This is a genomic window from Kitasatospora sp. NPDC088779 (assembly GCF_040685395.1).
Classification (GTDB): Bacteria; Actinomycetota; Actinomycetes; order Streptomycetales; family Streptomycetaceae; genus Kitasatospora.
Map to the genome: position 1 here is coordinate 54,910 of NZ_JBFBHW010000019.1, position 57,671 is coordinate 112,580.

The 57,671-nt window shown below is 73.1% G+C and carries 46 protein-coding genes (2 of these 46 only partly in view); 22 read left to right on the forward strand and 24 right to left on the reverse strand.

Translation table 11 applies throughout. The features are described 5' to 3' along the window. The 5 genes from AB0P03_RS19910 to AB0P03_RS19930 form a co-directional block, all read left to right on the forward strand. A protein-coding gene (locus AB0P03_RS19910) for a 3-oxoacyl-[acyl-carrier-protein] synthase III C-terminal domain-containing protein (RefSeq protein ID WP_363629976.1) crosses the window boundary here: on the forward strand, positions 1–605 show its 3' portion. The gene continues 409 nt to the left of window position 1, outside the view; 605 of the gene's 1,014 nt are visible here — the last part of the coding sequence; its start codon lies off the left edge, out of view; the stop codon is at positions 603–605. Continuing rightward, complete coding sequence (locus tag AB0P03_RS19915) at positions 602–1,345, forward strand: glycosyltransferase (protein ID WP_363583373.1); 744 nt, start codon at positions 602–604, stop codon at positions 1,343–1,345. Before AB0P03_RS19910 ends, AB0P03_RS19915 begins: the two co-directional genes overlap by 4 nt. A gap of 108 nt (positions 1,346–1,453) precedes the next feature. Then, complete coding sequence (locus tag AB0P03_RS19920; RefSeq protein WP_363629978.1) at positions 1,454–2,926, forward strand: class I adenylate-forming enzyme family protein; 1,473 nt, start codon at positions 1,454–1,456, stop codon at positions 2,924–2,926. Continuing rightward, entirely contained in the window at positions 2,923–4,041 is a 1,119-nt protein-coding gene (locus tag AB0P03_RS19925; RefSeq protein ID WP_363583377.1) for a cytochrome P450, read from the forward strand. The genes AB0P03_RS19920 and AB0P03_RS19925 overlap by 4 nt, the downstream gene beginning before the upstream one ends. Beyond that, complete coding sequence (locus tag AB0P03_RS19930; RefSeq protein WP_363629980.1) at positions 4,041–4,952, forward strand: NAD(P)-dependent oxidoreductase; 912 nt, start codon at positions 4,041–4,043, stop codon at positions 4,950–4,952. Before AB0P03_RS19925 ends, AB0P03_RS19930 begins: the two co-directional genes overlap by 1 nt. A gap of 85 nt (positions 4,953–5,037) precedes the next feature. Here AB0P03_RS19930 and AB0P03_RS19935 read toward each other — a convergent pair whose 3' ends face one another. The 3 genes from AB0P03_RS19935 to AB0P03_RS19945 form a co-directional block, all read right to left on the reverse strand. Then, positions 5,038–5,220 carry a hypothetical protein gene (locus AB0P03_RS19935; protein WP_363629982.1) on the reverse strand — a complete coding sequence of 61 codons (183 nt, stop codon included), beginning with the start codon at positions 5,218–5,220 and terminating at the stop codon, positions 5,038–5,040. Between the two features lie 294 nt (positions 5,221–5,514). Beyond that, positions 5,515–6,480 (reverse strand): hypothetical protein, encoded by a 966-nt coding sequence (locus AB0P03_RS19940; RefSeq protein ID WP_363629984.1) that lies wholly within the window; start codon positions 6,478–6,480, stop codon positions 5,515–5,517. Continuing rightward, on the reverse strand, positions 6,477–6,809 hold the full coding sequence (locus tag AB0P03_RS19945; RefSeq protein WP_079136622.1) for a PadR family transcriptional regulator: 333 nt from the start codon (positions 6,807–6,809) through the stop codon (positions 6,477–6,479). Before AB0P03_RS19945 ends, AB0P03_RS19940 begins: the two co-directional genes overlap by 4 nt. A gap of 249 nt (positions 6,810–7,058) precedes the next feature. On the opposite strand from AB0P03_RS19945, the gene AB0P03_RS19950 reads away from it, so the two are divergent. Next, positions 7,059–7,571 (forward strand): GNAT family N-acetyltransferase, encoded by a 513-nt coding sequence (locus AB0P03_RS19950; RefSeq protein ID WP_363629986.1) that lies wholly within the window; start codon positions 7,059–7,061, stop codon positions 7,569–7,571. Here AB0P03_RS19950 and AB0P03_RS19955 read toward each other — a convergent pair. The 16 genes from AB0P03_RS19955 to AB0P03_RS20030 all read right to left on the reverse strand — a co-directional run bounded on the left by AB0P03_RS19955 (position 7,546) and on the right by AB0P03_RS20030 (position 20,135). Continuing rightward, a complete protein-coding gene (locus AB0P03_RS19955; RefSeq protein ID WP_363583383.1) occupies positions 7,546–7,719 on the reverse strand; it encodes a hypothetical protein in 174 nt (57 codons plus the stop codon). The two genes, AB0P03_RS19950 and AB0P03_RS19955, sit on opposite strands and share 26 nt — an antisense overlap. Positions 7,720–7,785: 66 nt before the next feature. Continuing rightward, positions 7,786–7,944: a hypothetical protein gene (locus AB0P03_RS19960; RefSeq protein ID WP_363583385.1), complete on the reverse strand. Its 159-nt coding sequence runs from the start codon at positions 7,942–7,944 to the stop codon at positions 7,786–7,788. A 2-nt stretch (positions 7,945–7,946) separates the two neighbouring features. After that, positions 7,947–8,477 carry a GNAT family protein gene (locus AB0P03_RS19965; RefSeq protein WP_363629988.1) on the reverse strand — a complete coding sequence of 177 codons (531 nt, stop codon included), beginning with the start codon at positions 8,475–8,477 and terminating at the stop codon, positions 7,947–7,949. Between the two features lie 109 nt (positions 8,478–8,586). Further along, positions 8,587–9,915 carry a hypothetical protein gene (locus tag AB0P03_RS19970; protein ID WP_363629990.1) on the reverse strand — a complete coding sequence of 443 codons (1,329 nt, stop codon included), beginning with the start codon at positions 9,913–9,915 and terminating at the stop codon, positions 8,587–8,589. A 433-nt stretch (positions 9,916–10,348) separates the two neighbouring features. Continuing rightward, positions 10,349–11,197, reverse strand: coding sequence for a class I SAM-dependent methyltransferase (locus tag AB0P03_RS19975; RefSeq protein ID WP_363629992.1), 849 nt, complete (start codon positions 11,195–11,197; stop codon positions 10,349–10,351). Between the two features lie 214 nt (positions 11,198–11,411). Further along, on the reverse strand, positions 11,412–11,861 hold the full coding sequence (locus AB0P03_RS19980; RefSeq protein WP_363629994.1) for a TIGR03618 family F420-dependent PPOX class oxidoreductase: 450 nt from the start codon (positions 11,859–11,861) through the stop codon (positions 11,412–11,414). A gap of 117 nt (positions 11,862–11,978) precedes the next feature. Beyond that, positions 11,979–13,157, reverse strand: a complete 1,179-nt coding sequence (locus AB0P03_RS19985) for a Glu/Leu/Phe/Val dehydrogenase dimerization domain-containing protein (RefSeq protein ID WP_363629996.1) — start codon at positions 13,155–13,157, stop codon at positions 11,979–11,981. Continuing rightward, positions 13,154–13,369 carry an MbtH family NRPS accessory protein gene (locus AB0P03_RS19990; protein WP_363629998.1) on the reverse strand — a complete coding sequence of 72 codons (216 nt, stop codon included), beginning with the start codon at positions 13,367–13,369 and terminating at the stop codon, positions 13,154–13,156. Before AB0P03_RS19990 ends, AB0P03_RS19985 begins: the two co-directional genes overlap by 4 nt. Before the next feature lie 4 nt (positions 13,370–13,373). Then, positions 13,374–14,177, reverse strand: coding sequence for an indole-3-glycerol-phosphate synthase (locus AB0P03_RS19995; RefSeq protein WP_363583399.1), 804 nt, complete (start codon positions 14,175–14,177; stop codon positions 13,374–13,376). After that, entirely contained in the window at positions 14,178–14,852 is a 675-nt protein-coding gene (locus tag AB0P03_RS20000) for an N-(5'-phosphoribosyl)anthranilate isomerase (RefSeq protein WP_363630000.1), read from the reverse strand. 6 nt (positions 14,853–14,858) lie between these two features. After that, on the reverse strand, positions 14,859–15,998 hold the full coding sequence (locus AB0P03_RS20005; protein WP_363630002.1) for an acyl-CoA dehydrogenase family protein: 1,140 nt from the start codon (positions 15,996–15,998) through the stop codon (positions 14,859–14,861). Between the two features lie 12 nt (positions 15,999–16,010). Further along, a complete protein-coding gene (locus AB0P03_RS20010) occupies positions 16,011–16,385 on the reverse strand; it encodes an ectoine synthase (protein WP_331744348.1) in 375 nt (124 codons plus the stop codon). A 108-nt stretch (positions 16,386–16,493) separates the two neighbouring features. Beyond that, positions 16,494–17,297, reverse strand: a complete 804-nt coding sequence (gene trpA, locus AB0P03_RS20015; RefSeq protein WP_363630004.1) for a tryptophan synthase subunit alpha — start codon at positions 17,295–17,297, stop codon at positions 16,494–16,496. Next, the gene (locus AB0P03_RS20020) at positions 17,294–18,349 is read right to left on the reverse strand and encodes an anthranilate phosphoribosyltransferase (RefSeq protein WP_363630006.1); all 1,056 of its coding nucleotides are present in this window, start codon (positions 18,347–18,349) and stop codon (positions 17,294–17,296) included. The genes trpA and AB0P03_RS20020 overlap by 4 nt, the downstream gene beginning before the upstream one ends. 2 nt (positions 18,350–18,351) lie before the next feature. Beyond that, positions 18,352–18,621, reverse strand: a complete 270-nt coding sequence (locus tag AB0P03_RS20025; protein ID WP_363630008.1) for an acyl carrier protein — start codon at positions 18,619–18,621, stop codon at positions 18,352–18,354. Beyond that, entirely contained in the window at positions 18,618–20,135 is a 1,518-nt protein-coding gene (locus AB0P03_RS20030; RefSeq protein ID WP_363583411.1) for an AMP-binding protein, read from the reverse strand. Before AB0P03_RS20030 ends, AB0P03_RS20025 begins: the two co-directional genes overlap by 4 nt. Positions 20,136–20,572: 437 nt before the next feature. Between AB0P03_RS20030 and AB0P03_RS20035 the strand changes: the two genes are divergently transcribed. The 7 genes from AB0P03_RS20035 to AB0P03_RS20065 all read left to right on the forward strand — a co-directional run bounded on the left by AB0P03_RS20035 (position 20,573) and on the right by AB0P03_RS20065 (position 34,329). Then, entirely contained in the window at positions 20,573–22,360 is a 1,788-nt protein-coding gene (locus AB0P03_RS20035; RefSeq protein WP_363630010.1) for a condensation domain-containing protein, read from the forward strand. Further along, positions 22,357–26,601 (forward strand): amino acid adenylation domain-containing protein, encoded by a 4,245-nt coding sequence (locus AB0P03_RS20040; RefSeq protein ID WP_363630012.1) that lies wholly within the window; start codon positions 22,357–22,359, stop codon positions 26,599–26,601. The genes AB0P03_RS20035 and AB0P03_RS20040 overlap by 4 nt, the downstream gene beginning before the upstream one ends. Continuing rightward, entirely contained in the window at positions 26,598–29,744 is a 3,147-nt protein-coding gene (locus AB0P03_RS20045) for an amino acid adenylation domain-containing protein (RefSeq protein ID WP_363630014.1), read from the forward strand. The genes AB0P03_RS20040 and AB0P03_RS20045 overlap by 4 nt, the downstream gene beginning before the upstream one ends. 103 nt (positions 29,745–29,847) lie before the next feature. Continuing rightward, positions 29,848–30,228 (forward strand): nuclear transport factor 2 family protein, encoded by a 381-nt coding sequence (locus tag AB0P03_RS20050; protein WP_363630016.1) that lies wholly within the window; start codon positions 29,848–29,850, stop codon positions 30,226–30,228. Between the two features lie 4 nt (positions 30,229–30,232). Further along, the gene (locus AB0P03_RS20055; protein ID WP_363630018.1) at positions 30,233–32,284 is read left to right on the forward strand and encodes a non-ribosomal peptide synthetase; all 2,052 of its coding nucleotides are present in this window, start codon (positions 30,233–30,235) and stop codon (positions 32,282–32,284) included. Next, entirely contained in the window at positions 32,281–33,516 is a 1,236-nt protein-coding gene (locus AB0P03_RS20060) for a cytochrome P450 (protein ID WP_363630020.1), read from the forward strand. Before AB0P03_RS20055 ends, AB0P03_RS20060 begins: the two co-directional genes overlap by 4 nt. A gap of 54 nt (positions 33,517–33,570) precedes the next feature. Further along, a complete protein-coding gene (locus tag AB0P03_RS20065) occupies positions 33,571–34,329 on the forward strand; it encodes a thioesterase domain-containing protein (protein WP_363583424.1) in 759 nt (252 codons plus the stop codon). A gap of 146 nt (positions 34,330–34,475) precedes the next feature. Here AB0P03_RS20065 and AB0P03_RS20070 read toward each other — a convergent pair whose 3' ends face one another. After that, positions 34,476–39,368 (reverse strand): glycosyl hydrolase family 18 protein, encoded by a 4,893-nt coding sequence (locus AB0P03_RS20070; protein WP_363630022.1) that lies wholly within the window; start codon positions 39,366–39,368, stop codon positions 34,476–34,478. Between the two features lie 488 nt (positions 39,369–39,856). Between AB0P03_RS20070 and AB0P03_RS20075 the strand changes: the two genes are divergently transcribed. After that, entirely contained in the window at positions 39,857–42,820 is a 2,964-nt protein-coding gene (locus tag AB0P03_RS20075) for a glycoside hydrolase family 3 C-terminal domain-containing protein (RefSeq protein ID WP_363630024.1), read from the forward strand. A gap of 72 nt (positions 42,821–42,892) precedes the next feature. Here AB0P03_RS20075 and AB0P03_RS20080 read toward each other — a convergent pair whose 3' ends face one another. The 3 genes from AB0P03_RS20080 to AB0P03_RS20090 form a co-directional block, all read right to left on the reverse strand. Then, on the reverse strand, positions 42,893–43,696 hold the full coding sequence (locus AB0P03_RS20080; protein WP_363630026.1) for an SGNH/GDSL hydrolase family protein: 804 nt from the start codon (positions 43,694–43,696) through the stop codon (positions 42,893–42,895). A gap of 75 nt (positions 43,697–43,771) precedes the next feature. Next, a complete protein-coding gene (locus AB0P03_RS20085) occupies positions 43,772–44,986 on the reverse strand; it encodes an alpha/beta fold hydrolase (RefSeq protein WP_363630028.1) in 1,215 nt (404 codons plus the stop codon). Continuing rightward, positions 44,983–45,735: a DUF2993 domain-containing protein gene (locus AB0P03_RS20090; RefSeq protein WP_363630030.1), complete on the reverse strand. Its 753-nt coding sequence runs from the start codon at positions 45,733–45,735 to the stop codon at positions 44,983–44,985. Before AB0P03_RS20090 ends, AB0P03_RS20085 begins: the two co-directional genes overlap by 4 nt. 432 nt (positions 45,736–46,167) lie before the next feature. On the opposite strand from AB0P03_RS20090, the gene AB0P03_RS20095 reads away from it, so the two are divergent. The 6 genes from AB0P03_RS20095 (at position 46,168) to AB0P03_RS20120 (ending at position 52,061) form a co-directional block, all read left to right on the forward strand. Beyond that, positions 46,168–46,854, forward strand: a complete 687-nt coding sequence (locus AB0P03_RS20095) for a response regulator transcription factor (RefSeq protein ID WP_363583436.1) — start codon at positions 46,168–46,170, stop codon at positions 46,852–46,854. Then, complete coding sequence (locus AB0P03_RS20100) at positions 46,851–48,224, forward strand: HAMP domain-containing sensor histidine kinase (protein ID WP_363630032.1); 1,374 nt, start codon at positions 46,851–46,853, stop codon at positions 48,222–48,224. The genes AB0P03_RS20095 and AB0P03_RS20100 overlap by 4 nt, the downstream gene beginning before the upstream one ends. Before the next feature lie 226 nt (positions 48,225–48,450). Then, positions 48,451–49,098 carry a hypothetical protein gene (locus AB0P03_RS20105; protein WP_363583440.1) on the forward strand — a complete coding sequence of 216 codons (648 nt, stop codon included), beginning with the start codon at positions 48,451–48,453 and terminating at the stop codon, positions 49,096–49,098. Continuing rightward, positions 49,095–49,991 (forward strand): DUF692 domain-containing protein, encoded by an 897-nt coding sequence (locus tag AB0P03_RS20110; RefSeq protein ID WP_363583442.1) that lies wholly within the window; start codon positions 49,095–49,097, stop codon positions 49,989–49,991. The genes AB0P03_RS20105 and AB0P03_RS20110 overlap by 4 nt, the downstream gene beginning before the upstream one ends. Before the next feature lies 1 nt (position 49,992). After that, positions 49,993–50,745, forward strand: coding sequence for a DNA-binding domain-containing protein (locus AB0P03_RS20115; protein ID WP_363630034.1), 753 nt, complete (start codon positions 49,993–49,995; stop codon positions 50,743–50,745). Continuing rightward, positions 50,742–52,061 (forward strand): ferritin-like protein, encoded by a 1,320-nt coding sequence (locus AB0P03_RS20120; RefSeq protein WP_363630036.1) that lies wholly within the window; start codon positions 50,742–50,744, stop codon positions 52,059–52,061. Before AB0P03_RS20115 ends, AB0P03_RS20120 begins: the two co-directional genes overlap by 4 nt. A 182-nt stretch (positions 52,062–52,243) precedes the next feature. Here the strand turns inward: AB0P03_RS20120 and AB0P03_RS20125 are convergent, their stop codons facing one another. Further along, entirely contained in the window at positions 52,244–56,074 is a 3,831-nt protein-coding gene (locus AB0P03_RS20125; RefSeq protein ID WP_363630038.1) for a cytochrome D1 domain-containing protein, read from the reverse strand. A 333-nt stretch (positions 56,075–56,407) separates the two neighbouring features. Here AB0P03_RS20125 and AB0P03_RS20130 point away from each other — a divergent pair, with 333 nt between their 5' ends. Next, positions 56,408–57,049 (forward strand): RNA polymerase sigma factor, encoded by a 642-nt coding sequence (locus AB0P03_RS20130; RefSeq protein ID WP_363583450.1) that lies wholly within the window; start codon positions 56,408–56,410, stop codon positions 57,047–57,049. Beyond that, on the forward strand, positions 57,046–57,671 hold the 5' portion of the coding sequence (locus tag AB0P03_RS20135) for a CU044_5270 family protein (RefSeq protein WP_363583452.1). It continues 436 nt past the right edge of the window; 626 of the gene's 1,062 nt are visible here — the first part of the coding sequence; it begins with the start codon at positions 57,046–57,048; the stop codon falls past the right edge of the window. Before AB0P03_RS20130 ends, AB0P03_RS20135 begins: the two co-directional genes overlap by 4 nt.

Here is a 57,671-nt window from a genome sequence, read left to right on the forward strand (position 1 = left end):
TCCTGGCCGGCCGGGCCCGGCGTGCCCTGGTCGTCACCGGCGAGACACCCAGCCGGGCCATGCTCCGCACGCCGTCCTCCCCGGCGGAGTTCCGGGACGGCTTCGCCGGCTACACCTTCGGCGACGCCGGGGCGGCCGTCGTCGTCGAGGCCGTGGAGCGGGGCGGCATCCTCGACGTCGGGACGGAGACGGCCTCCGAGCACTGGCCGGCCGGCGGCATCCCCGGCGGCGGCTCCCGCCACCCGCGCGGCGACGAGTACAGCTACTTCCGGGGCGGCGGCAAGGAACTGCGCGGCATCTTCGAGGAGATCGGTCCCGCTGCCCTGGCCCGGCTCGCCGCCCGCACCGGTCTCGGTTGGGACGACTACGCCCGGGTGCTGGTGCACCAGGTGACGATCCCCTACCTGGAACGCTTCGTCGAGCTGACCGGGGTGCCGGCCGGGAAGCTGGTCCTGACCGTGCCGGAACTCGGCAACGTGGCCAGTGCCACGCTGGGCGTGCAACTCGACCGAATACGCGGCACGTTGGCGCCTGGCGAGAAGGTGCTGCTGATCGGTCTCGGCGGTGGCGTCAGCCTCATGACCATGGTCTGGGAGGCTTCGTGAGGACCGACCTGTGGGTGGTGGTCCCCGCCTACCAGGAGGAGGCCCGGATCGAGGGCGTGCTGCGCGCCCTCACCGGCCAGCGCGACCGTAACTTCACCCTGCTCGTCGCCGACAACGGCTCCACCGACGGCACCGTCGCCCTGGTGCGGGCCTTCGCCGCCCACGCGCCGTTCCCGGTCGAGGTGGTGGTCGAGCGGGAGAAGGGCGTCGGCTCCGCGGTGGACACCGCCTTCCGGTACGCCATCGCCCACGGCGCCACCCTGCTCGCCCGCACCGACGCCGACTGCCTGCCCGAACCGGGCTGGACGGCCGCGGCCCGCGCAGGGCTGGTCGCCTCCGGCGGGCTGGTCTGCGGCCGGGTCGCCGCCCGCCACGACGAGCACGGCCCGGCCGGGCGCGCGGTGTTCCTGGCACTGGTCGCGCTCGGCGCCTTCTTCGGCCGGATCCGGCCCGCGCACCGCCGCCGACACGGCTACCTGACCCCGTACCGGATGCACGCGGGCAACAACATGGCGATCACCGCCGAGCTCTACCTCGCCGTCGGCGGCATGCCCCGGCGGCCCTCACCCACCGACCGGGCGTTCCTCAACAGGGTCCGCCGGCACACCACGGCGGTGGTGCGCCGCCGCGACATGGTGGTGCAGAACTCCACCCGGCGCATCCGCGCGTACGGCGTGGTGGGCACCGCGCGCTGGTACCTGGAGCGCGGCGCGGGGCCGCGCGCCGTCGACGTGCGCTGACAGCCCGCGCACCTCGCTCCTCACCGGCCCTTTCCCGACCGGACCCGCTCCGCTCCGCAGCCCGCAGCCCGCAGCCCGCCACTCCGCAGCCCGCCGAAGGACCCCGCCATGCTCGACCGGCTCACCCACGCCCTGCGCACCGACCACCCCGACCGGCCCGCCGTCCTGCGCCACACCCGCCTGGGCACCGTCCGCCCGGTGATCCGCCGCGGCGAACTCGCCGACCTGGCCGACGGCTACGCCGCCGCGCTGCACGCCCACGGCCTCGGCCCCGGCGACACCGTCGGCGTCGCCGTCCGGCCCGGGCCGCGCGCACTGGCCGTCATGCTCGCCGCGCACCGGCTGGGCCTGCGCATCGCCGTCCTCGACCCGACCGCCGGGCCCGACGTGCTCGCCGCCCGGCTCACCCTGGCCAGCCCCGATCTCGTCCTCGCCGACGCCGCCGCCCAGGCCGTGGCCGGCTGGGCCGGGCCGCTCGCCCGCCGCGCCGACCTCGCCCTGCCCCGTCTCACCGCACTCGGGCCGGTCGCCACCCTGGGCCGCCGCCTGCCCGGCTGCGCGCCGCACCTGCGCCCTGCCGGCGCGACCCCGCCCGCCCGACCTGACGGCGGCCCGGAAACGGACGCGGTGATCGTCTTCACCTCCGGCACCACCGCGCGCCCGCGCGCCGTCGTCCACACCCGGGACGGGCTGGCCGCCGGGCTGCGCACCGTCGCCGACCTGGTCGACCCGCGCCCCGGGACGGTCGTCCTCGGCGGGACGTTCTTCGTCCTCGTCCCGGCCCTCGCCGCGGGCGCCGCCGTGGTGCTGCCCGCCCGCCGCCCCGCCGCGCTCGGCCGTCAACTCGCCCGCCTCGACCCCGCCCACACCTACCTCACCCCACCCCAACTGCGCGCCGCCCTCGCCGCCGGGGCCCGCTTCACCGGCCGGGTCTGGACGGGCTCGGCCCCGGCCGACGCCGCCCTGTTGCGCCGGGTCAAGCAGTCCGGCGCCCACCAGGCCTGGAGCGTCTACGCGCTCACCGAACTGTTCCCGGCCGCCGCCGTCGAGGAGGCGGACAAGAGCGCCCACGACGGGGACGGCGACCTGGTCGGAGCCCCCCTGCCCGGCGTCCGCGCCCGGATCGCCACCGGCGGTGAACTGCTGCTCACCGGCCCGGGCGCCCGCCACCGCTACCTCGGCGAGGACCCCGACCCCTGGGTGCGCACCGGCGACCGCGCCGCGCTCACCCCCGACGGACGGATCGTCCTCGCCGGCCGCCTCAAGGACATGGTGCTGCGCCGCGCCGAGAACATCTACCCCGGCCTGTACGAACCGGCGCTGCACCTGCCGGGCGTCGAACTCGCCGTCCTGGTCGGCGTTCCGGCCGGGGACGGCGACGAGCGGCTGGTCGCCCTCGTCCAGCCGGCGCCGGGCACCGACCCGCGGCGCCTGCGCGAGGCCCTGCGCCGACCGCTCGACCGGATGGCAGCGGCCCGGCCGGACGCCGTCCTGTTCGGCGAGGTCCCGCTCGCGGGCCGCTCCCGCAAGCCCGACCGGGCGGCGGCCGCCGCGCACTGCGCACGGGAGCTGGACCGGTGACCGACCCCGTGCCCGCACCGACGCCCGCATCGGTGCCCCCGCCGCCGCCCCCACCCGCCGCCGCCCGCCGGGCCCGCCGCCGGGACCGCCGCGTCTACCTGCGCAGCCACCCCCTGCTCTTCGCCCTGCTCGCCGCCACCCGCCGCCGCCCGGTGGTCCGGCTCGGCCGCACCGTGCTGGTGCACGGCACCGAGGCCTACCGCGAAGCGCTCACCCGGGTCCCGCTGGACCGCACCGCACCCGGCACCACCGGCGGCGCAGCGGCCGAACTCACCGTCGGCGGACTGCTGTTCGACCAGGACGGCGCCGAACACCGAAGCGCCCGCCGCGCCCTGGCCGGCGGCCTCGACACCGCCGCACAGCAACGGATCCGCCCGCACTGGCAGGCCGTGCTCGCGACGCGGATCCCGGACCTTGCCGCCGGCGAGCTCGAAATCGTCTCACTGGCGCGCGAGTTGGCCGGTGTCACGGCCGCCGCCCTGACTGGCGCGCAGTCCTGCCCGCACCGCCTCGCCCACGCCGCGGCCGACGCCGCCGCCCACGCCGCCCGCGACCACCTCCCCGGCCCCCGCCGCCGCAGCCCGGACGCGGTCGCCGCCGCGGCCCGGCTCGCCGCCCTGCTGCCCGACGCGCCCGACGCGCGTGACGCCATGGTGGCCGTCGCCGCCGTGAACACCACCGTCGCCGCACTGCCCCGGGCCGTCGCCTGGTGCGCCGACGCCGGGCTCTGGCCGACCGTGAGCGAGACGACCGCACCCCGCCTCGCCGCCGAACTCCTGCGCCTGACCGCCCCGTCCCCGCTGCTGCCCCGGGTCGCCGCCGCCGACACCACCCTCGCCGGGCACCCCGTACGGGCCGGCGACCGACTGGTCCTGGTCGCCCGGCACGCCGCCCGGGCCCACCGCCGCGGCCCGGCCGACGATCCCGCCGCCACCCAGGCCGTCTTCGGCGCCGGCCCGCACGCCTGCCCCGGAGCCGGACTGGCCCGCGCCCTGCTCGCCGACCTCCTCCTGGCGCTCGCCCCCCACCACCCGGTCGTCACCCGCGCCCGGGTCGACCGCCGCAGCGCCCTGCCCGGCTACGCCGAACTCACCGTCCGACGGGGAAGATCCTGATGCACCTCGCCATCACCGGCGCCACCGGCTTCTGCGGCGCCCACCTCGCCCGCACCGCCGCCGCCCTGGGCCTCGAAGTCTCCTGCCACGGCCGCCGCCCCGGCCCGGTCGGCCGCCACCGCCCCTGGGACGCAGACGAGGGCGAGCCCGACTTCACCGGCGCCGACCTCGTCGTCCACTGCGCCGCCGCCGTCGCCGACCTGCCCCCGGGCGATCCCGCCGAAGCCCACCAGCACGCCGTCAACGTCACCGGCACCGAACGCGTCCTGCGCGCGGCCGCCGGCCGCCCCCTCGTCCACGTGAGCAGCGCCAGCGTCTACGACCCGCGCACCACCGCCCGCACCGCCCCCGCCGCCCCCGCCGCCGCCGTCACCGAGGACCACCCCACCGCCGCCGGCCACCTCAACGCCTACGGCCGCACCAAGGCCGCCGCCGAACGCCTCGCCCTCGCGGTCGGCGCCGTCGTCCTGCGCCCCCGCGCCGTCTACGGCCCCGGCGACCCCCACCTCGTCCCCCAACTGCTCGCCCGCGCCCGGCACGGCCTGCTCCCGCTGCCCGGCCGCGACATCCCGCTCAGCCTCACCGCCGTCGCCAACCTCACCGACGCCTGCCTGTCCGCCCTCGGCCTCACCGGCACCCCGCCCTGGCCGCCTGGCGCCTACAACATCGCCGACGCCACCCCCTACCGCCGCGACGACGCCCTGCGCCACGTCCTCGCCGCCCACCGCGTCCCCGCCCGCATCGCCCACCTCCCCGCACCCCTCGCCCGCCTCGCCGCCCGCACCACCCGCATCCCCGGACTCACCCCCTACACCGTCGACCTCCTCACCCGCAGCGTCGTCCTTGACCTCACCCGCGCCCGCGCCCAGGGCTGGACCCCCACCCACACCCTCACCGACTACCACCCCTGACACCCGGCCGGGCCCGGTTGCCGCGACCGTGTCCATCCGACCCGCCGAGCCGTACCTCGCAGACCCTCTCCGCGCCAACGACCGGTCAGGTCAGCTCGACGAATCGGTGGACGCGAAAGCACGTGAGGTGGTCGGGCTCGATGCTCGCCGAGTCCACCCGGTGGCGGCCGGTGCCGAGATCGAGAACGGTGCTGTCCGCGAGCGTCCCGACCTCGGTGCCGAAGTAGGCGGCGTCGAACATGACGAGCTCGCTCGTGGTTCTCAGCACGGGTCCCTTCTCCCGCGACGGCCACAGCAGCGGACCGCCCACGGAGCTCGCCGCCACGTCCGGTCGCCCCGGTCGCGGATGGAGTCGGGTGGTGGTTTCTCGGTAGGCCGTCAGTTCCAGCAAGGGCGCCTCGACATCGGTGCTGTCGAAGCCGTGAGCACAACGGCTGTTCCGACAGACCGATGTCCGGACCTACCGACCTTGTTGCAGCACCTCGGCGCGTCGGCCTTCGCCGAGCTCCGGCCGGCCGGACTCACCGGGGGAGAGGGCCAGGGCGTCCTGGCGCGGAGCCGGTCAGGGGCGGGAGACACGGCCCCGTCGGGGGAGACGGGCGATGAGGAGGATCGCGCTTCGGGCCGTCAGGTAGCCGAAGGCGGACGGGATGAGGAGCTGAGGCAGCATCGCCGCGACCGACGCGTGGCCGCCGAGGAGTACGGGGGTGAGTACGGGCGGCGCCGCCAGGACGGTCGCGGCCAGGGCCGCGTTCCCGGCCGTCCGGGCGGTGAAGGCCAGGGCGGCACCGGTGGCGAGCGGGGCCCAGGTGCCGAAGCCGGAGGTGAGGATCCGCTCGGCGGATTCGCCGGTGATCGTGGCGCCGATGCCCAGGGCCGTGACCGTGGCGGCGACCAGCCAGAGCCCGGCACCGGTCCTGCGGGTCCGGTCCGGCGGGGCGACCAGCAGGACGAGGGTGTTGAGCACGATCAGCCCGAACCCCCGGGGGCCGAGGCCGAGTTCGGCCGCGGTGCGGAAGTCGAGGTCGAGCAGCCCGAAGCGGCACATGGCGTAGAACAGCGGCGCCAGTACCAGCGACACCAGGGCCAGGGCCCGTGCGGCCGACCAGCGGCCGGCCACGACCGCGCAGGCCGTCAGCACAGCGGGGACGAGCAGCGACGTCGCCGCCAGGAGCGCGCCTCCCACCGGGACTCCGGCGGGGAAGCCGGGGGACTCGGGGCTGATGGCGAGCCGCAGGTTCCGCCACAGGTAGGTCGCCGCGTACGTTCCGGCCAGCATCGCGGCGAGCGGCGCCGCGGTGGCGAACGCCCGGCCCGGCGGCCGGTGGGAGACCATCCCCAGCCGGAGCCGGGCCCCGTGCCCGGCGACGTCGGCCACCTCGCGCAGCCCCGCCGCGGAGCCGGAGCGGGCGATCCGGTGCTGGGCGAGGTCGGCGACCTCCGCGAGTGCACCGGCGCCGTAGGAAGCCGGGTACAGCCGGAGGGCCCGTTGCAGCAGGCGCGTGTTCAAGGGGTGCTTCGAGGTCATGCCGTGCCTCCTGCGGGACGGGTCCAGGTCTGCGTCAGGCGCCGGTCGGCCTCGCGCAGTGCGGAGCGGAGGCGTTCGGCCTCGTTCCTGAGCGACTGTTCACCGTCCGGGGTGAGGGCGAACACGCGCCGGGGGCGCCCGTCCACCGTCTCCTCGCGCTCGACGCGGATCAGCCCCTCGGCCAGGAGTCGGTCGAGGGTGCCGTACAGGCTGCCGGCGCCGAGCCGTACCCGGCCTTCGGAGATCGCGGCGACCTCGTCGCCGAGCGCGTAGCCGTGCCGGGGCCGGTCGGCCAGCGCGGTGAGGAGCAGGAAGGTCGGCTCCTGCATGGAGCGTTTGTTCTTCACGTTCCCCACCATAGTACGGTGACCGTAGTGTCTGGCAAGGCCCCTGTGAAACGGACCCGGGCTCACCAGGAGCTGCTGGAGCCGGTGGTGACGGCGTCGTCGACGGCGGGTGGCGGTGACGTTCGCCGAGCAAGGGGGTCGGCACTCCACGCGACGGAAATCCCGTGGCTGCTGTGGTCCACGAGGAGGAGGATCGCCCGCAGGCATGCCCACCCTCACCCCGGAGATCCCGTGTACGAGACCGAACGCCTGACCCTGCGCCAGTGGCGGCCCGCCGACCGCGACCGTGCGCTGGACATCTACTCCCGCTGGGAGGTCGCCCGGTGGCTGGGCGCGGAGCCGAAGGTGCTGGCGGACGAGGGGGCCGCGGAGGCGCTGATCGGGCGCTTCCGGGAACGGTCGGTGAACCCGCCGTTCGGGTGCTGGGCCGTGGAGCGGCGGGACACGGCAGTGCTGGTAGGCACGGTGCTGCTGGCGCCGATTCCGGACGGGGACGGCGCGGTGGAGGTGGGGTGGCACTTCCATCCCGACAGCTGGGGGAGCGGTTTCGCCACTGAGGCGGCCCAGGCTCTGGTGGCGGCCGGGTTCGCGAGCGGGCTGGCGGAGGTCCACGCGGTCGTTCGGCCGGGCAACGATCCTTCGATGGCGGTCTGCCGCCGGTTGGGGATGGCCGGGCGCGGACTGACTGACCGCTACTACGGGACCGAGATGGAGCAGTTCACCCTTTCGCGGCCTTCAGGATGACGAACGTCGGATCCACAAGGACCACCTGATCAGCGACGGCGGCGGCATCCCGTTCCGTGTGATCATCACCGCGGTCGACGTCAACGTCGTCACCCGGAGCCTCGCCCCGGCCGACGGCGCCCCACCCGTCGCCGACCGGATCGGCCACCCCGCAAGCGGCCCCGACGTCCCGGTCCCTGCAAGGCTCCGGGCATCACCGAAGGCGCTGAGGCGGCTATGCCGCGCGGTGCAGTGCGTCCTTGTGCGCCGCCGCAAGCGCCTGCCCCGAGGTGGTGGCGAGGTCCGGCACGACACCCACGACTCGCTGGGGGAAGACGTACCCGGCCGTGATCCGGTCCAGGGCCAGGCCGATGATCTCCGTGTTGGTAGGCATGGTCACGGCCTCCACTCTTCGGCGAGGAGCCCGAGGACGACCTCGTCCGCGAACTCGCCGCACACCCAGGCGGAGCGGCGGAGCGTTCCTTCCAGGGTGAAGCCGGCCCTGCGGGCGGCCGCGATCATCGGAGTGTTGTCGGCGAGGGTCTCCAGTTGCAGCCGGTGCAAACCGCGTACCGCGAAGCCGTACTGGCAGAGCACCCTGACCACATCCGTGCCCAGGCCCCGGCCGCGCAGGCCCGGGCGCAGGGCGATCCCGAGGTGGGCGGTGCGGTTGTGGGTGTCGATGCCCCAGAGCACGGCCTCCCCGGCCAACTCCCCCGAGGCCAGCTCCAGTACGGAGAAGCAGGCCGCTTCCTCCGAGGGCGGGGTCAGCGCGTAGGGGGACTCTGCCGCGCCCGGCGAGATGGGCCGCCAGGGGCGGGAGTCGGCCCGGGATCGGACGGCGACGTCGTCGTACAGTTCGGTCTGCAGAACGGCTACGTCGCTCTCGTGGCGTGCGCGGAGGGCGATCTTGAGTCCTTGTATCATGTCACATTGTTATCAGGGCCGTGTCGGCCGCTCAACCGAATTGGACCCTCTCCGGCGCGTTGCACCGTCGCCGTCATCGGGAGTGCCGGAGAGGGGAGTTCGACCGGAGTCAGAGTGGCGGCAGGCGGCGGGCCAGGAGCTCCGCGCCGGTTCCGTTCAGGGTGCTGAACAGGACCGTCGTGCCGAGGGCGTCCACGCTGGGGGCGGTGGAGGCGCCGGGGCGCTGGCTGCCGTCGGCCGCCGTGCTGACGCGTTCGGTCCGGCCGGTCCACAGGTCGCGGCGGAAGACGTCCGCGACGCCGTTGGTGTCGCCGGGGACGAGGGCGGCGGAGTCGGAGGCGAAGTAGACCCAGCGGTCGTCGGCGGTCATGACGGCGGGCTGGGAGTCGACGGCGGAGACCGTGGTCACCGTGCCCGTGCGCAGGTCGCGGGCGTAGAGGCGGACTTGGACGACGTCCTGCTCGCGCTCGAAGACGCGGAAGAGGGCGTAGCGGCCGTCGGGGCTGAGGCGTCCGGCCTTGGCGGCGTCGCGCAGGGTGCCGGCGGCGTCGATGCTGGCGCCCTGGATCCGGCCGGTGCGCGCGTCGTAGGTGTAGAGCGGGAAGAGCTGCCGTGCGGGCGGGGGCTTGGTGGCGGCCGTGGCCGTTGTGGCCGTCGTGGGCGCGGTCGGCAGCAGGTTGGTCGCCTTGGAGCGGAAGGCGACGGTCTGACCGTCGGCGCTGAGTGAGGGCTCGACCGAGCCGCCGTCGGCGGGGGCGCCGTCGCGGCCGGTGCTGACCAGACGGGTGGTGCCGGTCCGGCGGTCCGTCAGGTGGATGTTCTGGACGCCGGGCTGGACGCCGGGCTGGGTGCCGGGGGCGAGGTCGGAGCGGTCCGAGGTGTACGCGACGTACCGGCCGTCGGCGCTGATCGCCGGGTCGAGCGAGTTGCCGGCGCCGGTGCCCGCGGTGAGCGGTTCGGTGCGGCCGGTCCAGCGGTCGCGGACGTAGACGTCGAACCGGCCGCCGCCGTGCTGCCCCGGGACGACGTCGGCGGCGTTCGTGCTGAAGGCCACGTACCGGCCGTCGGCGCTGATCGCCGCCTGGTTGGTGGAGCCGTCGAGCTGGCCGCCGTCGTCGGCCACGCTCACCCGCTCGGTGTGCCCGGTCCACAGGTCGCGGACGAACACGTCGTACAGGCGGTTGGTGTCGCCGGGCACCAGGTTGGCGGCCAGCGAGGTGAAGAGGGCGTAGCGGCCGTCGGCGCTCAGGCCGAGCGGCTCCGACCAGTCGTCGGCCGGGGTGCCGTCGGGGGCGACGTTCACCGTGACGGTGCCCTCCGGGAGCGGCGCGGCCTGGGCCTGGACCTGGGCCGTGGTGGCGGCCAGGAGTGCGGCTGCCAGCACGCTGCCGGCCCGTACCGCCCACCGGCCGCGGGTCCTCGCGTTCGTCCGTTCCACCTGAACCGTCCTCCCCTTGCCTCGGGCCGTACCGCCTCCCGCCCCCGCCGGCCGGCTCGGGGCGAGCCAACCGCCCGGCCGTACCGGCGGTCAACGGGGCCGGACCGGTCATGGACACGATTTCGCCAACTCCCCTCCACCTCCCGACCACGGCGAATGCCGGTCCGGCCGGACCCGGTGGGCATGCCACCTGCGGGATCCGGGAGTTCGGGAATGACCGTTGACGAACCCTTTGCCGGAACGCGCTGGACGTGGCGGCCACGGTCCCGCACATCCGCGACCTCCAGCGGGACGTCCCCGCCGGCGGCCTGGATTCGTTCACGTGAAGTGGCAGCGTCCGGGCGGCTGTTGGGCGGATCAGGCTCCCCTGGAACCGATGATCCGGGGAACCGCAGAACCGCAGAACCGGAGAACCGGGGAACCGGGAGGCGCCCTACCGGCGGACCGCCGAGACCAGTCCGCCGGGCTGCTCCTCGCGCTGCGCCGGGGTGCTGACCGGGCGGCCGTAGGCGGCGGCGCGCTCGCGCAGGGTGTGGCTGTCGGCCTCCCAGCCGTGCCCGGCCAGCCAGCGCACCGGGTCGTCGGGCATCTCCGAGACCCACATGGACGCCGCCGAGCCGGGCACCGCGTCCGCGCCGAAGCGCTCGATCACGCCGCGCGAGCCCAACGTCAGCCCCATCCGACTGCCTGCCGCCGACTGCGCGCTGATCCGGGCCAGCAGCAGCTCCACCGCGTCCTCGGGCAGATAGATCAGCAGTCCTTCGGCGATCCACACGGTCGGCGCGGCCGGGTCGTGCCCTGCGGCGGCCAGCGCGGCCGGCCAGTCCTCCCGCAGATCCGCCGCGACGGTGATCCGCTCGCAGCGTGCGACGGCCCGCTCCTGGCGCAGTACCGAGGCCTTGAAGTCCAGTGGCGCGGCGGTGTCGACCTCGAACAGCCGGGTGCCCTCGGGCCAGTCCATCCGGAAGGCGCGGCTGTCCATGCCGGCGCCGAGCAGTACGACCTGCCGGACCCCGGACGCGGAGGCCTGCCGCAACAGGTCGTCGAGGAACTTCGTCCTGATGACGATGGAGAACGACACGGCCAGTCGGCGGCGGCGCGCGGACTCGTCAGCGGGTGGCGGCGAGGAGGGCCACAGGCCGCCGGCGGTGGCGAAGGCCTGTGCCAGTGGGTCGCGGAACAACGCGTCCACCCGCGCGGTCTCCAGCGCCCGCACCCTGGCCACCCCCACCGCCGTGGCCCACACTCCCGACGGCTGCACCCGCTCCTGCTCATCAGTCACCGCGCCAGCCTAGATGATCGATCCCGAGGGGCCTGATGAGGGGAGCCGGGTTCACGCGCGGCCGGTCGCGCATGCGCGCACTGACCGCCGACCTTGAGTCGCTTCGGTCGCTTCGGTCGCTTCGGTCGCTGACGAGTCGCTGCACCGGCCTCCGCACCGGCCTCCGGAACGGCGACCCGTCGCCGGGTCTCGATGACGACGCCCGGCAGGAGCACTACTCAGGGGCAGGGACGGGCCCGCCGGGACGGAAGCGCTCCACCCCGACGATGTGCCGCACCTTGAGCGGGCGCACGATCACCGCGACCCGCTGCTCACCGGGCATGGTCCACTCGAAGCGTTCGACGCCCAGGTACTTGCGGGCCAGCCGGTCCATCCGGTCACGCGCCTCCTCGCCCTCGACGAAGCGGGCCACCACGCCACTGATCTGCACGCGGTCGAAGGGGTCGGTGGCGTCCGCGTGCGAGAGGTAGACGCGCGGGTCGCGACGGAGGTTCTCCTCCTTCACCCGCCCCACCGAGGTGTTGAACGTCAGCTCCCCCTCGCCCTCCAGATCCACCCACATCGGGCTGACCTGCGGTGCTCCGTCGGCGAACACGGTGCCGACGTACCAGATGTTGGGTGCCCGCAGCCGGGCGCGGACGGCTTCGTCGAATGTCGCGGTCATCCGGGGAGGCTAGCAACCACGAAGGGGGCGGTTCGCTTCGAGTGAAGCCACGTTCGAGTGAGGCCGCGAGGGCGCGTCCTCCCGCCGGTCACCGTTCGGCCGACACCTCCCGCCGGGTCACCGCTCGGCCGGCACCTCCGGTTCGGAGGCGCCCGCCGGGGCTCCGCGCGAACCGAGGAGCTGCGCGACCGGATCGGCGCTGCCCGAGGCGCTCAGCTCCTGCACCAGCTCGCAGTTCCTGGCGATCCTGCTGGAGACCCATTCGCGCAGCCACTCGGACAGCTGCGGGAGCGGCAGGTCGGACGGGGCCAGCCCGGCGAGCACGCACCCGGTTGCCGCCGCTCCGCCGACGTTGACGACCACGTCCGGCAGGACGGTGTGGCCGGCCTCGCGCAGCAACCGGCGGGCGGGCGGGGTGCAGCTCAGGTTTCCGCCCTCGACCACCAGGCCGGCCCGGACCGCCGGCACCGCCTCCTCGTCGACCGCGGAGGCGGATGCCGCCAGCACCAGCACGTCGGCGTCGACGTGCAGCCACGTCTGGCCGGGCCCGTGGACGGTGACCCGGGCGGGCAGGCGGCTCCGGTCGATCGTGCCGTCGCTGCTGGTGAGCGCGGCGAGTTCGGCGACGGGCAGTCCGCGCTGGTCCTCGATGGTGCCCCGGACGTCGGCCACGGCCACCACCGAGTGGCCGTGGGCGGCCAGGTGGCCGGCCACCGCGCGCCCGACGGTGCCGAAGCCCTGGATCGCGATGCGCTGCGGGGTCCGCGCACCGGAGGCCCGTAGGGCCCCGAGCACCGCGACGGCCACGCCGAACCCGGTGATGTCGGCCATGTGGTCCCACAGTTCGGCCCAGTCGACGGTGAGACGGGTGGTGCCGGGGCGGCGGGTGACGTCGTACCCGGCGGCCTCGAAGGCGACCTGCCGGTCGGCGTAGGTGGTGCCCTGGTCGCACCCCAGGTACACCCCGCCGTGCAGCAGCGGGGCCGCGGCGCGGCCGAACCCCCGCATCACCGCCCGCCGTTCGACGGTGGCGCCCGGATCGGGTGCGATGCCGGCCTTGGCGCCACCGATGGGCAGGCCGACCAGTGCCAGCTTGTGGGTCATCGCCCTGGCGAGCCCGGTCAGCTCCTGTTCGGTCACCGTCCGGGTCATCCTGGTGCCGCCCAGGGCCAGGCCGTCGACCATGGAGTCGACGACGACCCAGCCCCGGGCCTGGCACCCCGGGAGGTTCAGGGTGGTGGAGAGCAGGGGCTCGGCCACCGGGCGCGCGCCGTGCGGTGCGAGCGTCCGGTTCACTGCGCACCGCCCTCCGGGACGGACCGCAGGCGCAGGCTGCGGGGGCGCATGTCGGTCCACACGTGTTCGATGTGCGCGAGGCATTCGTCCTTCGCGCCCCGGACGCCGACCTCGCGCCAGCCCGCCGGCGACTCGCGGTCGGCGGACCAGATCGAGTACTGCTCCTCGTCGTTGACGACGACCTTCCACTGCTCGGATGCTTCGCTGGTCATGCCGTTACCTCCAGATGTCGGTGGTCGGGGGGTCCGCCGGGCGGCGGACGGGTGGAGCCGGTTCACGGCCGGTGTCGAGACGGGTGCCAAGACGGGAGCCGAGGTGGGTGCCAAGACGGGAGTCGAGGTGGGTGTCGAGGCCGTCCAGCCATTGCGGAAGGCTGGCGGCGCGCAGGAGGCCCGTTCCGATGAGTACACCGGCGAAGCCTTCACCGAGCAGGCGGGCGGCGTCATCGGGGCAGCGGATGGCCCCGGCACTCACCGGGCACCGGGTGCCGCTGCCCAGTACCGCGGGCAGGAGCGACGAGCTTCGCCCGAGGTCGCCCGCGCCGCGTTCGCGGGTGGCGATGTCCTTGTTGTTCACCGCGACCACGCACTCCTCGGCGCGCGGCACGCGGCTGATCTCCTCCTCGGTGGTGACCTCGACGAACGGCGTCAGGCCCAGGCTCAGGCCGAGCTCGACCAGATGGCCCAGGGTGGTGCGCGGCAGCAGCGCGGCGGTGAGCAGGACCGCGGACGCGCCGCTCTCGCGGGCCTGGTGCAGTTGGCTCCGGCGGGTGATGAAGTCCTTCTGCAGCACGGGCAGGTCCGTCGCCGCCACGACCTCGTGCAGCAGGTCCGGGGTGCCGCCGAACCACTGGCCGGTCACCACGGACAGGCAGGGTGCGCCGACGTCCTGGTAGTCGGCGACCAGCCGGGCGGCCGACCTGTCACCGAACAGGTCGTGCCCGGCGGCGTCCTGCCGCTTGAGCTCCATGATCACCGGTCGGCGGGCGTCCAGCAGCGCCTCGATGAACGCGGCCGTCATCTAGGCCCTCGCTTTCGGATCACGCCAGCCGCGCCGTACGGCCGTGACCCGGTCGGCGCTCAGTCGCCCGTCGCCGTCCCTGGCCGCCGTGTCCACGTCGATGCCCAGGAACAGGGGGTGGTCCAGCACCGCCCGGTAGTCCTCCCGGTTGTCGGCCGAGATGCCGCCGGCCAGCAGGAAGGGCCGCGAGAGGCGGTCCGCGATCTCGATGACGGCCCCGCAGTCCGCCGGTTGCCCGGTACTGCCGATCCGGCCGTCCCCGGCGACCGCGTCCAGCAGGAAGAGGTCCGTTCCGGCCCGCTCGTACGCCGCGATCAGGGACCGCTCCGCGCGGGTGTCCGTGCCGAGGTGCAGCACCTTGACCACGGTGAGGTCCGTGGTGCCCTTCAGGGCGCGGACCAGGCCCGGCGGCTGGTAGCCGTGCAGTTGGACCCACCGGACCCGGGCCGCGGCCGTCGCCGCGCGCAGCGTCTCGGCGTCGTTGAGGAAGGTCACGAGGACCGGATGCATGCGCGCCGTTCGGTGTACGGCGTCGGCGAGGGAGGTGAGTTGACTGAGCGTCAGGTCGGCACGGCCGCCTGGGATGCCGTGCCACAGGCCGACGAAGTCGGCTCCGGCGCTGTCGAGCGATGCCACGTCCTCGGCCGAGGCGGCTCCGCAGATCTTGACCAGCATCAGGTGTCACAACCCCAACATGGCGGCGATGCGGTTGCGTTGGATCTCCGACGTGCCCGAGTAGATCGGGCCGGCGACCGCGTCGCGCACGTCCTTCTCCAGTCCGTACTCGGCCAGGTACCCGCTGCCGCCGAAGATCTGCACGGCGGCCAGCGCGGAGGAGAGGTTGCTCTCGCTGGCGAGGACCTTGCTGACGGCGATGTCCCTCGTGACGTTCTCGCCCTCCGTCAGCCGGACGGCCGTGTCGTAGAGCCACTTCCGCGCGGTGTCCAAGCCGATGCTCATGTCCACGAGCTTGTGGGAGATCGACTGGTACGAGCCGATCGGACTGCCGAACTGGACGCGCTCCTTGGCGTACTCGACGCAGCGGTCGAGCCGGTAGCGCATCTGCCCGGTGTTGATGACGAAGGAGCAGAGGATCTCCCACTTCATCACGTGGTCCAGGACCAGGAACCCTGATCCGACCCGGCCGATCACGGCGGATGCGGGGATCCGGCAGTCGTCGAAGTGCAGTTCGCCCAGCGGCGCCGTCCGCAGCCCCATGGTGGCGACGGGCGGCCCGACGACGAGCCCCGGGGTGTCCCGCTCCACGACGAAGGCGGTGATGCTGAGCGGGCCGGCCTTCGGGTGGGTGCGCGCGTAGACCACGAACACGTCGGCCACCGGGCCGTTGGTGATGAAGGCCTTGCCGCCCCGCAGCACGAAGCCGTCGCCCTCGCGGGTGGCGGTGGTCCTCATCGCCAGCGCGTCGGAGCCGCTCTCGGTCTCGCTGATCGCGTGCGCCCCGATCGTCTCTCCCGAGCAGATCCCCGGCAGGTGGCGCGCCTTGAGCTCCGGCGAGCCGAACCGTTGCAGCGGGACTCCGACGCTGACCAGGTGGGTGGCGACCGAGAAGTTCAGTCCGCCGTCACGGCACCCGGTGCCGAGTTGTTCGAGCACGTGCATGGTGGTGAGCAGGTCCTGGCCCAGCCCGCCCCACTGCTCGTCGAACGGCAGGCCGAGGATTCCGGACCGCCGGATCAGCTTCCACTTGTCCCACGGGAAGGCGCCTTGCGCGTCCCCTTCGAGATGGCCCGAGCTGAGTTCCTCGCACCACTGGGCGATGCCCTCGCCCAGAGCGATCTGGTCGGCGTTCCAGCTGATCATCTGTCAGTCCTGTTAGTACTCGGAGAAATCGGTCGAGTCCAGGTTGTGGCGTTCGTCGCCGCGCAACGCGGGCGAGAACACGCACACCAGGCGGAGGTCCGCGTCCTGGTCCGCGATCAGGAAGTGGGCGTCGTGCAGGTCGAGCGCGTACAGCGTGCCCGGCTCGATCGGGTGGGACGTGCCGTCGGCGTTCACGACCTGCCCCGTTCCCTCGATGCAGTAGCAGGCCTCCAGGTGACGGCGGTACTCCAGCCTCGACTTGGTGCCGGCGCGGACGGTGGTGTCCGTCATCGTGTAGCCCAGGCCGTCGGATTCGAGAAGGAACCTGCGGCTGAGCCCGTTGCCCCAGTCCACGGTGGTCACCTCGTCAAGGCGTCGGACGATCATCGGGTGTGCCTCCTAGCGGTTTGCCGAATCAGCGGTTTGCCGAATGAGCGGCTTGTTGAGTGAGCGGTTTGCTGAGTGAGCGGCTTGTTGAGTGAGCGGCTTGCCGGATCAGCGGTTTGCTGAGTACGGCGAAACGGTCTGTACGAAGGTGTGGAACTCCTCGACCACGTCGGCCTCTGCGGCGAGGGCGTGCTCGATCCGGGCGACCCCGGCGCTGCCCACGACCGCGGCGTCGGCGCCGAGGCCGTGCAGCAGGTCGATGTCCGCCCGGGAGCGGACGCCGAATCCGACGGCGATCGGTACGGCGGTCGTCCTGCGCAGTGCGGCCAGCGCGTCGGCCAGTTCCTGGCGGTCGGCCGTGAGCTTGCCGCCGCTGCGGCCGTAGTGGGCCACCAGGTACAGGTACGCGGTGGCGGACTCGGCGGCTGCGGCCTTCACCTCGGCCGTCGACGCGGCGTAGCAGGTGGCGACCACGGGCAGCCCCGCCTCCTGCACCGCTTCGAGGTAGCCGGCCCGTAGCCGCGGCGGCAGGCCGTGGACCAGCAGGCCGTCGACGCCCGAGTCGGCGACCCGCCGGACGAAGCCGGGCACGGTCAGGCCTCTGACCGTGTGGCTCCAGTCGGCCAGCAGCGCCACCCGCAGGTGGCGCAGCCGGGGCAGGATCCCGCTGAGGAGTCCGAGCACCTCGTCGAGTCCGACGCCGTCGGCCAGGGCCCGCTGCGCCGATCGGCGGATGACCGGCCCGTCGGTGACCGAGTGGGGGAAGGGCACCGCCAGCTCCAGGCAGTCCACGCGGCAGTCGTCGAGCATCCGCATGACGTCGGCCAGGACGGGCAGCGGGGGATCTCCGGCGTTGAGGAACATCGCCAGGCCTGGCTGGTCCGGTGGCCGGCGTGCGAAGAACCCGCTCACCGCGCACGCGCCGTGGTGATCACGCGGCGCGCCGGGTGCGCGCGCAAGCGGTCGACGAGGTCGCGGGCGGCGCCGCTGCGGAGGGCGTCGTCGGCCGCCCTGATCGCCTCCGGCCACCCGTCGATCAGCCCGCTCGCGACGGCCAGGGCGGCGGCGTTCAGGCAGACGGTCCGCGTTGCGAGAGCCGTCCCGGCTCCGGAGAGCACGCCGAGGAAGTGGTCGACCACGTCCTCGCCCTCGCTGGTCGGCCGTAGTCCGGCGATCGGGTCGGTGCCGCTTGCGGGAGTCCCGGGAGCCTCGGCCCGCAGTCGGATCGCGTCGGTGCCGTCATTGGTGAGGACGACGTTGTCGACGGAGCTGACGAGCTCGTCGACTCCCAGCTCGTTGGAGCACAGCCAGATCCTCCGGTCGGCAACGGTGGCGGCGACCTGGCCCAGAGTCGGCACCAGCGAATGGTCCGAGACACCGACGAGCTGGGCGGAGACCGGCACCGCGGCCAGGAAGGGGCCGACGGAGTTGATGAATCCGCCGATCATCCGCAGGTCCATCGGCACGATGCTCCGGGCCAGCAGTGCCACCTCCCGCGGGTAGACGAAGTTCCCCGGGAAGGCGATGCCGAAGCGTTCCAGCAGGGCGTCGGTCTGCTCGTAGGAGGTGGTCGTTCCGATACCGAGGCGGTCGAGCAGGTCGTGGGAGCCGCAGGTGCTCGTGTAGGCGCGGGATCCCGTCTTGACGATGCGCACGCCCAGGGCGGCGGCGACGAACGCCGCCGCGGTGGAGATGTTGAACGTGGCCGGCCCGCCTCCGGTGCCGACGATGTTGGCCGTGCGGTCCAGCCGCGCGGTGACGGCCGGCCGGCGCTCGTCCAGCGAGCGGAGCATGGCGACCAGCGTGTCCCGATCGGGCATCCGGGTGGACAGCGAGGACAGCAGCGCCACCGTCTCGCCGGAGCGGAGGGCGCCGTCACGCAGCTGGTCCCAGAAGGACCCCCACATCTCCTGGTCGACGGCGGCGCGGTCCCGGTCGATCAGCGCTCGCAGCACCTCGTGCATGGCTAGTGGGCGTCCGTCCGGTGCTGCTGGGCCTGCTCGATGAACCTGCTGATCGAGCCGACCGAGCGGAAGCTGTCCGGGTCGAGGTCGAGGTCGATCTCCTCGACGCGCAGGTCGAAGCAGTCCTCGAGCCAGGCGATCGTCTTGAGCAGGCCGAGGCTGTCGATGACCCCGCCGTCCACGAGGTCGTAGTCGGAGTCCAGTTCGTTCGTGCCGACGTCCGGCAGGAACTCCTCGATGATGAACTGCGTGACTACCGCGGCGTGTTTCACGTGGCCGTTCCTTCGTTTGGCTGGGACGGGGAGCAGGCGGGCTGGAGGGGCGTGCGGTCGATCTTTCCGGTGGACGTCCTGGGCAGCGGGTCGTCCACGATCAGCAGGGTCGAGGGGACGGCGGTGAGCGGAAGCCGTTGTGCGCAGTGCCGGCGCAGCGCCAGCGAGTTCAGCCGGCTGTCCGGGGCGCGGCGGACCACGCTGCGCAGCAGGCGGCCGGCCACCGGGTCGGGCACGGTCACCACGGCCGCCTCGACGACGTCGGGATGGTCGAGCAGCACCTGCTCGACCTCGTGGGTGTTGACCCGCACGCCGCGGACCTTGACCTGGTGGTCGTTGCGGCCTTCCAGGGTGATGCGGCCGTCCCGGTCACGTCGCACGAGGTCGCCGCTGCGGAAGTAGCGCCGCGCCTCCCCGTCGTGGTGGTGGGTCGCGAACCTGTCCGCGTCCTGCTCCCGGTCCAGGTAGCCGTCGGTCTGGAACGGCGTCGCGACGTGGAGCTCGCCGGTCCCCGGCCCGGTCACGATCCCGCCGTCGGCACCGACGACCACCGCGTGGACTCCGGGCAGCGGGCGTCCGATCGGCACCGGGCCGTCCGCCGGCTCGGTGCCGTCGACCTCGTGCAGGAAGCTGTCGTTGGTCTCGGTACAGCCGTAGATGTTGTAGAACCGCGCGCCGGTGAACAGCTGCGGGAGTTCGGCCAGGCAGCGGGCGGGCATGCTGTCGCCGGTGAAGACGACGTGCTCGACCGTGTCGAGCCGCCGGCCGCTCCCGGCGGCCGCGTCGACCAGCAGCCGGTAGAACATCGGTACCGCCTGGACGAGTTGGACCGCGTGGCGGGACACGAGGTCCAGCAGGTAGCCCGGCTGGGTGGCCCGGGCCGGATCGACCAGGACGACGCGGCCGCCGTACTTGAGCGTGGTCCAGATGTCCAGCAGGCACAGGTCGAAGGTGAGCGGGGCGTAGTTGAGGACCGTCGTTCCCCGGCGGACGCCGAACCGCTCGCCGGCCCAGGTGGTGAAGCGGTCCACCGCCCCCGTGCTCAGTGGCACGATCTTCGGCCGCCCGGTGGAACCGGAGGTGGTGAACATGAAGGAGACGTCGGCGGGCTCCGTACGGCGCGGTGCCTCCGGTTCCGCCGGCCGGTCCGGGGCGCCCGGCCCGGGTCCGGGCGCCCGGGGGCTCTCCGGTGACAGGACGTGCCGGATTCCGGCCTGCTCGACCAACGTGTGGGGCGTCCTCCCCTCCGGCGTGGGCGCCGGCAGCAGCAGGAAGCGCCGCCCTTCCAGCAGGCAGGCGAGCATCAGGGCGATCGTCGAGGGCGACTTGGCGGCCGGGATGCCGACCGGCTCGTCCCCGCCCGGGGCGAGCCGGGCGATCCGGACGCGCTCCCGCTCCGCCAGCTGGTGGAGTTCACGGTAGGTCGTCTCTTCTCCGCGCCATATCAGCGCCGGATCACCGGGGTGGCCGGTGGCGTGCGAGACGAATGAACCCACCAGACTCTGCTGCTGCATCACGACTTCTCCGAGTTCATGCAACGGGGTGGGTTCATATACAACGGATGAGTTCATGCAGCGGGTTCACCGATCTTATTCGGAACAATGAAGGCCCGGCATGAAAGGGGCCCACCCGGCCGTCCCCTGGAGACAGAAGAATTATCACGTGGTGCCCGTCCACGGAAGTGGGGTGCACGATCCGAGCCATGACGGCACGTCAGAGAGGGTGTCACGGCCGGCCGCGCCGATGCTAGCCGTCGAGCGTGTTCGATCTACATAAGGATTCCGGTGGACTGGCGTAAATATTGTCTTGATGCCTGCAACCCCGTTCTCGATCTTGCGGAGTGAGACGGGAGCCACCTAGTATCCGCCGTACTGTTCGCCAAGTAGCGAATCGGCGAGGGGATTTCCGGGGCGTTGAAGCGTTCCCGATCGCCGTGAAAGGTGGATCCGTCATGCCTGGTCCCGATCGGCGCGCGCACGCTCCGACCCTGTTGTCCTTCGCCCAGCAACGGCTGTGGTTCCTCGATCGGCTGCGGCCGGGCCGGCCGGACCACAACGTCCCGACCGCGGTACGCCTGCGCGGACGACTGGACCAGGGGGCGCTCACCCGGGCGCTGACCGAAGTCGTGCGGCGCCACGAGGTGTTGCGCGGCAGGATCGTCGACACCGAGGACGGCCCGCGCCACGCCGCGGAGCCGGTCGAGACCTTCGTGCCGACGATCACCGATCTGACGCACACCCCCGCGGAGCAGGCCTGGCAGCGGGCCCGGGAGCTGGTGGCCGCCGATCTGGCGACCCCGTTCGACCTCGGGACCGCTCCGATGCTGCGGGCCCGACTGATCCGCATCGCCCCCGACGACCATCTGCTGCTCCTGGTGATCCACCACATCGCCTGCGACGGCTGGTCGCTGTCGGTGCTGTGGCAGGAGTTCTCCGCCGGATACGCCGCCGCCGTCGACGGCCGGCCGATCGCCCTGGCGGACCTGCCCGTCCAGTACGCCGACTTCGCCGACTGGCAACGGAGCCATCAGGCCGGAACGGCGATGCTGGACCAACTCGCCTACTGGCGCGAGCACTTGGCCGACCTGAGCCCGTCGGTGATCCCGACGGACCGAACCCGCCCCGCGGTGTGGTCAGGCCGGGGCGACCAGGTCGAGATCGAGATCCCGGCGGAACTCGCCGAGCGAATACGCACACTGGGGCGCGCCCACGAGGTGACGCCGTTCATGACGCTGCTGGCCGCCTTCCAGGTCCTGCTCGCGCGTTGCACGGGACAGGCCGACGTGACGGTGGGGACGCCGATCTCCGGGCGGACCCGGATCGAGGTGGAGCCGCTGGTCGGCTTCTTCGTCAACACGCTCGTCCTGCGCACCGACCTGTCGGGCGACCCCGGCTTCACCGACGTGCTCGCCCGGGTGCGGCGGTGCGCGGTGGAGGCCTACGCCCACCAGGACGTCCCCTTCGAGCGGCTGGTACAGGAGCTGCGGCCCGAACGCGACCTCGGCCAACACCCGCTGTTCACGGTCATGTTCCAGCTGGAGGAGCCGCCCGCGCTCCCGTCCGGCCTTCCGGGGATCGAGGTGAGTGACCACCAGATGCCGAACGACGTGGCGAAGTTCGACATCGAGGTCTCCATGACGGACGGCGGCGATCGCTTCACCGGCGTCATCCGCTACGCCGCCGACCTCTTCGACCGCGACACGGTGCGGCAACTCTCCGAGGGTTTCCGGGTGTTGCTCGACCAGCTCGTCGACAGCCCCGAACGGCCGATCTCGGCGTGGGAGACCCCTCCCGGCCTCCGCGTGAGCCGCCCCGCTCCCGCCACCAGGAGCGAGACGGCCAGCGAGCCCGCCACCGAGACCGAACCCGAGCCCGCCGCCGAGACCGAACCCGAGTCCGCCGCCGTACCCGAGTCCGCCACCGAGACCGGGCCCGCCACCGAGACCGGGCCCGCCACCGAGACCGAGCTCCTCGTGCTGGAGACCTGGGCCGAGGTGCTCGGTGTCACCCCGGACGGCGTGGACAGCGACTTCTTCGAGCTGGGCGGCCATTCGCTCCTCGCCTCGAAGGTCATGTCCCGACTCGGCCGGGCACTCGACCTCGAACTGCCTGTCGCCCTGCTCTTCTACCACCCGACCGTCGCCGAACTCGCCGACGGCATCGACGCGGCGTTGCTGGCGGACCTCGGTGCCGCCGCCGAAGCGGAACCGCTTCCCGCCGGAAAGGCCCGTCACCCGTGAAGGCACAGCACAGTCGCCCCGAGCCCGGCCGGCCGACCGGTTCCGCGCCCGGAGCCGCTCCGTCGGCCGGTTCCACGCCGGCCACCACCCGGGCCCTGCTCGACCAACGCGTCCGCGCGGCCCGGAGCAGGGCCGTCGAGGGCGAGCCGGAGGCCGCGATCCCGCCCCGTCCGGCGGGTGCGCAGGTGACGTCGTTCACCCAGGAACGCATGTGGCTGGTCGAGCGGCTGTCCGACGGCCCCGCGATGTACAACGTCCACGAGGTCTTCCGGCTGCACGGCCCGCTGGACGTGGCCGCCCTCGGCCACAGCCTCACCGAGCTGGTGCGGCGCCACGAAGTCCTGCGCACCGCCTTCCCCGAGCGGGACGGGCTCCCCAGCCCCTCGGTCGAGCCGGCCCGGCCGCTCGACCTGCCCGTCACGGACCTCCGGACCGAGCCCGCGGAACGCCGGACGCGGCTGGCCCTCGATCTCGTTCAGTCCGAGATCCTGCGCCCGTTCGACCTGGCCGCCGCCCCGCTGCTGCGCGCATCACTGCTGCGGGTCGGCGAGGACGAACACGTCCTGGTGGTGGTCGTCCACCACATCGCCGTCGACGGCTGGTCGATGCCGCTGCTGTGGGACGACCTGTCGGCGATGTACCGGAGCCGGCTGGAAGGCCGCGAGCACGAGCTGCCCCCCTTGCGGATCCAGTACGCGGACTTCGCCCACTGGCAGCGGGCCCGGCTGTCCGGCGACCGCCTGCGGCGCCAACTGGACTACTGGAGCGCACAGCTGTCCGGGCTGTCGCCGCTGGACCTGCCCACCGACCGCCCGCGCGGACCGGTCCGCGCGGGCCGGGGCGAGCGGATCACCTTCACGGTGCCCGAGGAACTGGCCGACCGGTTGCGGCTGCTGGGTCGGCGGCACGGCGCGACGATGTTCATGACGCTGCTCGCCGCGTTCCAGGCCCTGCTCGCCCGCTACAGCGGGCAGTCCGACGTGGCGGTCGGCACACCGGTCGCGGGCCGGACCCGTCCGGAACTCGACCCGCTGGTGGGCTCGTTCATCAACACCGTGGTCATCCGCACCGACCTCGCGGACGACCCGAGCTTCGCCGAACTGCTCGACCGGGTCCGCAGCACCGCCGTGGACGCCTACGCGCACCAGGACCTGCCGTTCGAACGGCTGGTGCAGGAATTGCGGCCGGCCCGCGGTCTCGACCGCAACCCGCTGTTCCAGGTGATGTTCGCCGGCCTGTCCGACCCGGCCGCGGCCCTCCGGCTGGTGGGGACGGAGGTCGAACAGATCGAGGTCGACAACGGCACGGCCAAGGTCGACCTCAGCCTGGTGATAGCCGACCGGCCGACGGGCGCGACCGGGGCAGCCGGCACCACCGGGACCGTGGCCTTCGACACCGATCTGTTCGACCGCGCGAGCGTGGAACGGCTGGTCGGCCACTACCTGCGGCTGCTGGACGCCGCGGCCGGCGATCCCGACCGTCCCGTCTCGCGCCTGGACCTGCTCACCGAGGCCGAGCGCGAAGCGCTGCTGGTGGCCGCCAACGCCACCGACGAACCCTTCCCCGCGGACCTCTGCGTCCACGAGCTGGTCGAGGAGCAGGCCCGGCTGACCCCCGACGCGGTGGCGGTCCGCTGCGGCGCCCAGCGACTGACCTACCGGGAACTCGACCACCGGGCCAACCAGTTGGCCCGGCACCTGCGAGCCCGGGGAGCGCGGCCGGAACGCCTGGTCGGCGTGTGCCTGCCGCGCTCGGCGGACCTGGTCGTGGCCCTGCTGGCCGTCCTCAAGTCGGGCGCCGCCTACCTGCCGCTGGACCCGGACCTCCCGGCGCAGCGCATGTCGTTCATGCTCGCCGACGCCGAAGTGCCGCTGCTGCTCACCCAGCGCTCCCTGGCCGACCGGCTGCCGCGGCACGGCGCCGCGACGGTGTGGACGGACGACGAGGCCGGGCTCATCGCGGCCCTGCCCGGGGACCGGCTGCCGCCGCTCGCGACGCCCGCCAACCTGGCGTACTCGATCTACACCTCCGGTTCGACCGGCCGCCCCAAGGCCGTGCTGGTCCCGCACGAGGGCGTGGTCAACTACCTGGTGGTCCGCGGCCGACAGCTGGATCTCGGCGGGGACGATGTCGTCGCCTCGGTGGCCTCGATCTCCTTCGACGTCATCGTCCCCCAGGTGCTCATGCCCCTGGCCTGGGGCGCGAGCGTGGTGATCGCCCCGTCGGAGGTCGCGGTCGACGGCCCGCGCCTGACGGAGATGATGCGCGGGTTCGGCGTCACCACGCTCATGGCCACACCGGCCACCTGGCTCCTGCTGCTGGACGGCGGATGGCAGGGCGGCCGGTTCCAGGCGATCTGCGTGGGCGAACCGCTCCAGCCCGCCCTGGCCCGGCGGCTCCTCGACCGGGTCTCCACGCTGTGGAACGGCTACGGTCCCACCGAGGCGTCCGTCGGCTGCGTCACCCGGCGCGTGGACGCCGACCGGGACCTGGCCCGGCCGGGAGGGTCCGTGCCGATCGGCCGGCCGCTCGGCAACCTCCGGATCTACCTGCTGGACCCGGCCGGCGCCCCGGTGCCCGTCGGCGTACCGGGCGAGATCCACATCGGCGGGGTCGGCGTCACCCGCGGGTACGCCAACCGGCCGGGGCTGACCGCCGAGCGCTTCGTGCCCGATCCGTTCGGTGCCGACGGCGGCCGGCTGTACCGGACCGGCGACCTGGCGCGGTACCTGCCGGACGGCAGCCTGGTCTTCCTGGGCCGCACCGACGAGCAGGTGAAGATCCGGGGCTACCGCATCGAGCTGGGCGAGATCGAGGCCGCGCTGTGCGCGCAGCCCGGTGTCGCCAGGGCCACGGTGACGGTGCGGGGCACCGGGACGGACGCCGAACTGGCCGGCTACCTGGTGTGGCAGGACCGGCCCGGTGACCTGGCGGTCCTGCGGCGCTCCCTGCGCGAGACCCTGCCCGAGTTCATGGTGCCCACGACGCTGACCGCGCTCGACCGGATCCCGTTGACCACGAACGGCAAGGTGGACCGCGGGGCCCTGCCCGAGCCGGCCCGCCACGGCCACGAGGCGGGTGCGCTACCGCCGCGGGACCTGCTGGAACTCCTGATGACCAGGATCTGGGAGCGCGTGCTGGGCACCCCGCGGGTCGGCGTCCGGGACGACTTCTTCGCGCTGGGCGGGCATTCGCTCAGGGCGGTCGAGCTCGTGGAGGCGATCCGGCGGGAGTGGGGGGTCACCGTGCCGCTGAACACGGTGTTCCGCCATCCCACCGTCGAGGGTCTGTGCGCGGAACTGCCCAACGCCTCGCAGGCCCTGCGCCGGCTCGTGGTCCCGCTGGCCGAAGGAGACCACCGCAGGGCGCCGCTGATCCTGGTGCACCCGCAGAGCGGCGACGTGTGCTCCTTCCTCCACCTGGCCGAGCACCTCACCGAACACCTGGCCGAGCACCCCGCCGAGCACCCCGTCGAACCGCTCGCCGGCGGCCGGCCCGTCTACGGCCTGGAGGCCGTCGGCTACAACACCGAGGAGCCGCCACTGGCCACCGTCGAGGAGCAGGCGCAGCGCTACCTGCGGGAGCTGCGGTCCGTCCTGCCCGACGGCCCGTACCTGCTGGCCGGCTGGTCCTTCGGCGGGCTGGTCGCCTTCGAGATGGCCCGCCTGCTGGAGGAGGAGGGGAACCCCCCGGGATTCCTCGGGATCATCGACGTCGGAGCGCCCGCGTTCACCGACGGATCCACCGACGGATCCACCGACGGCTCCACCGAGTCCGACCACGGGCCCACCGACGGGCCCGGCGGCCACGACGCGCACGGGACGGCCCGGTTCGCGCTCGCCTCCGGGCTGCCCGCCGGAGCCGTCGGAGAGCTCCACGAGCTCGACGAGCAGGACGCCCTGTCCCTGCTGCTCCACGACGCGCACGCCGGCGAGCGCCTTCCCCTGCGGGTGCGCACCGAACAACTGCGGCGCATGGTAAGGGTCTTCACCACCAACGGCGACGCCGCCCGACGCTACCGGTCGACCGCGCGGCTGCGGACACCGATCCACCTGTTCACGAGCGCCGAGGCGCACCCCGTGCTCGCCGCCCCGGTCGTGGTCCCCGCCCGGTGGCGCGACCGCACCCGGGGGGCGTTGAGCGTGGTCGAGGTGCCCGGCAACCACCACGACATGCTGTCGCCGCCCCACGCCGCACCCTTCGCCGACGCCCTGTCGGCCGTCCTGGAGGAGCTCGGATGAGCGACGGACACGAGCTGCCGTTGTCGTCGGCGCAGTCCGGCATCTGGTTCGCCCACCACCTGCGCCCCGGCAGCCCCGTCTACAACACCGGTGAGTACGTGGACATCCCCGGGCCGATCGACCCGGAGCTGTTCGAGACGGCCGTGCGGCGCGTGGTGGACGAGACCGAGTCCCTGCGCGTTCGCCTCACCGACGGTGCCGAGGGCCCCCGGCAGGTCGTCACCCCGTCGCCCGACTGGTCGATGGACCACGTCGACCTCACCTCGACACCGGATCCGCTGCGGGCGGCCGAGCGCTGGATGCGCGCCGACCTGTCCACACCGGTCGGGCTCACCCGGGACCCGCTGTTCCGCCAGGCCCTGTTCGCCGTCGCGCCGGACCGCTTCCTCTGGTACCAGCGCGTCCACCACATCGTGGTCGACGGCTTCAGCATGTCGCTGATCGCGCGCCGCGTCGCCAAGACCTACACCGGACTGGTCGAGGGCAGGGGAGGGGCAGGACCGGCCTTCGGGCCGCTGAGCCTCCTGCTGGCGCACGACGCCGCCTACCACGCGTCGGAACAGCCCGGACAGGACCGGGCGTTCTGGGCGGCCCGGCTGGCCGGCCGGCCGGATCCCGTCAGCCTCGCCAGCCGCTCGGCGGCCGCCTCGGACGGCTTCCTGCGCCGTACCAGCACCCTCGACGCGCCCACCGTCGCGGCGCTGCGGCGGGCCGCGCGGCCCGCCGGGGCGAGCTGGCCCACCGCCTTCACCGCAGCGGTCGCCGCGTACCTCCACCGCCTCAGCGGCGAACGGGACATCGTGCTCAGCATGCCGGTGACCGGGCGCACCGGCTCCTCCGTGCAGGCCGTCCCCGGCATGGTGGCGAACGTGGTGCCGCTGCGGCTGCGCGTGCACCCGGAACAGGGTCTGTCCGCACTCGCGCGACAGGCGGCCGAGGAGGTCGCCGCCCTGCGCGGGCACCAGCGCCACCGCAGCGAGGACCTGCGCAGGGAACTGGATCCGGCCCGGTCGGAGCGGGTCCTGTTCGGACCCCTCGTCAACATCATGTCCTTCTACTACCACCTGGACTTCGCGGGCGTCCGGGCCACCGTGCACAACCTGTCCAACGGGCCGGTCGAGGACCTCTCGTTCTCCGTCTACGACCGCTCCGACGGCACCGCGCCCCGGCTCGACGTCGACGCGAACCCCGCGCTCTACTCCGAGGCCGAACTCACCGCCCACCAGCAGCGGTTCCTCCGGTTCCTGGACGCGGTGGCCGCCGACCCGGACCGGCCGATCGGCCGGCCCGACCTCCTCACCCCCGAGGAACGGCAGCGGACCGTCGTGGCCGTCAACCGCACCACGCAGCCGCTGCCGCACCCGACGGTGCCGCTGGCCTTCGCGGCCGAGGCCGCGCGCACGCCCGATGCGCCCGCCGTCGTGTGCGGCGAAACCACCCTGTCCTACGCGGAGTTGAACGACCGGGCCAACCGGCTGGCCCACCGGCTCATCGCCCTGGGCGTCCGCTGCGACAGCACGGTGGCCGTGCTCATGGAACGCTCCGCCGACGTGGTGGTGTCGGTCCTGGCGATCAGCAAGGCCGGCGGCGCCTACGTACCGCTGGACACCCGGGCCCCGACGGCCCGCCTGCGCCGCGTCCTGGACGACACCGGGGCGGCGGTGCTGCTCACCCACCGGGCCACCCTGGACGACGCACTGTCCCACGGCACCCCGGTCGTCGTCGTCGACACCGACCCCGGACTCGCCGACGAGCCGGCCACCGACCCCGTCGTGCCGCTGCGCCCGGACCACCTGGCGTGCGTCCTGTACACCTCCGGGTCCACGGGCACGCCGAAGGGGGTGGCCCTGACCCACCGCAACGTCATCAGCCTGACCGCGCAACGCTGTTGGCGCGAAGAGGACGGCCCGCGGGTCCTCGCACACTCCCCGCACGCCTTCGACGCCTCGACCTACGAGTGGTGGGTGCCGCTGCTCAACGGGGGCCGGGTCGTCGTGGCCCCGCCCGGCGAGCTGGCGCTCGCGGACCTCCACCGGCTCATCGTCGATCACCGGGTCGGTGCGCTGTGGCTGACGGCCGGGCTGTTCCGGGTGTTCGCCGAGGAGTCACCCGGCACGCTGGCCGGGGTCGGCCAGGTGTGGACCGGCGGTGACATCGTGCCGGCCGATGCCGTCCGGCGCGTCCTGGCACGGTGTCCGGACTCCGTGGTGGTCGCCGGGTACGGCCCGACCGAGGCCACCACGTTCACCACGCGCAGGGTGCTGCGCCCCGGCCGGCCCGTGCCCGACGTCGTCCCCCTCGGCCGACCGGTGGACAACAGGCGGGTGTACGTCCTGGACGAGGCGCTGTCGCCGGTGCCGCCGGGGGTGGCCGGCGTGCTGTACGTCGCCGGTGCGGGCGTGGCGCGCGGGTACCTGAACGACCCCCGCCGCACGGCCGGCCAGTTCCTGCCGTGCCCCTTCGGCGACCCGGGCGAGCGGATGTACCGCACGGGCGACGTCGTCCGCTGGAACGCCGAGGGGGAACTCGAGTTCCTCGGCCGCGCGGACGAGCAGGTCAAGCTCCACGGCTTCCGCATCGAGCTGGGCGAGATCGAGGCGGTGCTGGCCGGGCACCCGGCCGTCGCCCAGGCGACCGTGGTCGCCGGCCCGGGCGCCTCGCCCGGCAGGCGTCTGATCGGCTACGTCGTCCCGGCCGGGGACTCGGGGCTCGACCCGGCGGCGGTGCGGGAGCACGCCTGCGCGGTGCTGCCGGACTACATGGTGCCCTCGGCGATCGTCACGCTCGACGCCTTCCCCCTGACCCCCAGGGGCAAGATCGACCGGGCCGCGCTGCCCGTCCCGGACCTCGCGCCGGCACCGTCCGGGCCCGGACCGCGAACCCCGGCGGAGCAGACGATGTGCGCGCTGTTCGCCGAGGTGCTCGGCCGGCCCGCGGTGGGCGTCGACGACGGTTTCTTCGCGCTGGGCGGCAACTCCCTGCTCGCGACCCGGCTGGTCAACCGGGTGCGGGTGAGGTTCGGCCGTGAACTCACCCTCGGCGCCCTGTTCCAGGCACCCACGCCGGCGCGCCTGGTCGAAGCGCTCGAGGACGCCCCGGACGCCGCGGCCGTACCGGCTCTCTCACCACGTACACGACTCTGACAGATCAAGCGATCACAGGAAGCACCTCGGCATGGTCCACACCCTCTCCCATCCCGACGAAACGCCGGCACCACCGGCAACACCCGCACCACCGGAGACCCCGATGGCCCCGGAAACCCTGACGGCCCCGGCGCTGGGGGTGTCCCAGGTCCGCCGGTACTACCAGCTCGTCGACGCCGGGGACGTGCCCGCGCTGGTCGCCCTGTTCACCCCGGACGCCCGCTACCACCGCCCCGGGTACCAACCCATGGTCGGGCACGCCGAACTGGAACGCTTCTACCGCGACCAGCGGGTGATCCGCACCGGCGTGCACACCCTGGCCACCGTGGTCACGACCGACGACGAGGTGGCGGTGCACGGCCTGTTCCGCGGCGTGCTGCACGACGGCGGTGAGGTCGAGCTGCGGTTCGCGGACTTCTTCCGGATGACGCCGCAGGGCCGCATCGCCGCGCGGGACACCTTCTTCCACGTGCCGGCGGTCTGAGGCGGTGGACGCACCCGGTGACACCGCGCACCACGTGCTGCGCAGCGGCCACCGCGACGGCCACCGCGGCGGCGACGGCCCACGCGGTCGCGCGTTCAACCCCGACGGGGACACTTCAGCACAGGAAAGCGGGAAGCAGTTGACCAAGACGGTCCTCACCTCCGACATCCCGGCGTTCGTCGGCAGCGGACGGCCACCGTTCGACGCGCGGGCCATCCACGAGCTGGTCGCCGAACAGGCGGAGCGGGCCCCGCACGCGCCCGCCGTCACCTGCGACGGACGGACCCTGACCTACCGGCAGCTCAACGACCGTGCCAACCGGCTCGCCGGGCGGCTGCGCGCGGCCGGACTGGCGCAGGAGGACGTCGTGGGCGTGCTGGTGCCGCGGTCGCCGGAGCTGATCGTGGCCCTGCTCGCCGTCCTCATCGCGGGCGGGGCGTACCTCGGACTCGAACCGGACGACCCGGCCGGCCGCCACGCGATGCTGCTCGAGGACGCCGGCGCGGGCATGGTGATCGTCGGAGAGGCCCTGGGGGAGCAGCTGCCCGGCACCGTCGTCACGGTGACGGAAGGCGGACCGGCGCAGGAGCCGGCCGCCGGGCCGGCGGCTGCGGCCCGCCCCGGCGACCCGGACCGGCTCGCCTACGTCAGCTACACCTCGGGCTCCACCGGCGAGCCCAAGGGCGTCGGCGTGCCCCACCGGGCGATCGACCGGCTCGTCCGGGGTGCGGACTGGGTGGACGTCCGCGCCGAGGACGTCTTCTTCCACCTCGCGCCGGTCGCGTTCGACGCGTCCACGTTCGAGATCTGGGCCCCCCTCGTCAACGGCTGCCGACTGGTCCTCTTCCCCCCGGTCGCCATCACGCTGGAGCACGTGGCGCGCGTCGTCCGCGCCGAGCGCGTGACGGTCCTGCTGCTGACCACCGGGCTCTTCCACCAGATGGTGAGCTCCCACCTGGAGGCGTTCGCCGACGTGCGGCACGTCCTCACCGGGGGTGACGTGGCCTCGCCGGGCCACGTCCAGCACCTGCTGGCCCGCTACCCGGAGCTGCTCTTCACCAACGGCTACGGGCCGACCGAGAACACCACGTACACGACCTGCTGGACCAGCAGCACCCTCCCGGAGCTGCGCAGCGTGCCGATCGGCCGCCCGATCAGCGGCACCAGGGTCGCCGTGCTCGACGGCGACCTCAGGCCGGTGCCCGTCGGCGAGTGCGGCGAACTGTACGTGGCCGGGGCGGGCCTGGCCCGCGGCTACCTGGGGCGCCCGGCCGCAACGGCCGAACGGTTCCTGCCCGACCCGTTCGGGACCGAGCCCGGGGCCCGGATGTACCGGACCGGCGACCTCGTGCGATGGCTGCCCGACGGCACGCTGGAGTTCGTCGGACGCGCGGACGACCAGGTCAAGGTCCAGGGCTACCGCGCCGAACCGCGCGCCGTCGAGGTCGAGCTGGAACGGCTCGCCGAGGTGCGGCACGCGGTCGTGCTGCCGCAGGCCGATCCGGCGGGCGGCACCCGGCTCCTGGCCTACGTCGTGCCCGCGCAGTCCGACCCGGCGGGTAACGCCGACCTCGGTCGGCGGCTGCGCCACGAGCTGCGGGACAGGCTGCCGGGCTACCTGATCCCCTGGGCGATCCTCGTCCGTCCCGAGCTGCCGGTGAACCGCAACGGCAAGATCGACCGCCGGGCCCTGCCCACCGCCACCCGGGTACCGCGCAACGTGGCCAACGAGTACGTCCCGCCCGTCACCGAGGTGCAGACGCGGCTGACCGAGTTGTGGGGCGACATCCTCGGCATCGAACCGGTCGGCGTCGACGACGACTTCTTCGACCTCGGCGGGCACTCCCTGCTGGCCACCGACCTCCTGGTCGCCACCCAGCGCGAGTTCGACGTGGACCTCCCCGCGCAGATCCTGTACCTGTCGCCGACCGTCGCCGAGCTGGCGACGGCCCTCACCGCCCGGATGCGGACGGCGGGCCAGGACGGCCCGGCGGCGCGCCCGGACAGTCCGACGGCGGGCCAGGCCGACGGAGCACGGCAGGAGCAGCCCCGATGACGGCGGTTCCCCCCACCCCGCGATGCCCGGTCCTCGCCCCGCAACCGGTCGACCTGATCGACCCCGACCTGTACCACTCGGGCGGGGCGCACGAGGTGTGGCGACGGCTGCGCCGCCACGCCCCGGTGAGCTGGCAGCCGGTCGGCGACATCGGCTACTGGTCGGTCGTCGGCTACGCCGAGGCCAACCGGGTGCTCCGCGACCACGACACGTTCACCTCCGAACAGGGCACCCTGCTCAACCTCCTCGGCCAGGGCGACCCCGCCGGCGGCCGGCAGATGGCCGTGACCGACCCGCCCCGGCACGCGCACCTGCGCGGCCCGCTGCAACAGGCGCTGTCGATCAAGACGGTGGAGAACGACCGGGAGGCCATCCGCCGGGTCATCGTCGAACTGCTCCGGCCGTTGGCCGACGGCGGCCCGTTCGACTTCGCCGCCGCCATGGCCACCCTGCCGATGGCGGTGATCGGCACCATGATGGCGCTGCCGGAACAGGACTGGCCGCGGCTGGTCCGGCTCGCCCACGCCTGCATCGCCGCGGACGACCCCGAGTTCCAGCTCGCCGCCGGACCGCAGGCCACCCTCGTGACCGCCCACCGCGAACTGTTCGCCTACTTCCAGGACATCGTCACCGTGCGTCGGCGCGCACCGGGTGACGACCTGATCAGCGTGCTGCTCACGATGGAACTGGACGGACGCCGGCTGTCGCCGGGCGAGATCGTGTCCAACTGCTACAGCCTGCTGCTCGGTGCGACCGTCACCACCGCCCAGCCGCCGATCGCGGCGATGGTCGAACTGGCCGGGACGGCGGTCCTGGACGACTGGGCGGCACACCCGGAGCTGCTCGGCAGCGGCGTGGAGGAAGCCCTGCGATGGGCCTCGCCCACCCAGCACTTCATGCGCCACGCCACCCGCGACGTCGAGGTCCGGGGCGTGCCGATCCCCGCGGGGGACGCGGTCGTCGTGTGGCTGGGGTCGGCCAACCGCGACGAGACCGTGTTCGCCGACCCGGACACCTTCGACATCCGACGGCGGCCCAACAAGCACATCGCGTTCGGCGTCGGCGCGCACTACTGCATCGGACACACCGTCGCACGGGTGGCCCTGCGGATCCTGTTCGCCGAACTGCTCGGCCGGTTCACCGGCTTCGAACTCGCCGGGACGCCGCGGCGCATGCGCTCGAACATCATCGCGGGCTTCACCCACCTGCCGATCACCGCGCGGACCCGCTAGGGCGTGCACCACCGCAGCCGCACCCGAGAAGAAACCCCACCCGGAAGGTCATCAGTGAACGCTCCGACGGCCCGTACCCGCAACAAGTGGTTCCTGCGCGAGCCGTCGCCGGTGGCACCGGCACGGCTGTTCTGCCTGCCCTACTCCGGCTGCGGAGCGAGCATGTACCGCCAGTGGCCGTCCTCGGTCAACGGCGTCGAGGTCTGCCCCGTGCAGCTGCCCGGCCGGGAGAACCGGATGCGCGAGCCCGCCCACACCACCTACGAGGCGCTGGCCGACGACCTCTGCGAGGCGCTGCGCCCCTACCTGGACCGTCCCTACGCGCTGTTCGGGCACTGCGGCTCCGCGCTGGCGGCGTACGAGACCGCCGTACGGCTGGTCGAAAGGGGCTGCCCCGCCCCGACCCGGGTGTTCGTCTCCGCCGAGGTCGCGCCGCAGGACGGCCCCTACGGCCGCTTCCTCGGCATGGACGACGACGAGCTGGCCGGCGAACTGCGCCAGCTCGTCGCGGAACTGGGCGGCACCCTGGAACCGAGCCTGCTCGCGCTCTACCTCGGCGTCCTGCGGAACGACGTCGACATGAACAAGCGGTACCACGTGGCCGAGCCGGTCCGGCTGCCGTGCCCGATCACCGCCATCGGCTGGACGGAGGACACGGGCATCGAGCCGTCGCTGATGACCGGCTGGTCAGCGTGCGGCGAAGCGACCTTCGAACTCCTGGAGGGAGGCCACTACCGCTTCATCGAGGCGCCGACGGACCTGCTGGCGCTCCTGGTCGCGGACCTGACGCCCACCCGGTCCGGCACCCCCTGACACCTGCACCCCCTGACACCTGCACCCTCTGACACCTGCACCCGGACGAGCCGGCCGCCCTGACGTCGATGCGCAGCGGGCCCCGGCAGAGCGGCGATGCTCTGCCGGGGCCCGCGGCGGTCAACTCCCCTCAGGGTGCGGGTCGGTCACGGTGTGGGGCCGAGCTTCTGCCAGGCGTCGCTCTTGCCGGGCTCGTCGGTCGCCTTGTTCCACCACTTGGCGCGCCAGTAGAAGCCGTTCCACGACACCGTCGAGGCCCAGGCGCCGTCGGTGTCCCCGGCGATGATCTTCGTACTGGAGGCGGTGGCGCTGTTCGCGGGGGCGGCGAGGTAGGCCGGCGCCTTCCACCAGTCGTCGTTCCCGCCGGCGAAGCTGCCCAGCGCGTAGGAGCTGCCGTGCTTGGCGCCACCGGTGACCCACCGGTCCAGCATCGGCTTGCCCGCGGTGGCCTGGTCCGTGCTGAGCGGCACCAGCCGCCACCACTGGTCGACCTTCCCGTCGCAGTCCCGGACCGTGAGGGTGCCCCTGGCCGTGGTGGCGTCGAGGCACTGGTCGTGGCCGCTGGTAGCGGACTTGATGTGGTACCAGCCCTGGTCGTCCTCGCTCACCGCCCACAGCTGGTTGGCGTTGCCGGTCTGCTTCATCGACAGGTGGGCGTCGGTCCAGCTGCCGGGGTGGTCGAGGACGTTGCCGCTGTTGCGGTCCTCGATGATCCACTTGTCGCCGGTCTGCCAGAACGCGAACGAGGGGTTGGGGTTGTAGGCGTGCGCCTGCCACGGCGCGGCCTGGCACTGGGCCCCGGAGGCCGGTGCCGGGGGATCGACGGTCGTCACCGCGCGGCGCTTGTCGCCGGTGGATCCGTAGTCCTTGCCGCCGATCCTGAAGGTGACGTTCGCCGGGCCGGTGACGGGCAGGTAGTACTTGACCTCGATGTCCTTCGACCTGCCGGCGGGGATGTCCTCGCAGTAGCCGAGTTTGACGGTCACCCGGTGGAAGTCGCCCTTCAGCCCGCCCGCGTTGGGCCCCGTGTGGCCGGGGACGATGCCGCTCATCTCCTTCCAGGCCCCGTCCTTCACCACCGGTGGGGCGGAGGTGGGGAGGTCGAAGGAGATCTCCGTGCCCTGGGCGAGGGCGACCTTGGAGTTGTTGGTGATCCGCAGCTTCGGCTGCATCGGCCACATGTCCCCGACGTCGGTCGGGAAGTCCACCAGCTCGGCCTTGACGTCGATCACCTCGGCGGGCAGCGTCTTGCCGCCGCCGGTGGTGTTGCCGGACGCCCCCGCGCCCTTGAGCGCGTTGTCGAGGCGGGTGGTCAGGTCGTAGCCCATCCCCCACTCGCCGTTGGAACGCTTGGTGTAGTCACCCGCGAGCTCCCAGATCATCGCCCCGCCGACGCCCTTGTCCGCGATGTACTTCGCCTTGGCGTCGATCGACCTGTCGTTCTCCGTGGAGAGGAACACCTTCTTGGCGTCGTTCCACAGCCACGACGACTGGAGCGGGTCGGAGTACTTCTCGGCGTAGCCGCCGGTCAGCTTCCCGGCGTCGGTGGCCGGGTCGACGCCGTAGGAGCGCAGGTAGCCGGGGGTGCGGCCGTCCTGGAGGTTCTTGGTGTGCCACAGCGGGTTCGACCCGGCGCCGACCTCGCGGCCGTCCTCGGTGTCGTGCCACACGTTGTCGATGCCGGTCGCGCCGAGGCCGCAGTCCTGGCCCTTGGCCGGGCCCCGGCCGCCGACGCCCTTCGGGCACTGGGACTGGTCCGCCATGGCGGAGGTGCCCCACAGGCCGTCCGTGCCGCCCTGCACGTTCTGCCAACCGCGGGAGTAGTAGGGGATGCCGAGGTTGATCCGGCCGGGCGGGAGGGCGCCGCGGTAGTAGTGGTAGGCCCAGTCGGTGTTGAAGTAGCCGTTCTTCTGGTAGTCCTTGGTGTCGGGCGCCTGGTCGTTGTAGATCCCGGCGGCGGCCAGCTCGTTGTCCTGCCCGGTGTCGTAGAGCGGGGCCTGCGGGCCGACGAACTTGTTCCAGGAGCCGTGCAGGTCGTAGCTCATGACGTTGACGTAGTCCTGGTACTGGAGCGCCTGGCCGGCGTCCAGTCCGCGCACCAGGTAGCCGGAGGCGGACCCGGCCGAGGTCAGCAGGTAGTAGCGGCCCTTGGCCGTGCCGGACTGGTCCAGCTTGGTCCGCAGGGTCTTCATCAGGGCGGTGTAGCCCTGCTGGAGGCCCTTGCGGCGCGGGTTGGAGACGTCCCAGTCGTTGGGGTTGCCCGTGTTGGGCAGGGCGCCGGGGTACTCGTAGTCGATGTCGACGCCGTTGAACCCGTACCGGTCCAGGAAGTCCGTCACGGAGTCGGCGAACGCGTCGATGCCCGCCTGGTTCACCGAGCCGTCGGCGTTGGTGGCCATCGCGTAGAAGTTCCGGGTGTCCGCCCAGCCGCCGACGGAGATCAGCGTCTTCACGGCCGGGTGCTTCTTCTTGTACGTGTTCAGCAGGTTGAAGTGACCCTTGTACGGGAGGGACGGATCCATGGCGTTCCGGTCGCCGTCCCAGGTCATGCCGGTGGCCGGGTTGGCCGGGTCGTTCACGTCACCGACGCTGATCCGGTTGTTCTCCACCTTCGCGAACGCATAGTTCACGTGCGTGACCTTCGACCAGGGGATGTTGGACGCCAGGTACGCGGGGTCTCCCTTGGCCCCGGAGCGCCACCCCGTGAAGTACCCCACCGTGCGCCGGGTGCGGTTGTTACCGACCCACTCCCGGCCGCTGTTGTCGTAGACGTCGCAGTACCGGGCGTTCACCCCCGGGGTGGCGGCCATCCCCTCGGGCCGGCAGTCGCCCGAGGAGGCGGGCTTCGTCCCCCGGTCGTCGGGCGAGTCGTCGAACGGGGCTCCCGCGGAGTCCGGCCCCCCGGGGTCGCCGGTGCTGGTGCCGCCCTCCAGGTGCCACCGCTGTTCGGCGGCCCCGGCGCACTTCCAGAAGGCCAGGGCCTTGTCCTCGCCCTGGTCGGTCAGGCAGCCGCCGTCCGAGGAGACGATCTGGTACGTCCGCCCGTCCAGCGCGTCGAGCTGCCAGCGCTGGTTCGCGCCCCCGCCGTCCCGCCAGAGCGCGCTGTAGTAGCTGGTGCCGTCCACGGTCTGCGACCGGTTGCTGTTGGCGTCCAGCACCTGTCCGGGGTCGAGGGCCGTCCGGATCGCGAACCGGCCGTCGTCCTGGCGGTCCAGGTTCCACTTCTGCGCCGGGTTCCCGTTCCCGCCGAGGGCCTTGACCTTGGTGCCGTTGGCGGGGTTCGCCCGGTCGACGTCGGCCACCCGGCCGGTGCCGTCGTTGACCAGCGAGACGCCGGCCGCCGAGGGCGGGGGCGGTGGGGTGTCCGTCGGGCGGCCGTTGTCGTCCATCCGCGGGATCTTCGGCATGCCGGTGGTGTCGCCGGCGGCGAAGATCGTGCCCTGCAGGACGCTCCAGCGCAGAGCCGTGGGGCCCACGACGACGGTGCCGTCCGTGCCGCCGGCCGCAACGAATCCGCTGGTCAACTGGTTCCCGCGGAAGAAGGAGGCATAGGCCCTGTTGGAGAACTGCGAGCCTGGCCACCGGATGGCCGCGTTGAACCCGTCGGTCCAGCCGGCTCGGGTCAGGGCGGTGAAGTTGTCGCCGATGGGCTTGGGCCCGTTGAGCACGCGGTCGGTGGAACGGCCGATGTTGGCTTCCAGCGACACGTACGTGTCGCCCTTGAAGAGGAAGACCTGGTTCTCCGTCACCGAGAGGGCCGCGTCGACCCCCTGGGTGAAGGGTGCGGTGCTGTCACTGCCGGCCAGGCTGTGCCACCCGTCCGCGATCGTGGTCGGCGGCTTGGTCATCGTTGCGGTCCCCGTGTCGGGGTCCACCCTCATCCGCATGTACTGGTCCCCCCGGAACATCATCACTTCATCCGGGTTCTCCGGCAGCGTGAAGGCCGCGTCGAAGCCGTTCGCGAACGGTGTGTTCCCCAGGACCGGCCACAGGTGGGAGATGGTGTCCTCCTTGCCTCCGGCCAGGCTGGCGTTGCCCGGGAAGTCCGCGATGCGGGCGACGAACGGCCCCCGGAGGAGGTAGACGTCACGGCTGGTGCTGAAACTCGCTTCCACCAGTGGCTGGGAGCACGCGAACGGGCCGTCGCTCGACCGCGGTATCCGGCAGATCCGATTCTGCGCCTGGACCTGGAGGACGGCCAGCCCGACGGCGGCTGCGGTGGCGGCGAACCAGGAGTTGCTCGGGTCCTGGTTGGCGTCCCACAGGTCCCTGCTTCGCCTGGCCCAGGTCAGGATCTGGGTCTCGTACTCACGGATGCGTGCCGGGATCCGGCTGCGCATCGCCGCTGCGATGCCGTTCCTGACGTTCTGGAACCGAGTGCCCTCGGCCACGGCTTCGACGAGGACCATCAGTGCGCTGCGCAACCATGGTGTCCGTTGCGCCTGCGCCGCCGGGTCCGGGCCGCCGTCGAGGACGTTCTCCAGGACTCTGACGGCGTTCCTCAGCGCGTCGGCATCGACATTCGCCCAGCCGTTCTCGAATGTGAAGAGGTTGCCTGGCGTGGCGGACTCGTTCCTGAGGTCGCCGTACTCGACGCCGATGGCGCTGAGCTCGCGATACCGGACCGTGATGGTTTGCCCTGGTTGCGGCCGCTGCCGCTGCTGCTGCGTGAACCAGTTGTCGCGGGCAGTCCGCGATGTGCCGACGCCCCTGTCGGCCAAGCGGTAGAGCGTCTTCACGCCCGCCCGGACGGTGTAGAAGCCGCAGATGTACATGTCGCGCGGCGCGATGATCAGTCCGGTTTCCATCCCCGGCACGGGGTCCTGATCCGGGTGTCCCAGATCGAAGAGGTCGACCATCACGGGGTTCGGGTCATCGAGCGTGACGTTGAAGTCCGCGCGGTACGGGCGGGTGAAGTTCCCCCGCAGCAGCTCGATGAGCTGGAGGTAGGGACGAGCCGGGTCCGGCGGGTCGGCGGCGTGCGCCGGCCCGGTCGCCCCGATGGGCAGGAGGAGAACCGCCAGCAGGACCACCAGCATCCGCCGGAGCCCTCCGACAAGCCGTCTTGGCGGTGGGCCCCCCGGTGCCCGGCCGGGCCGGACGGTCGTTCGCAACCGCAACATGTCCTCTCCAAAGGAATTCGGTGACATTGATGCGGCAGAACGTACGAGGCACCGGTAGACACGTGATGGACAGCGCCAGCCCGTTCGGCGCTCAGCGCCCTCCGGCGATGATCTCCAGGGCAGGGCGCGGTGATCGCCCCGAGGAACTCGGCGTACAGACCGTTGCGCAGCACCGTTCGTCTAGGGTCGGCGTGTTGACAGCGGATAGACGACGCGTCAACGACGGCCGGGCCGACGCCGTCCGCGCCCCCGCCTGCGCCCCTCGGTGACCGTTCGCGCCCTTGGTGCCTCCGACGCGCCCTTGCGCGCTACCTGCCGGTAAGTGTTAATGCGCCGTAAATTTGACTGGCCGTCACATTTCCCGGCCCTCCCGGCTCGGCCCGCCTTCGTCGAAAGGTGCTGCCATGCGGCGTATCACCTCGTGGACGCGAATACTCCGTTTCGGGCTCAGCGGCTGCCTCCTGGCGGCCGCCTCCGGCTCCGGCATGTGCCCAGCGGTCGCCGGACCGGCCGGTCCGCAGCCGCACGGCGGGCGGTCTCAGGATGGGGGGTCGCACGGTGGGTGGTCGCACGGCGGGCCGTCGCCGGAGCAGAGGATCGAAGCGCTCCTCGGCCAGCTGACCACCGACGAGAAGACGACGCTGCTACAGGGGATCGCCGCACCGAACGGGGTGTACGCGGTCGGCTACGTCCGGGGCGTGCCGCGGCTGGGCATCCCGCCGCTGCTGCTGTCCGACGGCCCGGCCGGCGTGCGGGACGGGCAACCGGCGACGGCGCTGCCGGCGCCGGTGTCGCTGGCCGCCGCCTTCGACCCGGGGCTCGCCACCACCTACGGCGCGGTGCTGGGCCGTGAGGCCCGGGCGCGCGGCTACCAGGTGCTGTACGCGCCGATGGTGAACCTCGTGCGGGTGCCGCAGGGCGGGCGGAACTTCGAGACGCTGGGGGAGGACCCGTTCCTCGCCGGGCGGGTCGCGGCGGCGGAGGTCCGCGGCATCCAGGCGCAGGGGGTCGCGGCGCAGGTGAAGCACTTCGCGGCGAACAACCAGGAGAACAACCGGCAGTCGTACAGCTCGGAGGTGGACGAGCGGACGCTGGCCGAGATCGAGCTGCCCGCCTTCCGGGCGGCCGTCCGGGACGGCCGGGCCTGGTCGGCGATGTGCGGCTACAACCCGGTCAACAGCATCTGGGCGTGCGAGAACTTCCCGCTGCTGCGGGACGTGCTGAAGGGCCGTTGGGGGTTCGACGGGGTGATCGGTTCCGACTACCCGGCCACCCACTCCTCGGTGAACGCCGCGGCGGGCGGGCTGGACCAGGAGTTCGGCGGTACGACGTACTTCGCCGACCTGAACGCGGCCGTGGCCGACGGGCGGCTCGCCCCGGCCGTCCTGGACGACCAGGTGCGGCGGGTGCTGCGGCTGATGGTCCGGACCGGGGCGCTGGACGGCGGCCGGCCGCCCGGCTCCGGCCCCGGCTCCGGCTCGGGCCAGGCCGTCTCCGATCCGCCCGTCTCCGATCCGCCCGCCTCCGACCCCGCCGCCGGCGCGCGCGACGCCCGGGCGGCGGCCGCCGCCGGGACGGTGCTGCTGCGCAACCAGGGGCCGGTGCTGCCGCTGGACGCCGCCCACCTGTCGTCCGTCGCGGTGATCGGCCCGTGGGCCGACCACGCCTACACCGGCGGCTACGGCTCCTCGCACGTCGCCCCCTACCCCGACCAGGTCGTGACGCCTCGCCAGGGCATTGCCGCCCGGGCCGGTGCGGGCGTCTCGGTGCGCTACCACCCGGGCGACGACGCGGCCGCGGCCGCCTCGGTGGCCGCCGGGGCGGACGTCGCGGTGGTGGTGGTCGGCGACGAGGAGACCGAGGGCGCGGACCGCGGCTCGCTGGACCTCGCCCCGGCGGACGACGCCCTGATCCGCGCCGTCGCCCGCGCCAACCCGCGGACGGTGGTGGTGCTCAACACCGGCGGGCCGGTCACCATGCCGTGGCTGGACGCGGTGCCGGCGGTGGTCGAGGCCTGGTACCCGGGCGAGCAGAGCGGCACCGCGCTCGCCGACGTGCTGTTCGGCGACGCCGATCCGGCGGGGCGGCTGCCCGTCACCTTCCCGACCTCGGTGGCGGCCACGCCGATCCGGGACGCCTCCCAGTACCCCGGCACGGACGGCGCCTACCACTACACCGAGCAGCTCGCGGTCGGGTACCGCTGGTACGACGCGACCGCCACCGCCCCGCTGTTCCCCTTCGGCCACGGCCTCTCGTACACCACCTTCGGCTACAGCAACCTCACCGTGACCGGCCCGGACGCCGCCGGCCGGGTGCGGGTCGGCTTCGACCTCGCCAACCAGGGCGCCCGGACCGGCACCGAGGTGCCGCAGCTGTACGTCTCCTTCCCGTCCGCGGCCGGCGAGCCGCCGCAGCAGCTCAAGGCCTTCGACAAGGTCACGCTGGCGCCCGGCCGGTCGACGCACGTGGAACTGCCGCTGGACCGCTCCTCCTTCGCGGTCTGGGATCCCGGCGTGCACGGCTGGCAGGTCCCCGGCGGGCGGTACGGCCTCATGGTCGGCTCCTCCTCGCGCGCGCCGAAGTTGCAGGGCGCGGTGGACGTCCCGGGCTCTCCGGTCGTCTCCACCTGGTCCGGGCGGATCACCGGTGCCGACGGGTCCTGTCTGGACGCGGGCGCCGCCGCCGCGGACGGCAACGAGGCGGTACGGCTGGCCGGCTGCGCGGGCACGGCGGCCCAGGACGCCATGGTCGGCTCGGACGGCACCGTCCGCGCCCTCGACGGCTGCCTGACCCCGGCGGGCCCGGACGACGGCGCCGCCGTCCGGCTGCGGGACTGCACCGCGGGCGCCGACCAGGTGTGGCGCCCGGGCCCGGGCTCCTCGATCCTCCACCCGGCGTCCGGCCGCTGCCTCGCGGCCGCCGACGGCCGGCTGCTGCTGCGGACCTGCTCGGGGGGCGCCGAGCAGAGCTGGGCCACCCCCCGCCCGAGCGGCCGGGTGACCGGCATCGCCGGGCAGTGCGTGGACCTCAACCGCGCCGACACGGCCAACGGCACCGCCGTCCAGCTCTACCGCTGCAACTCCACCGGCGCCCAGGACTGGACCGTCGGGCAGGACGAGTCCCTGCGGGCCCTCGGCAAGTGCCTGGACGTCACCAACGGCTGGACCGCCGCCGGGACGCCCGCCCAGCTCTACGACTGCAACGGCACCGGCGCCCAGCGCTGGCAGCCACGCCCGGACGGCACGCTCCTCAACCCGGCCTCCGGCCGCTGCCTCGACGCCCGCGACGGCAGCGGCGCCGACTGGACCAGGCTGCAGATCTGGGACTGCCACGGCGGCCCCAACCAGCGCTGGACCCTGCCCTCCTGATGCCCACCGCCGGCCGGGCGCCGGCCGTCCGCCGTCCGCCGCCGTCCGATGGCGGCGGGCGGCGGGGCTGCGTCAGCCGTTTGCTTCCAGAGCCGGGAGGTAGGCGCCGGCCTGGCCGGCGGCGGTCGGGTGGAAGGACTGTCCGATCGGCCAGTTCAGGGCGTGCAGCCAGGGAGCGGGGTCGCAGAGCTGGTGGCCGGCGAACCGGCTGGTCACATCCGCGTAGGCGAAGTTCGGGTACTTGGCGGCCTCGCTCTGGATGACGCTGTTCAGGACGTCGGCGCCGTCGTTGAGGGCAGCACGCCTGGCCGGGCTGATCCCCGGGCAGAGGGGGGCGCCGGGGTCGTAGAAGCGGGGGTAGCCGAGGATCACCACGTGGGCGTTGGCGGCGCGGGAGCGGATGGCGCCGTAGACGGTGTCGAGTTCGCCGGGGAGCTGGGTGCGGGCGGTGTTCTCTGCGGAGGAGACGGCGCTGAGGCAGGCGGCGTCGCTGCCGAGCAGGCAGGAGGCCAGTACGTCGCGCAGGCCGACGTCGTTGCCGCCGATGGTCATGCTGACCAAGGTGGTGCCGGAAGTGAGCGGGGCGAGTTGGTTGTTCACGACGTCGGTGGTGGTGGCGCCGCCGCAGGCCTGGAAGTCGAAGGTGGCCGGTGAGGTGGACTGGGCGTAGAGGTACGGGTACGCGTTGGTGCTCTGGTTGCAGCTGTTGAGGTACGTGCTGGATGATCCGCCGCCCGCGGAGTAGGAGTCGCCGAGGGCCACGTAGTTGACGGTGGCGGCGTGGGCGGCGTGGGCGGTGCCGGTGGTGGCGGCGAGTGCGGTGGTCGTCAGGGTGAGGAGCGCGGCCGCGAGGGCTGCGGGGCGGGTTCGGCTCATCGGTTGCCTCCTTGGTGGGACGGCTGGTGTGTCAGTGGGGCTGTTCGGCGTTGCGGCGCGGTGCCCGGGACGTGGTCAGGAGTGCTGACCGAGGAAGTCGGCGAGCTCTTTGTCGTACCGGGCGGGGTCGGCGTTCCAGGAGCCGGTGTGGCCGGCCCCGGGGACGGTGACGAGTCGGACCTTGTCCGGCCAGTCGCGGGCGAACCGGGCGCTGCCGGCGTACGGGACGAGTGTGTCGGCGGTGCCGTGGAAGAGCAGCACGGGCTGTTCGGGGCCGCCGTCGCGCCGGTTCGCCGCCAGGGTGTCGACCTGGTCGAGGTCCACTCCGGCTCGGAAGCGGATGAAGGGGGCCGTGAGGTCGGCGATGGGGAACGGGAGTCCGAGGCCGGTGGCGATCGTGTCGATGGCCGCCCGGTAGTCGAGTGCGGGTGAGTCGAGGACGACTGAGCGGACCGCGCTGGTGTCCTGGGCGCGCTGAAGGTAGTTCTCGACGATGGCGCCGCCCATGGAGAACCCGTAGAGCACCACGCCGGAGGCTCCGTGGGCGCGGGCGTAGCCGACGGCGGCGTCGAGGTCGCGCCATTCCGTGTTGCCGAGTTGTCGGCTGCCGTTGGAGTCGCGGGGTGCGCCGGGGTCGTTGCGGTAGGTGATGTCGAGGATAGGGTAGCCGAGGTCGTGCAGTCCGGGCATCGTCCGCAGGCCCGCGCTGCGGCCGGCGCCGAGCCCGTGGACCTGGATGACCCAGGTGCTGCGCGAGCCCGGGAGGTACCAGGCGGGCATCGGGCCCAGGTCACCGGGGTAGCTGACGTCCTGGTAGTCCAGCCCCACCGCTCGGCGCGGGTCCGAGTTCCACACGGTGACGATGATCTTCGCCTTGGCGCCGACGGCGGGTGGGGTGGTGGCCTGGAGTTCGCGGGTGACGGTCTTGCCGTCCGAGGCGAGGACGCGGCCGAGTTCTCCCGAGCGCCGCTGTGCGGATCCGCTGTCCTGCCAGACCAGGCCGTAGGTGCCGGTGTAGCGGCTCTCGTCGGTGGCGGGAAGGGTCACCGTCGCGTTCCCCACGGCGATGACGCGGGTGTTCAGCGGGGTGTCGTCGGTGGGGTGCAGCAACTTGCCGGTCAGTAGCCACAGCGCGCCGGACGCCGCGGTGAGAGTGAGGACGAGCAGGCCCGTGACGGCGACGACGATGCGTCGGCGCAGGCGGGTGCGGCGGCTGGACGGTGGTGTCGTGGGGTGGCTGGACGGCGGTGTCGTGGGGTCGGTCATCGCCGGGGTCGGTTCCTGGTTCATGGCTGCTTCAGCGTGGTGGGGCCGGAGGCCAGGGTGAGGGCGAGTCCGGTCGGTGTGACGGTGAGTGAGACGGGCTTGAGGGACAGGGGGTAGTCGGCTTGTCGGTTCCGCGCGGTGAGCTTGGTGTTGATCTGGTCGAGCTGGGGACCGGTGATCGTTCGGCCGAGGAACTGCAGGCTGGTGGCGGTGATGGTGACCCGGCCGTCGGCCAGGGCGGGCTTCAGCGTCAACTGGCCCATGCCACCCGGGCCCAGGGCGAGCAGGAGGGTACCGGTGGCGGGGTCGGTCCGGGTGCTGCTGACGGGAACGCCCTGGCCCGAGTCGTGGATCGCTCCCGCCAGGGAGTCGGCGGGGATCGTGACGGTGGCCCGGACGTCGGACGCCGTCGCGGGCTCGGCCAGGTGGAGGTCGTCGAGCGTGATGCGGACCGAGGCGCCCGTGAGTGAGCCGACGTGGGCGTCGTCCGCGCCGAGCGTGACGTGATCCAGGTGCCGGTCGAGGATCGCGAGCAGCGCCGGGCCGGCGCCGGTGTCGACCGTCACCCGGGTGTCGAGCGCCTTTCCCATGCGGTCGGCGATCCGGCTCTTCAGGACGTGCCGGGTGACGGCCTCGCCGCCCCCGGCGAGGGCCAGAACGGCGGCCACGGGCAGGACGACGGCGCGAGTGATCCGGCCTCGCCGGGTGGTCGGGCGGCGGAGGCGGCCCAGCCGCGCGGTGGCGGTTCGGGCCGGTTCTGGACGGATGGTCATCATTGTCCTGCTGTCGTTGTCGGGGCGTCGGAGGGGGGCGGGCGGCCCGGTGCGGTCCCGGCGGCGTCCTGTGGTCGGCCGTTGTCCTGGGGACGGGGCGCGACCGGTGCGCGTGAGCAGCACGACGACCGCGACGATCAGGAGGGCCGCAACACAGACGCCGAGCAGCACGAGGGATCTGGAGCCCGTGAGCACGACTGCTCTCCCTTGTCCCGACCCCGCCGGTCGGCGAGGTCGGAAGCATCCTGTCGCCGTTGTGCAAGGCGAAGGTTCGGCCTGTGTTCGGGCCTTGTAAGGATCGCCGTCGGTCCGCCGGACGGTGACGGCCCGCGGGTTAGCATCGGTGCAGTTCGAAGCCGTGGCACGCGCGACTGGCCAAGCAGCCGCGGGATGGGTGCCGCGGCGCGGGGAGACTGCGGTGACACCGGACAGATGACACAGAGCAAGGGCCTTGTGCTGGTGGTGGAGGACGAGCGCCACATCGCCGACCTCCAGCGCCTGTACCTCACCCGCGAGGGCTTCGGCGTCCACACCGAGGCCGACGGCACCGCCGGGTTGGCCGCCGTGGCACGGCTGCGGCCGGTGGCGATCGTTCTCGACATCGGGCTGCCCGGGCTGGACGGCACGGACTTCTGCCGCCGGCTGCGCGCCGCCGACGACTGGACGCCCGTCATCCTGGTCACCGCCCGGGACGAGGAGGCCGACCGGATCCTCGGCCTGGAGATCGGTGCCGACGACTACCTCACCAAACCGTTCTCGCCCCGCGAGCTGGTCGCCCGGGTCAAGGCGGTGCTGCGCCGCACCGCCGGCCCACCGGTCTCGGCCGTCCTGGGCGGCAGCCGGCTGCGCCTGGACCCCGGTCGCCGCACGGTGCTCTGCGACGGCGAACCGCTGGAGCTGACCACCACCGAGTTCAACCTGCTCGCCCACCTGCTGGCCCGGCCCGGTCAGGTCTTCAGCCGCGAGCAGCTCCGTGCCCAGGTCTGGGGGCAGGCCGACTACGGCGACAGCCGGGTCGTCGACGTCTACGTCTCGCAGCTGCGCGCCAAGCTCGGCGACGCCAGCCCGATCCGCACCGTGCGGGGGATCGGCTACAGCGCCCAGGAGCCGGAGCGGTGAGGCGCCTGCGCGCGGGCTCCCTCACCGGCAGCCTGGTCCTGCTCGCCACCGTGGTGGCAGCCACGGCCGTGCTACTGGCGGGGGTCGCGGCCTGGCAGACCGCCTTCTCCAACGCTGAGTCCCAGTACCGGGAGCGCCTGTCCCGGCAGGCCACCGTGCTCAGCCTCGCTCCCAACCTGTCCGTGCTGCTCCTCGACCAGACCCAACGGCTGACCGGGGCCACCGGCGTCCTGGTCGCCGTCGTCGATCCCGACGGACACGTGGACGGCCCCGCGGCGCAGGCCGTCGCCCCGGCCGACCGGGACGCGCTGCTCGCCGGACGGACGCTCTCCGCCACGGCCTCGCTCGGCGACCAGCGCGTACTCGTCCAGGGACACCCGGCAAGCAACGGCGGCGCTGTCGTGCTGACCCAGCCGTTCACCGAGGTCGATGCGGCTGCCGGCCGGATGCGCGGCAGTCTGACGCTCCCCCTGGTCGCGGGCCTGGTCGGAGCCGCCCTCGCCGGAGCCCTGCTGGCCCGCCGCATCGCCCGCCCCCTGGTCGCGGCGGCCGGTGTCGCCCACCGACTCGCCGCAGGTGAACGCGGCCTGCGCTGCGAGGCCGACGGCCCCACCGAGGCCCGTGACGTCGCCCAGGCCCTGAACGCACTGGGCGCCGCCCTCGAACGCAGCGAACAACGCCAGCGCGACTTCCTGACCTCGATCTCCCACGAGATCCGTACCCCCCTCACCGCACTCCAGGGCTACGCCGAGGCCCTCACCGACGGGGTCGTCGAACCCGGGCAGCAGGCCCAGGTCGGCCAGATCCTCCTGACCGAGACCAGACGCCTGGACCGCTTCGTCTCCGACCTGCTCGAACTCGCACGCCTGGACGCCGACGACTTCCCCATCACCCGCGAACCCACCGACCTCACCGCCCTCGTCCGTGAGACCGCGCAAGCCTGGGACCAGAGGGTCCGGCAGAGCGAACTCCACCTGCGGGTGGAAACGGCCGGGGAACCCGTGATCACGGTCACCGACGGATTCCGGGTCCGCCAGTTGCTCGACGGTCTGATCGGCAACGCCGTGCGGATCTCGCCGCCCGGCGCCCCCGTGGTGCTGGCCCTGCGCCGAACGGACAGCGGCGACACCGAGCTACAGGTCCGCGACGGCGGCCCCGGCCTGACCGACGAGGACGTCCGGGTCGCCTTCGAACCCGGCGCCCTGCACTCCCGCTATGCGGGCACCCGCCCCGGCGGCACCGGCCTCGGCCTGGCCATCACCCGTCGCCTCACCGACCGGCTCGGCGCCACCATCACCGTCCACGGCCACGGCCCCGAGGGCGGCGCCTGCTTCACCGTCGCCCTCGGCACCATCCCGCTCGACGCGTAGCCGCCCGCGCAGCACCCCGGACCAGGGCCGCCGTCCGAACCGCCTGCCCCGCGCAGCGCCCGGAGCTCGCTCCGCAGGAATAATTCGCACACTACTCATTTGGCGCTATCCAGCCCGCCTCCGGCTGTGATGACCTTGGCGACTGTGGCGCGCGTCACATCGTGTGACAGCGCAGTGAGATCGCACTGCCGTGCGTGCCCGACCCAAGGCGATCGAGGAGGTACTCGTGAGTGGCAGGGAGAACAGTGGCAGGGCGGCCGGCGGTGACGGCTTCCCGGATCTGAGCCCCGGGGAACTGGCGGAGATCGAGCGCGTGATCCTCGGCGGCGACGACGGGATCGCGCTGCGGCACGCCGCGCACGAGGCCGGCGGGCCGCGCGTGTCCGCGGCCGAGCTGCAGAAGGCCCTTGAGCTCCATGTGTGCATGGGCTTGAACGCCTGCCGCAACCACGACATCGACGAGAAGGCGCCGATGGCGGGCATGGGAGCCTGTGCCACCGTCCTGCACGTGTGCCACGGCGCCAACGAGTGCCGCGGGCAGGGCGGGTGCGGCTACACCGGCCCCGACGCGGAACTCGCCAAGCCGGGCGAGCAGGCCTGTCGGCAGAACGGCAGCTGTGCGAGCCCGATCAATGTCAGCCGGGTGTTCGCGGGCGGCCCGCTGAAGGGCAAGAGCGTCTGGAAGCTCGCCCGCCAGCTGTTCGAGGCCCGGATGTACGCCGCCGGCCTCCCGTTCGGCCCGTCCCCGGGCGAGGGCTACCCGGACGACCTGGTCCCGCCGTACGAGGTGAACGAGGCCGAGCGGAGGAAGAAGAGGCTCGACCGGAGCAAGCCGCAGGTGCTGCCGCTGCCGTCGGACGAGGCGACCGCGTGACGGAGCCCCACCAGGGCGAGCGGATCGACCGGGTGTCCCGCTTCGACCTGCCGAACCTGGGGTTCGGTGTCGGCCTGCGCGGCCCGCACCACCGGTACGTACTGGACCACCTCGGTGATGGGCTGGGCGCCGAGTGGCTGGAGATCATCTCCGAGAACTACCTCGACTCCCACGGCCACCCGCGTCACGTACTGGACCGGGTCGCCGAGCGGCACTCCCTGGTCATGCACGGGGTGTCGCTGTCGATCGGCAGCGTGGAGCCCCTGGACTTCGACTACCTGGGGCGGCTCCGGCGGCTGGCCGACACGGTGGGCGCCGCCTGGGTGTCGGACCACGTGTGCTTCACCGGGGTCGCCGGGCTCAACACCCACGACCTGCTGCCGGTCCCCTTCACCGAGGCCGCGCTGACGCATCTGGTGCGACGGGTCAGGACCGTGCAGGACTTCCTGGAGCGCCCGCTGGTGCTGGAGAACCCCAGCACGTACGTGGGCTTCGCCGCATCGACCATGCCGGAGGAGGAGTTCGTCGCGCGGCTGGCGGTCGAGGCCGACTGTGGGCTCCTGCTGGACGTCAACAACGTCTACGTGTCGGCCGTCAACCACGACACCGATCCGCGCGCATACCTCGGAGCGCTCCCGCACGACCGGGTGGTACAGATCCATCTGGCCGGTCACACCGACGCGGGCACACATCTGATCGACACCCATGACGGACCGGTCGCACCGGCCGTGTGGGAGCTGTACGACGCGGCGATCGCGCTGACCGGGCCCGTGTCCACCCTGCTGGAGTGGGACGACCGCCTGCCGCCCTTCCCCGAGCTGGTGGCGGAACTCGGAAAGGCGCGCCAGCGGGCCCTCGATCCGGCGAACATCCCCGTCGCGACGGGAGTCTGACATGTCGACGGTCGAAGGAGCGCCGGCGCACCTGGCCGAACTCCAGCACTGGCTGCAGGCCGCCGTCCTCCACGCCACCGGCCCGGACCAGGAGGGCGGCGAGGCCACCGCCCAGGTGCTCACGCCGTCCAGCCGGCTCACCGCCGGCGAGCGGCTGGACATCTACCGCCGCGGTTACCGGCTGCGCCTACTGGCCTGCCTGCGCTCCTGCTTCCCCGCGCTGCGCCGACTCCTGGGGCCGGAGGCCTTCGACGCGCTCGCCACCGAGTACCTGAACACCTGCCCGTCCCGCAGCTGGACCCTGGAGCACTTCGCCGACGGCTTCGCGTCGCACCTCGCGACCACCAGACCCGACCGCGACCCACCGGGCCACGACGTCGATCCCTGGGTCCAGCTGATCGTCGAACTCGCGGGATATGAAAGGGCTTTCGCCGAGGTGTACGACGCCGAGCCGGACCGCGCGTGCCGAGTGCTGGCCTGTCGGCACCCCGTGCACCGCTACGCGGCCGCGGTGGCCCGCGGCGAGGACCCGCAGCCGCCGGCCGCACGCCCCGTACTCCTGCTGCTGCGCCGCCGGGACCACGGCGTCCACGTGACGGAGCTGACCGAGGACGTCCGGCGCACGCTCCTCGCCTCCCGGGCTGGGTTCCCCGGCCGCCCCGACCGAGTCGACCGCCCCGACCGGGCCGGTCCGCCACCCGCACCGCCCTCACCGCGCCACGAGCGCCCGGAACCGAACGGAGCCGAGGTATGACGACCGATGCCACCAAGTCCGCCACCCGTCGCCTGGCCGACATCCCCTTCGCCGTCACCCCGATCGACACGATCAAGGCCGACCGGCCGATCGAGGACATCGACGCCTTGCTCGACCACCTGCATCAGGCGGCCCAGGTCGAGCTGTCCACGATCCCGATGTACCTGTACGCGGCCTACTCCATCGGGACCAAGGGCCACAGCCAGTGGGACCCGGGAATCTCCGCCCAGCGCACGATCATCAGCATCGCGATCGAGGAGATGCTGCACCTGTGCCTGGTGCGCAACCTGGCGGTCGCGCTCGGCGGAGCGGACCGGATCGTCTTCTACGACCCGGACTTCATCACCAAGTACCCGAGCAAGATGCTCCATCGGACTCCGCCGTTGACCCTTCACCTGGAGCGGTGCAGCAAGGACCTGATGACCCGGGTGTTCCTGCCGCTGGAACTGCCCGCCGAGAAGGGCGCCGAGCCGCAACCGGACGAGTACAACACGCTCGGCCAGTTCTACCGGGCGATCGAAGAGGGCCTCAAGCACCTGACCCAGGTCGACCCGGACGGCGTGTGGAAGTACGCGAAGGCAAACGCCCCCTGGCAGTACGAGAGCGCGTACTGGAACCATGACGGCGGCGGCGAACCCGTGGTCATCACCGACCTTGACACGGCCCAGACCGCCTTGAAGATCGTGATCGAGCAGGGCGAGGGCGTGGACCCGAAGAAGGCCACCGTCCCGATCGACCCCGTCAACCCGCGACCCGGCCTCGACGAGCTCTCGCACTACGCGAAGTTCAAGAGGATCGAACAGGGCATCGAGGTCATCGGGCAGGTCCGCAACGTCCCCGGCGATCCCCGGGTGAAGGACTTCTCCGGACCGGCCGGAGGCCTGGCCCTCCTCTTCAATGCCGCCTACTGCTACACCCTGGCCATGCTCGACAAGCTCTACGCCGTCCGGTCGAACCTCAACCCGAACCGGACGAGCACCCGTTACCACCTGGAACGCACCTTCATCGCCTCGATGAGCGGTGTGCTCTACCCCATCGCGGAACTCCTCATGACGACCTCGGGCAGCGACGACCCCGCCTGGGACGGAGCCTGTGCCGCTCCCACCTTCGAGTACTACGACTTCGCCGCGGAGCAGAAGGCCAAGGGGCACCGGACCATGAAGGAGCACCTGATCTGGCTCTGCGAGACCGCCGTCGTCGACTTCCCCGAACTCGGCGGTGACAACAGCGTCCACTGGCTCCTGAAGAACCTGCCCAGCGTGGACGACATCCCCTCGGATCCCCCCGCCAGCCGCCCGCGCCCGATGCCCAACTGACGGACCGCGACCGGCGCCCCGGCCCGTCCGCCCGCTCCGACGATCCGCGCAACGGGGGGTTGGCGGTGTCTTCGTGGCACATCCGGCGTTCGGGCGGGTGCGGGCGGGTGCGGGCGGCGAAGCAGGAGAGCTGTGGGTGGGCGGGTGCGCTGTGGGCGCGGGCTACGTCAACGACTCGGAGCTCACCGGCAGGCGTCGCCCGTGGCGGAACCGGAGAGGGATTCGGGCCAGTGGTTGCTCCGGCTCAGGTCGCAGATGCGGTCGGCGGTCCGGTCCGCGTCCGTGGGCCACAGCCGTGCTCCGTCGCTGGCGGCGGTGAGGAGCGTGCTCTGGTCGGGGCTGAAGGCGGCCGTGTGCACGGCTCTGGTGTGACCGACGAGCAGTGCCGTGACCTGCTGTGATGCCACGTCCCACAGGCACACCGTGCCGCTGGCGTCCGTGCTGGCCAGCGTGCGGCCGTCGGCGCTGAAGGTGACGGAGAAGACGGTGTTGATGTGGCCGGTGAGGGTGGCGACCGTCCGGCGCTGCGCCACGTCCCACAGGCGCACGGTGGCGTCGGAGCTGCCGGTGGCCAGGGTGCGGCCGTCGGGGGAGAAGGCCAGGGAAGCGATGGCGTTGGTGTTCTCGGACAGGACGGCGACGGTGCGGTGCGTGGCCAGGTCCCACAGGCGCACCGTCCCGTCGTACCCGGCGGTGGCCAGGGTGCGTCCGTCGGGGGCGAAGACGGCCTTGGAGACCAGGCTGGTGTGCCCCTGGAGGACCGCTGTCGTCTGGTGGGTCGCCACGTCCCACAGGCGTACGGTCGTGTCGAGGCTGCTGGTGGCCAGGGTGCGGCCGTCGGGGGAGAAGGCGACGCTCGACACCTGGTCGGTGTGGCCTTCGAGGGTGGCGACCGGGCGGCCTGACGCGGCGTCCCACAGGCGTGCCGTGCGGTCGGAGCTCGCGGCGGCCAGCAGGAGGCCGTCCGGGGAGAACGCCAGGTGCATGATGCCCTGGCTGTGCGCCGCGAAGGTCACGGCGGGGCGCAGCGGAGCGGTGGTCCACGAGGTGACGGAGCCGTCGGTGTGGCCGATGGCGAGGGTCCGGCCGTCGGGGGCGTAGGTGGCGACGGTCGCGAGGGTGTCCAGGTCGTTCGTCGCGCTGAAGGTGGCGGCGATCTGGCGGCTCTTGAGGTCCCACGTGTGGACGATGTTGTCGGTGGCGGTGGTGGCCAGCTCGTTGCCGTCGGGGGAGAGCGCCAGCGCGGGGGCGGATGTGTTGGTCTCGTGGAGGGTGGCGGTCAGTCGGCGCTCGGCCACGTCCCACAGGGCGACCGTGTTGTCCTGGCCGATCGTGGTCAGGGTGCGGCCGTCGGCGGTGAACGCGGCCTGGCTCACCTCCTGCGTGTGCCCGTTGAGGACGGCCGTGGTGTCGTGCGACGCCACGTCCCACAGCCGCACGGCGCGGTCGGCGCCGGCGCTGGCCAGGGTGCGGCCGTCGGGGCTGAAGGCGACGGTGCCGACGGCGCCGGTGTGGCCGGTCAGGGTGGCGAGCATGCGGTGGGTGGTGGTGTCCCACAGCTTCACGGTGTGGTCGGCGCCGCTGGTGGCCAGGGTGCGGCCGTCGGGCGCGTACGCCACCGCTCGTACGGAACCGGCGTGACCGGTGAGCGTCGTGAGGGCGCGCTGGGACGCCACGTCCCACAGCCGGGCGGTCTGGTCGTACCCGGCGGTGGCCAGGGTGTGTCCGTCGGGCGAGAACACCGCCGAGGAGACGGCGCCGGTGTGGCCGGTGAGGATGCCCGTCGTGCGGTCGGAGGCGACGTCCCACAGCCGTACGGTGCGGTCGGCGCCGGCGCTGGCCAGGGTGCGGCCGTCGGGGCTGAAGGCGACCGTGTTGACGATGCCGGTGTGGCCGGTCAGGGTGGCGAGCATGCGGTGGGTGGTGGTGTCCCACAGCTTCACGGTGTGGTCGGCGCTGCCGGTGGCCAGGGTGCGGCCGTCGGGCGCGTACGCCACCGCCGTCACGGTGCCGGTGTGACCGGTGAACTGGTTGGAGGAGTAGGCGGCGTAGGCGCTCAGCAGGCTGCCGCGGGCCTCGGTGGTGCGGGCCGTCCGGTAGCCCTCCAGCGCGACCAGCGCCGCGGCCTCGGGCTGCGTTTCGAGGAGTTGCCTGGATTGGGCGGCCCGTTCGCGGGAGACCGCGACGCGGCGCTGCGCGTCGGACTGCTCCCCCTGGACGAACGCGGTCACCGCCAGCACCAGGGAGAGCACGGTCAGGACGGCCAGCGCCACGACCGTCCGGCGCCGGCGACGGCCACGCTGGCCGTCCGCCGCGGTGCTGGCGTCCAGGAAGGCGGACTCAAGCCGGTTGAGCGCCGCGCCGCGGGTACGGGACCAGCTCCAGGCGGTGGCGAGCTGTGCTCCCCGGTACAACGCGCCCGGGTCGCGCTGGAGTTCGTTCCAGGTCAGGGCGGCCTGGGTGAGCCGGCGGTGTGTCCGCAGGGCCTCGCGGTCGACGTCGAGCCAGTGGCGCAGCCGAGGCCAGGCGCGGATGACCGCTTCGTGGGCGACGTCGACGGTGCCGTCGGCCAGGACGATCAGGCGGGCGGCGGCGAGCCGGTGCAGGAGGTCGTCGACGGTCGCGGCGTCGGCGAGGCCGTCGAGTTCCTTCCGGGCCAGGCGGCGGCGGGTGTCCTCGGTGCCCTCGCCCGGGGCGGTGAGCCGGAGGAACAGCAGCCGCATGGCCTCCTGGTGGCCCGGCGGGAGAGCGGCGTACATGGCCTCGGCGGTCTGGGTGATGGCTCCCCGCATGCCGCCGGTGGCCCGGTAGTCGGCCAGCCGCAGGACGGTCCCGCGGTGCCTGGTCCAGGTCTCGCGCATCGCGTGGGCCACCAGCGGCAGCGCGCCGGGCTGGCCGGTGGCCTCCGCGAGGACGGCCTCGAGCAGGTCCGGGTCCACCACGACGCCCGCTCGGGCCGCGGGTTCGACGACGATGTCCCGCAGCTCGGCCCGGGTGGGTGCGCCGACCGGCAGTTGGGCGCCGGAGCGGAGGGCGGCGGCCAGGGCGGGGTGGGCGAGGCAGCGGTCGTAGAAGTCGGCGCGCACGCTGATGACGACCCGTACCCGGGCCTCGGCCGCGCCGGCCCCGGCCGCTCCGTCGCCGGCTGTGTGGCCGTCGGCCGTCCCGTCGACGGCCGTGCGGTCGCCGGCCGTCCAGGCCAGGCAGGCCAGGGCCGCTTCCCGCTCCCCGACGTCCGCGCAGGTGGTGAAGAGCTCCTCGAACTGGTCGACGACGAGGACGACGCGCCGGTCGGCGGGCTGCGTGACCAGCCAGGTGTCCAGCGCGATCCCCAGGGCCGCGGGCTCGTCGGCCAGCGCGCGGGACAGTGCCTCCGCGTCACCGCCCGTCAGGGCGCAGACCGCCAGGGCCAGCGCCCGTAGCGGGTGGTCGCCGGGGACCAGCGGCGCGGTGTGCCAGGACTCGTCGAGCCGGGGGAGCAGCCCGGCCCGCAGCAGCGAGGACTTGCCGCTGCCGGAGGCGCCGACGACTGCCGTCAGCCGGTGGTCACCCACGTGCCGGACCAGGTGGCTCACCAGTTCCGACCGGCCGAAGAAGATGTCGGCGTCCCCCGTGCCGAACGCGGCCAGTCCCAGGTACGGGCAGTGAGCGGGGTCGCCCCCGTCCGCGCGGTCCTTGTCGCCGTCCTGCGCCGTGGCGGACGGCCCTTGGACGGCCCGGGAAGCCGCCAGCCAGCGGGCCTCCCACTCCGCCTTCTCCCCGCCGCACACCCGCGCGTAGGCGAGCACCACGGCCAGCGACGGCAGGCGCTCGCCCTTCGCTGCCTCCGCCAGCGTGCTGGCGGAGTAGTGCGACTCCTTCGCCAGCGCGCGGTAGCTCGGTGCGCCCGACCGGTCCCGTAGCTGGCGCAGCTCCCAGGCGAGCCGCTCCACCGGACCGGCCTGCGGATCGACGAACCGCTCCGGTCTGCCCAGTCGGGCCTTGCGCCGTGTCCCGTTCGGCCGCGTGTCCACGTTCACCACCCCTGGCAGGCCTCTCCCGCCCCCTCACATCGTTGTCCGACTTGAATGTCCTGCCCAGAGGGCTCTTTCGGACAATGCGCCGCCGCTGCAGAGTTTCTGGCATCGGGGGGTTCGCCGGAACACCTCGTGGCGTTCGGGGGACGGCCCGGTGGCAGCCGCTCGCCACCGGGCCGAGCGCCTCAGGTGCCGCCGCGCAGGTGCCGCCGCTCAAGTCGGCACCTGCGCGGAGGACCCGTCGTCCGCGCGAAAGGCATCCGCCGGTTGCCGGCACACCTGTGACGCAGCTCACTGGAACTGCTTCGTGGTGGCCGGACAACCAGAGGTGTGGACTATTCGCTGCACGAACGGATCAGAGCCGGGGACCCGGGCGCCTTCCGGCAGTTGTTCCAGGAGCACTCGCAGGCGGTTCTGTCGCACGCGGTCCGGGTGAGCGGGGACCGCGCCGGTGCCGAGGACGTCATGGCGGTGGTCTTCCTGGAGGCCTGGCGGCTGCGGGACAAGCTCCGCGACGAGGGGACCACTCCTCGCCCGTGGTTGATGGGCATCACTGTCAACGTGCTGCGCAACCGGGCCAGGGCCGCCCGCCGGCATGCGGCCGCCCTCGCCCGCATGCCGCTCGCCGAACCCGCCCCGGACTTCGCCGACGAGTTGGTCGGCCGGCTCGCCGACCGCGATCAACTGCTCGCTGCCAAGGCGGCGCTGGAGAAACTGCGCCGCGGGGAGCGCGAGGTGTTCTCGCTGTGCGTGTGGGCGGGCCTCAGCTACCCCGAGGCCGCCGAGGCCCTCGGCATCCCGGTCGGCACCGTGCGCTCCAGGCTCTCCAGGGCCCGGACCCGGCTGCGTGCTCTGGCCGACAAGGAACTGCGGCAGGCTTCGAAAACTCGCCGGGAACCCCTGCCGGCAGCCGGACAAGTACAGGGTGGCCGGATGGTTCCGGCCCGGTCGAACAAGGAGTGGAACAGATGACCAGCACCCCGGAGTGGCAGCAGCCGCTTGAGGACGCGGAGCTGAGGCACCTGCTGCCGGCGGCCGGAGCACCGGCCGCCCCGCTCGGCCGACAGCGCCAGATCGAGGAGTTCCTGATGAACGAGATCACCCGTACCCCCGAAGCCGCAGTGCCGGTCCGCCCCGAGGCCAGGAGGCGTCGGCGGCTGCTGATCGCCGTGCCCACCACGGTGGCGGCCTTCGCCCTCGCCGCCACCGTGGCGGCCACCACGCTCGGCAGCCCGGGAACGACCCCCGCGCGCAGTGAGCGCGTCGCCGCACCCGTCATCCAGGTCTCGGCGGGCGACACCGCGGGCCTGGCCGGCGCGGTGGAGCGGATCTCGCTGGCCGCCGCGGCCGCGCCCGACCTCGTCCTGCGCCCGGGGCAGTACGTCTACATCGAGAGCACCGTCTCCCACCTCACGGGCACCATCGACGCCGCCAGCGGCACCTCGAACGTGTGGGTCGAGAAGCCCCACCAGCGCCAGATCTGGCACTCGGCCGACGGCCGCACGGGCTGGCTCACCGAAGAGGGCAAGTCCCCGGAAGGCGGCAAGGCACTCGAATCGGGCACTGGTGCCTACCTGAACGCGCCCTCCTACGA

Excerpts from the sequence above, each read along its gene's own strand:
- AB0P03_RS20050 (WP_363630016.1), top strand. The coding sequence starts at position 29,848 with ATGGCCCCGGAAACCCTGACGGCCCCGGCGCTGGGGGTGTCCCAGGTC.
- AB0P03_RS20020 (WP_363630006.1), bottom strand. The coding sequence starts at position 18,349 with ATGCACGAGGTGCTGCGAGCGCTGATCGACCGGGACCGCGCCGCCGTC.
- AB0P03_RS20070 (WP_363630022.1), bottom strand. The coding sequence starts at position 39,368 with ATGCTGGTGGTCCTGCTGGCGGTTCTCCTCCTGCCCATCGGGGCGACC.
- AB0P03_RS20060 (WP_363630020.1), top strand. The coding sequence starts at position 32,281 with ATGACGGCGGTTCCCCCCACCCCGCGATGCCCGGTCCTCGCCCCGCAA.
- AB0P03_RS19965 (WP_363629988.1), bottom strand. The coding sequence starts at position 8,477 with ATGATACAAGGACTCAAGATCGCCCTCCGCGCACGCCACGAGAGCGAC.
- AB0P03_RS20090 (WP_363630030.1), bottom strand. The coding sequence starts at position 45,735 with ATGACCATCCGTCCAGAACCGGCCCGAACCGCCACCGCGCGGCTGGGC.
- AB0P03_RS19930 (WP_363629980.1), top strand. The coding sequence starts at position 4,041 with ATGCACCTCGCCATCACCGGCGCCACCGGCTTCTGCGGCGCCCACCTC.
- AB0P03_RS19995 (WP_363583399.1), bottom strand. The coding sequence starts at position 14,177 with ATGACGGCCGCGTTCATCGAGGCGCTGCTGGACGCCCGCCGACCGGTG.
- AB0P03_RS19945 (WP_079136622.1), bottom strand. The coding sequence starts at position 6,809 with ATGCAGGAGCCGACCTTCCTGCTCCTCACCGCGCTGGCCGACCGGCCC.
- AB0P03_RS20000 (WP_363630000.1), bottom strand. The coding sequence starts at position 14,852 with ATGCTGGTCAAGATCTGCGGAGCCGCCTCGGCCGAGGACGTGGCATCG.
- AB0P03_RS20005 (WP_363630002.1), bottom strand. The coding sequence starts at position 15,998 with ATGATCAGCTGGAACGCCGACCAGATCGCTCTGGGCGAGGGCATCGCC.
- AB0P03_RS20035 (WP_363630010.1), top strand. The coding sequence starts at position 20,573 with ATGCCTGGTCCCGATCGGCGCGCGCACGCTCCGACCCTGTTGTCCTTC.
- AB0P03_RS20030 (WP_363583411.1), bottom strand. The coding sequence starts at position 20,135 with ATGCAGCAGCAGAGTCTGGTGGGTTCATTCGTCTCGCACGCCACCGGC.
- AB0P03_RS20080 (WP_363630026.1), bottom strand. The coding sequence starts at position 43,696 with ATGAGCCGAACCCGCCCCGCAGCCCTCGCGGCCGCGCTCCTCACCCTG.
- AB0P03_RS19940 (WP_363629984.1), bottom strand. The coding sequence starts at position 6,480 with ATGACCTCGAAGCACCCCTTGAACACGCGCCTGCTGCAACGGGCCCTC.
- AB0P03_RS20095 (WP_363583436.1), top strand. The coding sequence starts at position 46,168 with ATGACACAGAGCAAGGGCCTTGTGCTGGTGGTGGAGGACGAGCGCCAC.
- AB0P03_RS19920 (WP_363629978.1), top strand. The coding sequence starts at position 1,454 with ATGCTCGACCGGCTCACCCACGCCCTGCGCACCGACCACCCCGACCGG.
- AB0P03_RS20075 (WP_363630024.1), top strand. The coding sequence starts at position 39,857 with ATGCGGCGTATCACCTCGTGGACGCGAATACTCCGTTTCGGGCTCAGC.
- AB0P03_RS20010 (WP_331744348.1), bottom strand. The coding sequence starts at position 16,385 with ATGATCGTCCGACGCCTTGACGAGGTGACCACCGTGGACTGGGGCAAC.
- AB0P03_RS20045 (WP_363630014.1), top strand. The coding sequence starts at position 26,598 with ATGAGCGACGGACACGAGCTGCCGTTGTCGTCGGCGCAGTCCGGCATC.
- AB0P03_RS20085 (WP_363630028.1), bottom strand. The coding sequence starts at position 44,986 with ATGAACCAGGAACCGACCCCGGCGATGACCGACCCCACGACACCGCCG.
- AB0P03_RS19990 (WP_363629998.1), bottom strand. The coding sequence starts at position 13,369 with ATGACCAGCGAAGCATCCGAGCAGTGGAAGGTCGTCGTCAACGACGAG.
- AB0P03_RS19960 (WP_363583385.1), bottom strand. The coding sequence starts at position 7,944 with ATGCCTACCAACACGGAGATCATCGGCCTGGCCCTGGACCGGATCACG.
- AB0P03_RS20115 (WP_363630034.1), top strand. The coding sequence starts at position 49,993 with ATGTCGACGGTCGAAGGAGCGCCGGCGCACCTGGCCGAACTCCAGCAC.
- AB0P03_RS20120 (WP_363630036.1), top strand. The coding sequence starts at position 50,742 with ATGACGACCGATGCCACCAAGTCCGCCACCCGTCGCCTGGCCGACATC.
- AB0P03_RS19980 (WP_363629994.1), bottom strand. The coding sequence starts at position 11,861 with ATGACCGCGACATTCGACGAAGCCGTCCGCGCCCGGCTGCGGGCACCC.